Genomic DNA, 57,671 nt, shown 5'->3' with positions numbered 1-57,671 from the left:
ACAAAGAAGAGAGAGCCCCAGAACTGTCCGAACGGCATATGATTGAATACATTCGGCAGTGTCACAAAGATCAGGCCCGGGCCGGCATTTGCCTCGACACCGTATGCCGCGCAGGCCGGGAAAATGATCAGTCCGGACATGAACGCAACAAAGGTATCCAGAAGAAGCACATTGACCGCCTCTCCGGTCAGTCTTCTCTCTTTTCCGATGTAGCTTCCGAAGATCGCCATGGCACCGATACCGATGCTGAGCGTGAAGAACGCCTGTCCGAACGCCGCAAAGAGGACAGAGCCGATTCCCGCGTCACGGATCTTTCCGAAATCGGGCTTCAGGTAGAATTCCAGTCCCGCTTTTCCTCCCGGAATTACAGCGGAATTGATCGCCAGAACCACCATCAGGCACAGCAGCAGAAGCATCATGAACTTTGTGATTCGCTCCACGCCGTTCTGCAGTCCCTTCGAGCAGATGGCGAAACCGATCGTCACCGCCGCAATCATAAAGCCGACCATGATCTCCGGCTGTCCGAGCATTCCCGTGAACTGCGCTCCGACCCCCTCGGAATCCAGACCGTTGAAATCACCGCGGATCATCTTCACAAAATAGTACAGAAGCCATCCGGTGATGGTCGTATAATACATCATCAGAAGATAGTTGCCGGCCATGCCGAACCATTTGTAAACATGCCATTTCGATCCCTTCGGCTCGATCTGCTCAAACGAAAGCGCAATGCTCTTCTGACTCGCACGCCCGACGGCGTACTCCATCACAATGACCGGAAGACCGAGAAGCACAAGGCAGGCCAGATAAAGCAATACAAACGCTGCTCCGCCGTACTGTCCGACAATATACGGGAATCTCCATACATTTCCCAGTCCGATTGCACATCCGGCCGAGATCAGAATGAATCCGAGGCGCGACGCAAATTTTTCTCTACCCATTTTTCTTTTCCCCTTTAAAGCGAAACACTATATGCATTTTCAATATGTACCATAAATTGCGGTTCATATCAAGCAACAGTGCTTTTTTTCGTTCATTTTTTTCGCCAAAGCCTCTTTTATTCGTCCTTATTGCCGTCCTTTTCCGCGTCTTTTTTCCGGATCAGCGTTCCAAACAGTTCGGCCGGAACATATGCCGTAACGTGAATGCCGTCTTCCGCATACTCCTCGCTCAGAAGCTGACCGTTTTTCCGGATTTTCTGGACAATGCCGGCCTCGTTGTATCCGTACACCTCTTCCAGATAAACCCTTCTGGAGCGAAGAATCATTCCCAGAATGTCCTTCAGCTCTTCGACGCCCTCTCCGGTCTTTGCCGAGAGACGAACCGTATAATCCGCGTTCAGATCCTTGATCACATCCGGCGCACCTTCCCGGTCGATCTTATTAAAGACCGTGACCACCGGACGGTCACCGATCCCGAGTTCCCGGAGTGTTTCATACACTGTGTGCATCTGCGCTTCCACCTGCGGATTCGTGCAGTCTGCCACATGGATAATGATGTCGCTGTATTTTGCCTCCTCGAGCGTACTGCGGAACGCGTCGACCAGATTATGCGGGAGCTTACGGATAAATCCGACGGTATCCGTCAGAAGAACCGTCTGTCCCCCGTCCAGTTCCATCGCCCTTGTGGTCGGATCCAGCGTCGCAAAGAGCTTGTCTTCCGCGAGAATTCCGGCCCCGGTCAGAGTATTCAGCAGTGTCGATTTGCCGGCGTTCGTATATCCGACAATCGCGCAGCTCAGCGTATATCCGCTCTTTCTCTGCTTTCTGGATTCTTCCCGGTGGCGCTCGACATCTTTGAGTTCCGCTTTCAGCTGACCAATCCGGTCATGGATCCGTCTCCGGTCCACCTCCAGCTTTTTCTCACCCGGTCCTCTGGTTCCGATTCCTCCGCCGAGTCGGGAGAGGTAATCACGGAAACCGGTGAGGCGGATGGCACGGTATTTGAGCTGAGCCAGCTCAACCTGAATCTTTCCCTCGCTGGTGATCGCATGGTCTGCAAAAATGTCCAGGATAACCATGGTGCGGTCCATCACCTTCATGTCCAGTGCATCTTCCAGATTGCGGAGCTGCGCCGGGGAAAGCTCATCGTCACACACAATTCCCGTCGCGCCGAGCTGCAGAGCCAGAAGACGGATCTCCTCCACCTTGCCTTTTCCGAAATACGTCGCTTTGCTCGGGCAGTCCAGATTCTGAATTACTCTTCCGAGTGTGACCGCCCCCGCGGTATCGCAGAGTTCCGCCAGCTCATCCAGGGACTCCTCCGCTTCCGCCGTTTCTCCCGTGCATACCGCACAGAGAATCAGTTTTTCTCTCTTTTCTTCGATATCAATCAGTTCAGCCATTATCCTTCGCTTTCTTCTTTTCTGCTCAGTGCAAAGTTATATTCCCTGCGGATCGCCTCGTCTTCTCCGTACTCTCTGAGCACACCTTCCAGTGTTTCGGCTGCCTTCGCCCACTCACCCTGCTTCTCATACACGAAGCCTCTGGTTGTCCGGAAATCGCGCGCCGTCTCTTTGGCCGCCTTTTCCTCAAACCGGTCCAGAAGTTCCTTCGCCGTATCGGCCTCTCCGCCTTCCGCCAGAGCCTTCGCGGTGAGCAGAATGGCGTCTTCCGCGCCCGGTGTGGTCAGTTTCGGGAGTTTCTTGTCCTTCTTGCCCGCAGTATTCAGATCGGTCAGAGCCTGCTCGTAGTCCGAATCCTTCGCCTCCGCGGCCGCTTTCAGATACCAGAATTCCGCCCGGTCTCCGTCCAGAGAAACCAGATCGCCCAGTGTGCCGGCCGCCGCCTTAAAATCTCCGGACCGGTACTGTGCCTCCGCAATATACTGCATCGTATCGATGCGGAAATCCTTTCCCGCTCCTTTTCCGCTTTCCAGCGCGGACGTCAGTTTTTCCAGTGCCGCTTCGCAGTCTCCCTGCTCCAGCGCCTCAATTCCGGCCAGCCGGAGTTCCTTTGCCTCTCCCGACGGTCCGCATCCGGTCAGGCCCCACGCAAGCATGCCCACGGTCAGAAGAGCTGCTCCTTCCCGTTTCATCCTTCCGATGATTCGTGCTCTGTTCCCGTCGCTTTTTCTGCGGCTCTCACTTGGTCTTCTCATTGTCTCCTCCGATGCCGGATGCTGTTCTCAGTTTCTGCCGGTGCTTCCCAGTCCGCCCCGGTCCTCACCGTCCAGATGGTCCATTTCCTCAAATTCAATCTTCGGCTGATGCTCCATGATGCGGAACTGGCAGATCCGGTCGCCGGTATGGATCTCGGTATCTCTCACCGCAAGTACCGGCATAAACCACTGGTCGTTATCTCCGCAGTAGCTCTCATCCACCACACCCATGTGATTGGTCTGGATAATTCCGAAATTCTTGAACGTGCTGGATCTCGGAACCACATGTGCCTCATATCCCTCCGGCAGCTGCATGGCAATCCCCAGCGGAATTGCGCGGAATTCGCCCTTCTTCAGCACGACATCCTCCGCCGCGCGGAGATCAATCCAGTCGGATTTTCCGTCAATATAGCAGAGTTTCTCAATTTTATCGGTAAAATATTTAATTCTGATTTTCATCTTCTGTCCCTTCCGTCGCGAAAACTTCCGGATGATCGCCGTCTTCCGGCTCTCCGTCTCCGCTCTCTGATCTCATCTCATCATTTTCTGACCGTTCATCGCGCATTTCGTCATGACGGTTCTCCTGCGAATCCGAAGTTATATCAAATTCCGGATTGACTGCTTCCTCCTGTACACGCGCCATCATCTCCGGATCATCCAGCCGAATCTCTTCCGCCGCCTGCTGCGCGAAAAGCTTCGTCTTATCTTCCGGCACCTTCGGAAGTTCGTCTTTTCCGGAAACGCCGAAACGGCGGAGGAATTCCTCCGTCGTGGCAAAAAGCATCGGACGCCCCGGCGCTTCCATCCTGCCGACCTCATAGATCAGATCGTATTCCAGAAGTTTGCTCATCGCGTGATCCGATTTGACGCCGCGGATCTTCTCGATCTCCAGTCGGGTAACCGGCTGCCGGTATGCCACAATGGACAGGGTTTCCAGCATGGCATCCGTCAGATTCTGCTTCTTCGGGATCTTCACCACTGTGATGAGATTATTGTAGAACTCTTCTCTGGTGCACATCTGGTAGGAATCGTTGAGCCGGATAATCTGCATTCCCCGACTCTGCTCATCATATTCCCTCGCAAGCTCCGTCACCGCGTTTTCCGCCGCCTTCGGAGTTGATTCGATCGCAGCGGCCAGATGAGCGAGATCCACCGATTTTCCCATCGTAAACAGCACAGCTTCCACGATGCGCTTGTTCTTCTCATTCTCCGTCAAAGTCACTCAATTCCTCCAGATCCAGATCATCCGTCTCGCCTTCCGGCTCGATCGTCTCGATATCCATCTCATCGAAAAGATTCTCCTGAACCAGGCGGATCTTTCCGATTTTCATCAGTTCCAACAACGCGAGAAAGGAAACCACCACATGAATGCGGTCGTGATCCTCGGCGATTACCTGACTAAACTTGAAATTTCTCCGTTTTCTCGCGTATCTCAGCACCCGTTTTACTGTATCCTCCAGGCTGACCGGCTCTTTCCGGATTGTTCCGAATTTACTCCGGATCGGGTCAATGGACTGCTGCTGTCTTCTCATTACCATCTGAAATACGTGTTTCAGCCGCTCCGTCGTGATGCCTGCCAGAAGCTTATCCAGGTCGATCGGCGCTTCATACTGCTGAACCTTTTTCGGCACCGTCGGTGCGCGGTAGAAACGGTCTTCGGAATTCAGCTCATACAGGCGCAGTTCCTGCGAAATGTACTTGTACATCTTGTATTCGAGAAGACGTTTGACAAGCTCTTCTCTCGGATCGCCCTCTTCCTCCTCTTTCTTTTCCGCCGGAAGCAGCATCTTCGACTTGATGGCAAGGAGTGTCGCCGCCATGACAAGGAAATCACTGAGAAGATCCAGATCCTCCTGCGGCATCTGCCGAACATATTCCAGATATTGATCGGTGATCATCTCGATCGGAATATCGAAAATGCTCACCTTATTCTTCTCGATCAGTTTCAGAAGGAGGTCAAGCGGCCCCTCGAAATTGTCGAGCTTATACGATATCTCCATAGTCATCCCCGCACAAGTTTTAAGACCAGAAGCTCCGGCATGTCATTGATTCGAATGTTGACCGAATGTGTGCCGAGTCCCCGGCCCACAATCATCCTGGTTTTTTCTTCCTCAAATCCGCCCGAACAGTAGGGGCAGAAAAACTGGTACTGCGGTGTCATCAGCCCGCCGATGGCCGGGATCCGAACCGTTCCTCCGTGAAAATGCCCGGACAGAACAAGATCCGCTCCCCATTTCGCCGCCGCTTTTAAAAAGAGGGGCGAATGAAGCATCAGAAGTTCAAACCGCTCTTCCCCGTCCCGGGACCGGCAAGGCCCGATATGCCGTTCAATGGCGTCTGCCGCAATCTCCGGCATCGTCAGAACATGACGGTAATATTTCTCATCGACGCGACATCCGGTAATCCGGAGATCGCTTCCGATATCCACGCTCTCATCGTCCAGAATCCGGACGCCTGCCTCACGGAGCTGTGAAAAAAACGGCTCCGATTCTCCGATCCGGTCTTCATGGTTTCCGTAGGAATACCACACTGGAAAATCCTCCGACAGTCTCCGCAGAAGAGAAAGCGTCGCCTCACAGACCGGTTTTCCGCCGTCGCTTCTTCTGCAGACAACCATATCTCCGCCGACCAGAATCCCGTCCGGTGCCTCCCGGCGGATCGCCCGGATAAGCGGCGCATTGTCAATGCCGAATCGTTTTTCGTGAAGGTCTGTCAGAAAAATAAATTTCCGGTCCTTCTCCCGGATCTTCTCCGATCGAATCACATAGGTTCCGGTCACAAAATGGTTCTTCTCATATTCCGAACGCGCATAAAAAGCCGCCCCTGCCGCGGCACCGGCCGCAGCAAGGCCGGGAAGGATCTGTTTAAGATTTTTTCCCAGAATCTTCACGTTCCATTCGCCTTTCTCATTCACATTTTATGCCCGTATGCTTCCCCCGGATGCCCCTGCGTCGTGAGACCCGAGAAGAGTTTTCTGTGGTTTTTGCACACTTATACATAGTAAACTTCATTTTACACTGACGCATGAATCGCCGTCAAGGTTCTTTGCCCCCATGATTCGCATCTGTTTTGCGGACAGAATGGTAAAGCCTCATCCCGGCATTGCGGAAAGACCGCAAGCCCCCACCGTCAAAAGGCAGTGAGGGCTTGCAGTCTTATCACTTCTGTTTTCCATCCGGTCCCCAGAAATCAAAGACCAGCATGGTGATATCATCGAACTGTTCCGCCTCTCCGGCGAACTTTCTGATATCTTCTCTTACTTCGATCAGTAGTTTCTGAACGTCAGCATCCGGATCCGCATTGAGACATTCGATCATGCGGTCAGTGCCGTAGAATTTTCCGGCCTCATCATTTGCCTCCGGCACACCGTCTGTGTAGACGAAGAGAGAATCACCCGGATTAAGTTCAAACGGATGCTCTCGGAAACGCATACCTTCCATCGTTGCCACGGCAGGAGAATGACGATAGATATCCAGTTCATACTTGCCGCCTTTTCTCCGGATCGCCGGATGCTCATGTCCGGCATTGGCAGCCAGGCCTTTTCCGGTATTGATATCCAGGATAGCCAGCCATACCGTGACAAACATATCACTGTCATTCCCTTCGCTGAGCTGATCATTGACATAGCTCAGAACTTCAGCCGGAGAACGGGAATCCTGACACCGGTTCTTGATCAGTGTCTTGGAAATAACCATGAACAATGCAGCCGGTACACCCTTGCCGGAAACGTCGGCCATGACCAGGCCGATGGTATGATCATCCAGCATAAAGTAGTCATAGAAATCACCGCCCACTTCCTTGGCCGGATCCATTGTCGCATAGATATCGAATTCGTTGTGATCCGGGAATGCCGGGAATATCCTTGGCAGCATGGACGCCTGGATGTTGTTTGCAACGTCCAGTTCGGCGCCAATCCTCTCCTTTTCCCTGGTAACCGTTAACAGGGAACTCATATAGTTCTTCATTCCGACAAACATGTCCGATATCGCGACGGAAAGCGATTCAATCTCATCCCCTGTATGAATGTCCGGGTCGTTGATGACCAGCTCTTCCGGCATTTCCGCTCTGCGGCTGCTTTCCACAAATGCTTCCGATACTTTTTCGAGTCTGAGCACCGGATCAATGACGCGATTCTTCAGCCACCGGTTGACAAAATAAACGGCCAGCATAGCAATCAGAATCATCATAACCAGCGTTGCCACTGCATAAGTCATCAGGACTTTTGTGATTTCATTCATGGATATATCGATTGCCAGCAGGGCAACCGCTTTTCCCTGCGAATTTCGGATCGGCAACATGCCGGTATAATCATAGCCGAACTCGGTGTGGTTGGCGAAATACGTAATGTCTTTCGCGTCCATACCATTAAGATATTGTCCGGCAACGGTTGCCGAATAACCATCTTTGTTCAGTTTACCCAGTTCGACGGAATAGAAATCATAATCTGTTTCCTTTTCTTCCGCGGTAATCCCGGCCATGACATCCATAATGTTGTCGGAATCATTGGCATTCAGCGGTTTAATGATATAGATGTATTCGATATCATCATAGTTCTCCTTAACCTGGTCAAGGAAACTCTGAGCATATTCGTATTTTTCGCTCTTCTGTTTCGTTTCGATGCATTTTTCCAGGTCATCACCGTCGATATATTTTTGGGTGAGCTTCAGTATATCGCGCAGATAAGCCTGGTCTTTTTGAAAGACCGTATCCACATAAGACCAGAAACCGAACGCCCCCATCAAAAGGCTGATAACCAGGACCAGTACCGTCGTACCGGTATACAACGCTCTGTTTATGGATTTCTTCTTATTTTCCATGGCCCAGCTCCTTTCTGTTTATGATGTAGTGCAATAATCCCAGACCGCTTATGCATGCCAGGAAAGACATGTTTGTGACACCTCCGGCACCCAGAAGTCTTGAGAAGATGACGGGGCCGAGTGATTCACCGATATTCTCGGTAAAGTTATAGACACCGATCGCATTGTCCTGACCGAATTCAACCGTTGGTTTCTGCCGCAGGAAGAATGACTGATGCGTCGGCTTTCCGAAGGAAGCGCTGATGCCCATTACGATCAGTGCAATGATGATACCGATAAGTTCCGGCTGCGCCGCAAAGATCGCAAACGCAACAACATTGAGTCCGATCGCCAGATAGATCGCGTAATCTCCAAACGCCTTTTCCGTCTTGTCCCATACGCGGGAACCTAACAGTACCGCTACTTCCGAGTACAATACCAGCAGTACAGAGATGACCGTTTCATTATATCCTATGCTTTCCGCAAAAACCGGAACAAAGTAGAACACAAAGCTGTTGAAGATGATATACGGATTCTGGATCAGCACAAAGAACGACAGGATCGTCTTATGAAAGATAAACCCTGAAACGTTCTGTCTGGCGTCCGCAGTAAACTCAGCATTCTCATCGCTCGCTATGATATCCTGCAGTTTACCTGCCAGGAATCCGGCGAAGAAGAACAGCGACAGCCAGGTCATTGCCACAAAGACAAAGACATATTTCTGTGCGAGCGTCGTAGCTATAATACCACCGAAAAGCATACCCATGTTGATACCGGAAAGGCTGGCGGAATTGTAATTGTTCAGACATTCATTCCGAACCTGCTTATCATTCAGGTAAGTCAGCATGATGTAGATCGAGTTGGAGATCAGACCTACACCGATACCATCCAGCAACAGACCCAATACCATTGTAAAATAGTTCGGTATCAGCATGGTCAGATTTCCGGCCATAGCGAACAGGCAGGCAAACATAAAGATTTTCTTTATGCCAAAACGTCTGACAAGTTTTGCGGATACCAGTGACATGATCCCCATAACAAAGATATTGACCGTCAAAGGCAGCGACGCGATCAGACCGGCATAACTCCCCGCAAACAATTCACATCTTTTTAAAATGTAAACCGGCAGGAAGGACGACACCATATTGAAAGCCGTAAACACCAGAACGATCAGCAGTCTGATCAGATGGACCGGAACCACAGCATTCCCGATCTTTTTTATCTTCTTTTCACGATAGCGGCTGATCAGATAAAAGAACGAAAGCCCCTCACTGGTCATTACCCACAGCAGCAGAAGGATGATGACTATCGAAAACAGTACATCTTTTTGCATCTGCTGGATCATATCCGATACCACATAGGTATCGGCGCCAACCGCTACCGCCCCGATGACATTCCGATCGGATGAGTAGACCGGCACCTTTACAGACAGGTAAGTACCGGTGACATCGGCAACGGCATCGTTCCAGACCGCATTGCCGGTGTCATAGACCTCTCTCACCTCATCATATTCGACTTCATCGAGTGGAAAATATACACCGATGGACTGATCCAGATAGGCAATGCCGTAACCGGTTTGTCTGTCCTCAGACAGCTTCAGAATATTGCAGTAAGCCGTCCTGTAGAAATCAACGTTCATCGGGAAAGCGCTTTCCATCCGGTCAATCAGGTTGAGATACGATTCGGAATTGAAATCAGATGCCTTTTTGATATTGCTCACATCGGCTTCATCAATACTCTCCGAAACAATCAGCGCTGTGGCTCTCAGCTGTTCTCTGATCTTATCCATATAAGAATCACGAAACGCATTGAGCAGGGTCGTACTGAGTACCGCTAAAATCACCGCTCCGACGATCACAATCGTAAAAGGAGCGCTCTTAGCGGTATTAAATCTGAGGCCGGAAACATCCATGAACAGTCGAAGAACAAACAGGATGCCGGCAAGAAACAGCAACACCGAACAGCCTAAAAATACATACTGTCTTACCAGATCGGCGTCCGATTTTCGGATCTCCGTGAATTGGGCCTCGTTTTCTCCAATGCGCCGGATACCATCGGAATTGGTCACCAAAAGATCATCATTCTCTGAACATACCGTGACCGTCTGCGAATCGGTACCTTCGATCATCACTATGGTCTTCTGATCTTCGCCATCGATCCTGACCGCTTCCAGATTTCTGATGTCTGTAAAATATACCTCACCGTTTTTGACATCCATGCAGAACGGAATACGATTTTCTTCATTTTCCCCATCTGTCGTATAGATCAGCTCCGGCGTATTTTTTTCAAAACGATTGATCTGACCGTTCTTGTCCATGATGAAGACCGCATCACGCTCAATGACAAGATCGCTTACCGAATCAAAGGCATCCGGATAAGGGATCCGTTTTTCCTCATCCATTCCGTCCTTAATGCGGTGAATCAGGACCGAATCGGCCATGCATTCGCCAAACATAAGCGCTCCCTGATCTTCCGTCAGACCATAGAAGGAGTGTTTGTTGTTTTGATAGCCGTCGTAGATGTTCTGGGTGACATTTTCGATATAATTGCCATCCAGATCATACTTCATGACCAGTTCTCTGGCCAGCAGCATGCCATCCCATTCCGAGACGGAAAGATACAGATTCTCATCCGTTATCAAACAGTCATCGATATACAAAATGCTCGATCCGTTATCGCTTGGATCTACGATCGAGTAACGCTCTTTTCCATCCGAATCAAAACACATGATTCTTGAATGACCGTTATCGATAACATAATAAAGACCCTTATATTCTCTGGTGATATATCCCAGCGATATCTCCTTGGTTTTGGAAAAAACCTCCGCTATCGGAACCCTGAAATGCAGACAGATCATCAAAAGAAGGCCGACCACAAACATAAGAAGGATATCGGCCTTTCTGGTTTTATGGGAAAAAAGATAATCCTTCATAATTCCTCCAGTTCAGATTTAAACTTGCCGTAATCCTTGTATTCCGGAGTCGTACAGTAAAGCGTATTGATTCCGTCCTCACTCAGCAGCTCCGGAAACAGGATACACCCCATCACGGTATCTTTCTTGTGGAATTTACGGCATTTGCGGTAGGAATCCGTCTCATCCATACTGTTGACTTCGATAATGTATTTTGATCCGAATACATAATATGGGAGAGCCGGCATGGAAATATAATCCTTGATGGACTCCAGTTTTGCCATATTGGAAGTCAAAGAACGCAAAACCTTGTTTTTTTCAATAAAAGGTGCTCTTTTTTCATAGAAAAGATCCAGCATTTTCTGATCGCGGCCATGAACCAGGGCGAATCCTTTTACCGCAAGAACCTTCCTGAGCTCATCGATCAGTTCAAGATACATATCACTTATATGATAGAGGATCTCTTCAAATCCCTTTACCGTCTTTTCCCTGAGGTCTTTCCTGAGATAACGCAGACAGTATTCCAGATATTTGCGGTAAGACATATCCGGTAAAGTCATCACCAGTGCTGCCTGTAATGCATTGGCAACCGCAAACGGGAAAAAGACATGAAGATATTCCTGATAGGTCAGGCCGGTCTTATGATTGTGGAAGACAATATCTTTGATATTTTCCCCGTTCTGCTCCATGAATCCCGCCAGATCCAGATCGGTTTGAGCATACGCCCCATTCTCCTGATCATGATATTTCTTCCCTGTGGAATAATCAAAAAAATAGGACGATCCATCATTCAGCTCAATAACAGCGGTAACTTCATGTTCTCCAAAAAGACACGGACCGCCTTCCACGCAGACGGATTCCGGTTCGTTTTTCAGGCCTTCACAGATCTTAACAAGATTCTCCCCGTAATACGGAAACATTTCTTTATGCCGGAAAACAATACGTTTCAAAGGCGGAAGCTGTTCGCAAAGCATGTTGTAACAGAGCAGATCCGCCGCATTCTTAAAACGCAGGATACCGTCACTTACATCCGGAATCTCGTAGAAATCCCCCGAAGCAATCCTGAAATCCAACATTTGCTCATTGCAGTTTCGGTAGGCCGTGTCTTCCAGCCGGATGCCCCGGTCTTTTAACAATCCTCTCACTGTATAAAACATAATTCTATCCCAACCTATAGACTATGACCGTTTTGGCAAATTACACAAATACAGTCCGTTATTACTATTTTCCTTTTACTTTATCATATTTCGTCATATAAATGTCTATCAATAAGTTGGATCACAGGACTTGTTTTCTTTTGATTCATCCCAAAAACGAGAGAAGTTCTGCCGCAAGATTCGGCGCAAAGGGCGACAGCATCTTCAAAAAATCCGCGCAGGTTACGGGATCCGCATATCCACAGACCCGGTATAATCTCCGGATCGCCCGCTCATATTCCATAAAAGCGGGCGGAATCGTCCGGAAACGCCGTTTTTCATATCGCTCCCAAATCATGGCCGAGTAGCGGTCCCTGCACTGACGCCATGCCGTTTCCCCCTCTGACTCTGACTCTGCCTTCATCCCGTCCTTGATCTCTGCCTTGTCCACCGGAAGAAAACGCTCATCGGCGCGGTCTGATTTCTCCCGTTTTCCGGCCTCCGGCCTCCGGTCGTCCTCCCTATAACCCTCATTTTCCTTTATTCCCTCCGGCGTCAGGTCGAACATCTCTCCGAAATCGCGGTACGTTCTCGCCAGAAAACCGTAGACGCCGTCCAGTGCTTCCGGAAAATATTCATCACCGGTGGGCAGTTCCTTCAGCGGACAGAGAAAAGGATTCCCGCCCCGGACATATCCGGACACAAGATAGCCCGCAAACATCAGCCCCAGTGTCAGCCCATCGCTTCCGTAGTCAAAGCGATAGTCATCCAAAAAAGCCGGGAGAAGCTTTTCCAGTTCTTCCCGGATCTTCCGAGAATCGAAAACAGCCCCTTCCGGCACGGTCAGCTGATATCTGCCCGTCTCACACTGCCATTTTTTCTCAATGGCAGCGTGATTGTAGATCAGCATTGATTATTTAACAACAAAGTTCAGAATCTTGCCCGGAACGTAGATTTCCTTGACTACGGTCTTACCTTCCATGAACTTCTGAACATTTTCATCGGCCTTTCCTGCCGCAAACGCCTCTTCTCTGGTGCAGTCAACCGCAAGCGTTACGGTTCCTCTGACCTTACCGTTGACCTGAACTCCGATCTCGATGGTGGAATCCTTGGTCTTCTCCTCATCGTACTCCGGCCAGGAGGACAGGGTACAGAAGGTCTTTCCGTCCGGGTTCATGCCCAGTTCTTCCCAGATCTCCTCGGTAATGTGCGGAGCAAACGGGCTGAGAAGCTTGATGAAGGTGATCAGATCATTCTTTGTGATCGCACCTGCTCTGCCGAACTCATTGATCAGCGCCATCATGGAAGCGATGGCGGTGTTGAACTTCATCGCCTCGATGTCTTCCGTTACCTTCTTGATGGTCTTGTGGAGCGCAGACTCAATCTTTGCGTCTTCCTTCTCTGCGGTCGCAATATCCGTCAGCGCGCCGACACGGTCCAGGAATCGCTTGCAGCCCTTTACGGTATCATCGCTCCACGGAGCAGAGGAAGTGTAATCGCCCATGAACATGACATAGGTACGAAGAGTGTCGGCACCGTACTCTTCCACAACATCCAGCGGATCGACAACATTTCCCTTGGACTTGGACATCTTCTCGCCGTCCTTGCCGAGGATCATGCCCTGATAGGTTCTCTTTGCATACGGCTCTGCGCATCCCACCTCGCCGATGTCGTAGAGGAAATGATGCCAGAATCTGGAATACAGAAGATGTCTTGTGACATGCTCCATACCGCCGTTGTACTGATCCACCGGCATCCAGTAATCGAGCTTTTTGCGGTCCGCAAATGCCTTGTCATTGTGCGGATCACAGAAACGCAGGAAGTACCAGGAAGATCCCGCCCACTGCGGCATGGTATCCGTCTCTCTCTTTGCATCGCCGCCGCACTGCGGGCACTTGCAGTTCACAAAGGAATCGATCTTTGCCAGCGGGGACTGTCCGTCGGTACCCGGCTCAAAGTTCTTCACATCCGGCAGTTCCAGCGGAAGCTCGCTCTCCGGAATTGCAACGGTACCGCACTTCGGGCAGTGAACCAGCGGAATCGGCTCGCCCCAGTATCTCTGACGGTTGAACGCCCAGTCCTTCATCTTGTACTGGATTCCCTTATGGCCGATGCCTCTCTTCTCGATCTCCTCGAGCATGCGTGCGATGGAATCCTTCTTATTTGTATATCCGTTAAGGAAATCGGAGTTGATCATGGTTCCGTCGCCCGCATAGGCTTCCTTCTCCACGTCTCCGCCCTCGATGACCGGAATAATCTCCGCGCCGAACTTCTTAGCGAAATCCCAGTCTCTCTGATCGTGTGCCGGCACCGCCATGATCGCACCGGTTCCGTATCCCATCATGACATAGTCTGCGATAAACAGCGGAACCTTCTTGCCGGTGATCGGGTTGATGCCGCAAAGGCCGTCCAGCTTCACGCCGGTCTTATCCTTTACCAGCTGAGTTCTCTCGAACTCCGTCTTTTTCGCGCACTCTGCGCGGTATGCCTCTACCTCGTCCCAGTTAGCAATCCGGTCCTTATACTTATCCAGCACCGGGTGCTCCGGAGCAACAACCATGAACGTTACACCGAACAGGGTATCGCAGCGGGTGGTGTAAACCTCGAGCTTTTCGTCGGTGCCGTCGAGACCGAAATTGACAAATGCACCCGTGCTCTTTCCGATCCAGCTGACCTGCTGCTGCTTGATGGACTCCGGATACTCGACATCATCCAGGCCGTCGAGGAGCTTATCCGCATACTGTGTGATGCGCAGATACCATACATCCTTTGGAAGCTGAACGACATCACTGTGGCAGATGTCACATTTTCCGCCCTGGGAGTCCTCGTTGGAGAGGACAACCTTGCAGTGCGGGCAGTAGTTGACCAGTGTCTTTGCACGGAATACCAGGCCCTTCTTGAAGAGCTGGATGAAGATCCACTGTGTCCATTTATAGTAATCTTTGCGGGATGTCGCAAACTCTCTGTCCCAGTCAAATGAGAATCCGACCTTCTTCAGCTGATCGGTAAAATGCTCAATGTTCTTCTCGGTGATGATATGCGGATGCGTATTGGTCTTGACCGCATAGTTCTCGGCCGGAAGACCGAAGGAGTCAAAGCCCATCGGGAAGAGAACGTTGTATCCCTGCATTCTTCTCTTGCGGGAGATAACCTCGATACTGGAATATGCCTTAATGTGGCCGACATGCATACCGACGCCGGACGGATACGGAAATTCCACCAGTCCGTACCACTTCGGTTTCTCGGAAAAATCCACCGCTTCGAACGCCCTGTTCTTTTCCCAGGCTGCCTGCCACTTCGGTTCGATCTTCTTAAAATCGTATTTCATGACTTCTGCTCCTTTTCTGTTGCCTCTGGTTTTCTAAAAAAGATAAAGCCCCGCATCTCCCGATCAGGAGACGCAGGGCCATTCATTCATGTCTGCGCGGTACCACTCCGCTTTACGTTTTCACGTACACTCATCAGGTCTGTAACGGGACATCCCGGCGCCGCTTACCCCCGTCATCCTCCGTGGCATTTCAGAATACCTTGGAAAATGCGGTCTTCCGCGCGCTGCTCCGAGGCGAGTTCACGGATTTCCCCATGCTGCCTTGCACCGCCCGGCAGTTCTCTAAAATGGTTCCGTCTGCTACTATTCCTCTTCTTTGCATTTCTACGATAGAATATCGCATTCTTGATCCCGTGTCAATACTTTCGCCCGCGCAGCCGTCTGCTCCTACCGGTTGTCCCGGATGAAATCGCTGACCTCCTCCGGCCGGATTCCGAGGGCAATAGCCATGCATTCGTCAATCGTGCTCTGCACGCGGGCCATCATCTGCGCATCTCTCGACGGGAGCGCCTTTCCGATGCTGCGACGGTGTTCCTGACGATTATGAAGTTCCTTTACGACCGAAACCATGGTATCCATATCCTGTGTGTCATATGCAGCTGCATACTCCTGATCACGGTGACGTTCATTCCGGATCTTCAGAGGCTCAATCTCATCCATGCGGTGAATCAGGTTCATCGCTTCTTCCCGGGACATAATCGGTTTCAATGTAGCGGATGCCACCTCTTCCGGAACATAGATGGTCTCAGCTGATCCGCGAATCGGCGTCAGTATCAGATACCGGACGTCCTTTCCCGTCAGCTTCATAATCTCTGTTCCGGTGATTTGACAAACCTTCCCGCTATTGTGTACCAGATAATCTCCTGTCTGCATTTTTACCTCCAGTATCCGCCACGGGCCGGATTACACTGAGCCCGCATCGGATCTGCCAATGAAGTCTGAACGTGCAATTCAGACTTTGCCTCCTTTGATACGATTGTAACACAGTCGGAGATCCGGTTTCAAAAGAAAACTTTCACAAAATTAATCTGTTTGCCGCCTTTCTGATTGTGAACAGTAATCTGTTTTATCTATATTTCTGCAATTATATCTTATATTCCAACATTGTATGGTGGAACAAAAGAAGAAGGCGTGGTCCCGACCTCCGGAATCACGCCTTCCCGATACAACTCTCCCCCTCTGCCGGTTCGTTTCCTCTCAAACGATCCCGGACTCTATCGCTTCCGAAGCATTGCCCCTCTTCCGTTTCACACGGATTTGCTCTGCTTTCGGTCCGATATTCCACTCATTCCTTTCATTTCTCCGTTCTCAGTCTTCCGCCAGTTCCGCGGCTCTCGCCTCGACTTCCTTCGCCTGAACATCGCCCGGGCACTGCTCATATCTGGAGAATTCATACTCGAAGGTTCCGAGTCCTCCGGTCATAGAGCGGAGCTCGGTTCCGTATCCGTACAGTTCCGATGCCGGAATATCTGCCGATACGACGGTACTTCCGTTGTGATCGGAATCCATTCCGAGTACACGGCCTCTTCTGCGGTTGAGATCTCCCATGATATCACCGGTAACCTGATCCGGCGCATTGACTTTCAGGGATACGATCGGTTCCAGAAGCACCGGCTGTGCTTCCATGAACGCTTTCTTGAAGGCGATATTGGCCGCCATCTTGAATGCAAGTTCCGAGGAATCCACCGGATGATAGGATCCGTCCAAAAGAACCGCTTTCAGGCCGACAACCGGATATCCGGCAAGCGGTCCCTTGAGGCAGCAGTCTGCAACGCCCTTTTCCACTGCCGGGAAATAGTTCTTCGGAACCGCGCCTCCGAATACCTGCTCCTCGAATACATACGGTGTCTCGAGATCGCCGGACGGTCCGAATTCCATCTTGACATCGCCGAACTGACCATGTCCGCCGGACTGTTTCTTATAGCGGCCCGCCTCGGTCACTTTGCGGCGGATCGTCTCGCGGAAAGCAAATTTCGGTTTACGGAGCTCAATGGCTACTTTATATCTCTCTGCCAGCTTGCTGACAACAATGTCAAGCTGCTGATCGCCGATGCCGTAGAGAAGTGTCTGACGGTTCTCGGTATCCGTCACAACCTTTAAGGTAGGATCCTCTTCCGTCAGTCTCGACAGCGCCTGGGAAATCTTGTCTTCATCGCCCTTGGTCTTTGCCGAGTACGCCTTGTAGGTGTACGGTCTGGACAGCTTCGGTCCGTCATAGAGAACGCGCGCGTTGGTGGAAGCCATGGTATCACCGGTCTCGGTCACGGTCAGTTTCGCCAGCGCACCGATATCGCCCGCGTGAAGCTCCTTTACTTCGATGGCATCTTTTCCGCGGAGAACGTACAGTTTTGCGATCTTCTCCACCGCGTCGCGGGAAACATTGTAAATCTGCGTATCCGGCGTCAGCGTTCCGGTAACCACCTTCAGAAGACTGTAACGGCCGATAAACGGATCAACCACTGTCTTCCAGATCTTTGCGCTTCTCGCGGATTCCTCATTGTAACCGGTGTAGAAATGTTCGCCGGTCCCGGCGTCAACCCCCGTGCACTGAAGATTCTCCGGTGACGGGAAATATTTGTCGATAACCTGAAGGAGATAGCTGAATCCCTGTGCATGAATTCCGGAACCCATGATAACCGGAACCATCTCGCCCTTGGATACAAACTCGCGAAGCGCGCCCTGAATCTCTTCGGTGGTAAACTCGTCGCCGGAGAAATAACGCTCCATGTAATCCTCGTTGGTCTCGGCAACCGCCTCGATCAGGGCATCTCTTGCGATGGTCAGATTCTTCTCCGCGTACTCCGGAATATCGCACTGTACGTACTCGGACATATTGGTAAAACGGCGGCCTTCCATCTTAACGACATTGACAAAGCCGACGAATTTCTCATTTTCACGGATCGGCACCTGGAACGGTGCAATCTTTCTTCCGAACTGCGTTTCCAGTTTCAGGAGCAGTTCACGGAAGCTTGCCTGATCGTCATCCATGTTGGTGACAAAGATCAGACGCGGAAGCTTCATCTCCTCACAGAGCTTCCATGCCTTAATGGTTCCCGGCTCAATCCCCGCCTTGCAGTTGACAACAATGATGGCTGCGTCTGCAACGCTTGCCGCCTCTTCCACTTCGCCTACAAAATCAAAATATCCAGGAGTATCCAGAACGTTGATCTTAATCGGTCCGCTCTCACCTTCGTATTCTACCGGTACCACGGAGGCTGAGATAGAAAACTGACGCTTGATCTCTTCCTTATCGTAATCGCTGATGGTTGTTCCATCCGGCACACTTCCTAATCTCTTGGTGACGCCGGTAACCAGTGCCAATGCCTCGGCCACTGTGGTCTTACCGGCGCCTCCATGTCCCAGAAGAACAACGTTACGGAGCTGCTTAGTGCTATAAACGTTCATGTGCAAATCCTCCTGAAATATAAAGTATTTAATTAACTGTCAATATTGTACCGAAAACTGATTGACAATTCAAGTATTTTGTACATTTTATACTAATTTGTATGTGGTTTTTCGAATTTCCGTTATGCTTTTACTCTTATTTCCTCTCTCCTTGCAGATATTATCGTTTGATTTTGTCCAAAAACGCGCAACACATTTTCTCCCGAAAAAAAGATATAAGATTTTTATCATTTTAGATTTACAGCTTTAAAGTTATGAATTACAATATTGTTTATGCAGGTGTTTGATTCGTCTGCCTGCAAAGTGCAGTATCTCAGAACAAGGAGGTTATCCTATGGAGCAGTTAACGATCGGTTTTATCGGACTCGGACTCATCGGCGGGTCGATCGCCCGCAGCATCAAACGTGTGGACAAGAGCGTCCGCATTATGGCATATATGCGTACACGCGCTTCACTCGAAGCGGCTCTGCATGACGGAACCATTGACCGGATTCTCGACCGTGCCGATGATCCCGCACTTTCCGAATGCGATATCATCTATCTCTGCACTCCGGTGGAATACATCGCCTCCTATCTTGAAACCATCCGTCCGCTTCTGAAGGACGGAGCGGTGATCAGTGACGTCGGCTCCACCAAAACCGAGGTTCATCACACGGTCAGCCGTCTCGGCATGGAAGCCTGCTTTGTCGGCGGACATCCGATGGCCGGTTCCGAGAAGACCGGTTATGAGCACTCGAACGATCACCTTCTGGAAAATGCGTACTACGTCATTACGCCAACGGCAAGCTCTCCGAAAGCGCTGGTGGACCGCATCGAGTCCATCGCCAATATGATCGGAGCGATTCCGATCGTTCTCGATTATCAGCACCATGATGAGATCGTCGCGACCATCAGCCATCTTCCGCACATCATCGCGGCTTCTCTCGTCAATCTCGTCCGTGAACGCGACGATAAAGAGCAGAACATGAAAAATCTTGCCGCCGGCGGTTTTAAAGATATTACCCGGATCGCATCCTCTTCCCCTATTGTGTGGGAACAGATCGCGATGACGAACACGGACAATATCGTCCGGGTTCTGGAAGCCTACATTGCTTCCCTGAACACCACCCTCGACAAACTCAAATCACACACCGAAGGCTATATCGAGAAAATGTTCACGGAATCCCGGGAGTATCGCTCTTCCTTTACCAACAGCAAGAAGGGTTCTCTCGACCCGGATTACTCATTCTCGGTCGATGTCCGCGACGAACTCGGTGCAATCGCGGTCATTTCCTCGATTCTTGCTACTGCCGGCATTAATATCCGGAACATCGGCATCAACAACAGCCGTGATTACGAAGACGGCACCATGCAGATCTGTTTCTATGACAAAGACAGTATGGATGCGGCGATCGAGCTTCTTCTGAGTTTCAACTACAAACTGTCACTATAGAATGCAGAAAGGAATCATCATGCGTCTCAACCCGGCATCTTCTCTCCGCGGTGAAATCACCGTCCCGGGAGATAAATCCATCTCTCACCGCAGTATCATGTTCGGTTCTCTGTCAAAGGGAACCACCGAGATCGACGGCTTTCTGAACGCCGCAGACTGTCTATCCACCATCGCCTGCTTTCGCAGGATGGGCGTCCGTGTGGAGGAAAATGTCCTCCGCCCGGGACATATTCTGGTACACGGTCTCGGTCTCCGCGGGCTTCACGCTCCGGACGGCATCCTGGATGTCGGCGACAGCGGAACCACCGCGCGTCTGATCTCCGGCATCCTGTCCGCACAGAATTTCAAAACCCGCCTGACCGGCGACGAACTGATACAGAGACGGCCGATGGCGCGCATTATGACACCGCTCTCCGCCATGGGGGCCCGCATTTCGAGCGACCGGGGAAACGGCTGTCTTCCGCTCACGGTCGAGGGCTGCCGGCTTCACGGAATTCACTATGACAGCCCGGTGGCGAGCGCGCAGGTCAAGTCCTCCGTTCTCCTCGCCGGCCTCTATGCCGACGTTGAAACCTCCGTCACGGAACCGACGATCTCCCGTGATCACACTGAGCGCATGCTCTCCTCATTCGGAGCGGATCTCCGGACAGAGGGAACAACGGTATCCATCCGGCCCTCAGACGAGCTCCATGCACAAAAAATCATTGTCCCGGGAGACATTTCCTCCGCTGCATATTTCATCACGGCAGCACTCATCACGCCGAACGCCGAAGTTCTCATCCGAAACGTCGGCATCAATCCGACCCGCGACGGAATCCTTCGCGTCTACAGGCGCATGGGAGCCGATATCAGCCTCGTTAACCCGCGGGAATCCTCCGGTGAACCGGTTGCCGATCTGCTTGTCCGCTCCTCTCATCTTACCGGAACGGAGATGGGCGGTGCCGAGATTCCGGCCATGATCGACGAACTGCCGGTCATCGCGGTTGCGGCGGCCTTTGCCGAGGGGACTACGGTCATCCGGGATGCCGCTGAACTCAGGGTAAAGGAATCCGACCGGATCGCGGCCATGACAGCAGCCCTCACCGCTATGGGTGCGGATATCACGCCGACAGATGACGGCATGATCATCCGCGGCGGGAAAATGCTGCACGGCGCTGCCGTCGAAACGCGGAAAGACCACCGCATCGCCATGTCCTGCGCGGTCGCCGCCCTATCGGCATCCGGAGAGACAGAAATTCTGGACGCGGAATGTGTCGACATCTCATATCCCGAATTCTACCGGGATCTGAAGCGTCTGACGGTACAGTAAGCGGGCCCGTATATTACGAGAACGCAGTGTTATATATGACGACAAAAGAGGCAGAACCAACCGCCGGAGTTTATCCGGTCACGGATTCTGCCTCTTTTTGTGTCATAGGAGAGTGCTTCGCCCGATTATGCTTCTCTTCTCAGAAAACCCGTACCAGCCGGTAATGATTCTTCGGATCGATCAGCACCATTCTTGCTTTCTTTCCCTCTTCGATACTTCCGTACCGGTCCAGGATCCCGGACGCCCTCGCCGGATTATAGGTCGCCGCACGGATCGCGTCCTCCGCCGGGATACCGAAATCAATCGCATTGACCATGCAGTCGTATACATTGGTCGCGCTCGCCGCCAGCGTGCCGTCCTCCAGAAATGCCGCATGATCATGCTTGAATATTTTCTGTCCGCCGAGTTCATACTCACCATCCGGCATTCCCGCTGCCCGGCAGCTGTCCGAGATCAGGATCATTTTCTCCGGCCCCATCAAGGAAAATGCCGCACGGATCATCGCCGGGTGAATGTGCACGCCGTCGCAGATGATTTCACAGGTAACGTCCTCCGCCTCCTGCGCCGCGGCCATCGGTCCCGGGTTCCGGTGATGAAGCCCCGGCATCGCGTTGAACATATGTGTCAGATGCTTTGCGCCTTTTTTGTATGCCTCTTTCGCCGTCTCATAATCAGTCATCGTATGCCCGATCGAAATCCGGATCTCGTCGTGGAGTTTTTCGATAAAATCCATCGCCTTGTCCACCTCCGGCGCGACCGTGATGATTTTTGCAAAATGTCCGGTCTCTTCCTGCAGTTTCTTCACAAAATCCGCATCCGGTTCCTGAACGTAGAGCGGATTCTGGGCCCCAACCCTGTCCTTTGAGATAAAAGGTCCTTCGAGATTCACGCCTACGATCACCGCCTCATCGCGCTTCTGCGTGTGAGAATACGCCTCCGCCGTCCGAACGATTCTCTCGACCTCCGCCTTCGGAAGCGTCATCGTAGTCGGCAAAATCGTGGTGACACCGCAGCTCCGGAGATATTTCGCCATGGCGCGCAGCGCCTCCTCCGTTGCATCGTTCGTGTCATGAGAAACGCAGCCGTGAAAATGAATGTCCGTGAGTCCCGGAATGAGCCATTTGCCAGCAGCATCGATCACCTCTTCGACCGGATATGGCCTGAGAGGCGCGGCCGATACCGTGTCAATCCGGTCATTGATCACGCGGACGTCCCTTTTGGCAAACCGGAACTCCTCCGTATATACACAGGCATTCTGAATCAGCATACGATCATCCCCTTTGAGCCGAGATCACAGCCGGACAGCGCCGCATCATCCGCGACAACCGTCAGATCGTGATGAATCTGAAGAATCGAAGCCGGAACCCGCGGGGTGACCGGGCCAAAGAGTGCCTTCTTAACGGCATCCGCCTTGTCCTCGCCGCTGGCAATCAGAAGAATCTTTTTTGCCTGCATGATCGACTTGATTCCCATCGTCACAGCCATCCGCGGCACCTCATCCACACTGTCAAACAGACGGGAATTTGCCTCGATTGTACTCTCCGTGAGATGGACGAGGTGGGTTTCCTTCTCAAACGCCTCTTCCGGCTCATTGAAGCCGATGTGTCCATTTCGTCCGATGCCGAGCAGCTGCAGATCGATGCCGCCCAGAGAACGGATCAGCTCATTGTACCGGCGGCACTCCGCCTCCATGTCCGCCGCTTTTCCGTTCGGGACATTCGTGTTCATCCGATCGATGTTTACATGATCAAACAGATTGTGATTCATAAAATACCGGTAGGACTCGGAGTTTGATCCGTCCAGGCCGACATACTCATCCAGATTGACGGTTTTCACCTCACGGAAGTCCAGATCGCCTTTCTCATACCATTCGATCAGCTGACGATACGTCCCGATCGGAGACGATCCGGTTGCCAGACCGAGCACGCAGTTCGGCTTCATAATAACCTGGGCGGAAATGATATTGGCCGCCTTTCTCGACAACTCCTGATAATTTGCAGCTCGATAAATTCTAATCATATTTTTCCTCCAGACCCGGGTATGCGCCACACGAAGCTGCGCGTATCCGGACCGCCAACGAGTTGAAACACGCTTCGCGAGTTTCAGGCGTTTAACGGCAGTCGCCAAGACCTCACTAAGGCGTGGGCTTTGGCTCATTGTTCACGTAAATCAAAATCAGAAAGCTTATCTTCAGATCTTCTGTTCCTCCGATATCGCATAGTAAACCGCGCCGGCAAGACCGGCATCATTGCGGAGAGCCGCCGGTTCGATCTCAAGCTGATCGGCAAACCGCGGCATCACGCGGGAAAACACTTTTTCCCGGAGCGGATTCATCAGACAGTCGCCGGCGGCGCTCACGCCCCCGCCGATGAGAATCTTCTGCGGCTCAAAAATGTGAACCAGGCTGACAAGCCCTGCCGCGATGTCATCTTCCCACCGGGATACCACAGCCTTCAGCGCCGCGAGATCCCCGGAGTATGCATCCTCCGCTCCGTTCCGGAGTACATCGAAGATGGCTTTTCCGTCCGGAAATCCCGTCTCCTCTCCGGTGAGTTTTCCCTCCGCGGCAGATTTCATTCCGAAAAGCTTCCGGTCAATATTTCCCCGGATCATCTCCTCTTTCACCCGACGAACCAGAGCGGTGCTGGATGCGTAGTGTTCCAGACAGCCACGGTTTCCGCAACTGCAGAGTTCCCCTTCTTCCCGGATGATGATATGCCCGATCTCTCCGCCAAGTCCGCGGTTTCCGGCCAGAAGCCGGCCATTCGCGAGAATCCCGCCGCCGACGCCGGTTCCGAGAGTCACCATCACCACATCGGTAAGCCCACGTGCCGCCCCCAGCCACAGTTCACCGAGAAGCGCGCAGTTCGCATCATTGGCCGTATAAACCGGAAGACCGAAGCACTTTGTTAGCTCCGGCCCGATCTCGCTGCCGATGTAATTCGGCAGATGACCGGCTGCTCCAATCACCGTCCCCCGATGGCTGTCGATCTGTCCGGTCGCGGAAACCCCGATCGCCCGGATCTCACCGTTCCTCACCCGGTCTCCGGCAAATTCCTCTGCCCGGGCAAGAACAGTTGTCAGAATCGGCGTCCGGTACCCGTCAAAATCCACCGGAAATGACGCCCGGTCCAGAATACTTCCCTCCGCATCCATGATGCCGAACTTTACTGCCGTTCCGCCGATATCGATGCCCAGATACCGGGAAGAACTCTCTTTGTTCATATATATTCCTCTCCTGCCTGTTCCCTTGTTTGAACAGCTTTCTTCCATGTTTGCACCATTGACTCCGTCCCTGCGGTGCATCAGTTTTCGCAGAGTCCCTTTCCGTCAAACGCCGCCAGTTCTTTTCCGGCTTTCCTCGCTCTCGCACACGCTTTCCCCGCACAGTCTCCCTGATCGGTGACACAGGCCTGCACGCGGATGCTGGCCTGGACGAGGAATGTTGTCGAGATGCAGCGCCCGATCGTGAGCATATTGTCCACGGTGTCGTTGATCAGGCAACGGTACGGGATCTCGTAATACTCTCCGCGCATGTATTTTTCCATGTGAACCAGACCCTTTGTCGCCGAGTGAACGTCGATATACCAGTCGCCTTTGGCCACCGGATCCTCGAAACGGGCACGGCGGATGTAGTCGTCCTCATTCAGCACATACTTTCCGACAATGCGGTAGGACTCCCGGATTCCGATCTCGCTCGCGACACGGATCAGAAAACTGTTCTCAAATCCCGGCATCATATTCTGCAGAAAAGTGACCAGTCTCCGGATCATTTTGTGTCCTTCCGCGATCGCCTGAGAGCGCGCAAGGGCATCGGTATTCTTCTTCATGAACGAAAGATGCGGACAGTTAAAGGACATACAGCCCGGTTCACCCGGAAGTGAGAAGCACTGATAGTAGACCAGATCCTCTTCCTTTAAGTACCCTTTTTCGATACCCTTCCGGAAAATCGGCTCCAGTTTAAAGCCTTTGTTCCGAACCATTGCGGACTCAAAGAAGAATCCGGAGGTGAGTGGGGAGAAACTGTCCTCGAGAGACAGACAGTATTCCCGATATTTTTCCACATCAATTCCGCCCATTTCAAAGCGAAGACTGGCCATCTGGTTGTTTCCGTCCCCGTCTCCGGATACGGTCGGAACCCCGGCCAGTCTCGACAAAAGCGCATCTCCGGTCGCATCGACAAACTGTGCCGCAGATACCGCACACAGACCGTCGGTGTTGGAAAGAACCGCCATGACGATCTTTTTTCCCTCTTTGATCACATCCACCAGCGCAGTATCGTAGAGTACCTTTCCGCCATAGCCGCAGAAAAGGTTTTCCAGCGCCTCACAGCGCGTCTCCGGCGTGGAATAGACATATTCCATGATGCCGTCTCTCGTCTGCACACCGATTTTCTTCAGTTCTTCTTCGATCTCTCCGAAATTCCGTTCGTGCGGAACAAAGGACTCCATCACCGGTGTCACCAGAGCGTTGACCGCCGCTCCTCCCAGTGAAATGCTTTTTTCCACAATGAGCACGCGGTTTCCCTCTCTCGCCGCGCTGATCCCGCAGGATGCACCGGCGGTACCGCCGCCCACAATCACCGTGTCAAACGTTCCGATCACCGGGATCTCCCGGCTGCCATATCTGAACATCTTCATCTTCCGGTCCACCTCTCTTTACATGGCAAATTCCACTGCGCCCGGCCGGTTTGCAGCTTCCCGCTTCCGGCGCATTCTCATGACATTTTTCTCAAAAACCTCCGGCGACAGTTCTCCCTGCCGCAGCATGGTCAGATAATCAATGACCGGCGGCGGCACCGCCGGCTTCATCACTTCATTTGCAAAAGTATGCGCCGCGATCTCCGATGCCGTCCGGATCCGGCATTCCCGTATTCCGAGAAAACCTTTTTTTCGGGCAGGCCTGAGAAGCCGGTACACTCTCCCGTTCTTCAGGTATTCCAGACAGTGAAAATACTCATGGGCCAGATGAAGGCTCATCATCTGGTCCACACCGCTTTCACCGATTTCTGGGATTTCCTTGGTACACTCATATTTCTCCGATATGAGGTCCTCGTTCAGCATCACCGTACAGTTTCCCTGTTCAAACACGGTGCTGGCGGCAATCTTTAGCCCGAATCCACGATCGGAATTCGCCTTTACACACTGAATGCGGATCCCGTCAGTCTCCGCACACAGCCCGGCCCAGTTCTCCAGTCCGATATGGCCCGGCCGAACACCGCTTCCGGTCAATAATGTATTCGCGGCCTCTTTTCCCATGCGTATGCTGCTCTCTGTGTAATACCGGAAGGAATCATCCGGTATTCCGGCAGCTGCCGGGTCCTGCATCAGCAATAGCTCCATACACTCTTCATGGCAGAGGCTCTTCGCCAGTGCAATTGCATCACTCAAACTCATGCTCAATCCTTCGCGCAGACAGCAATAATTTTCTGACTGTCAGAGACAAATTCCAGATCCATATCCGCAAGGTTCATCAGCTGATCTTTGGTCTGAACACCGCTGAGGTCACTCATCTTCTGTCCAAAGAAAAGATAGGTCTTCGGAAGAACCGCGCCGGCATCGCTGTACTGCGTCATGCTGTCCAGAAATTCCGAGAATCCCTGCTTGAGGCCCTTCTTATCAAAGATCATTGCAGCCGCACGGTCCTTCTGCAGACGGATAACGCCTTCCTCATCCATCACACGAACCACTTTCTTTTTGCTGCGGAAAAGCCCGAAAAAGCTCTTTTTCTCCAGACAGGCCTCATAGGCGTGCCATCTTCCTTCTTCCCCGAGTTTCTCGATATTCGCGGCGTCCGTCTGAAGACCGTCCGCAAGGATCTTTATGCGCTCCTCCTCGGTGATTGTCTTCGTTCCGCGGTCTTTGGTGCGGAGTTCCGTTGCTCCGGTCGCCGTCGCTCTCAGAATATTCTTCTGGCTGTCCACATCGATGGAAATCTCCACAGTTGCCGGATCGGCTCCCGCTCTGGTGATAACTTCCAGAACATCATGACGGATCTTCCGGATATCGTCCTCCGTCGGATTTGCCACATTTCGCTCGATCTGCTCGCGCACCATCGCAAGCGATACACCGATGGTGGAGATATACGGCGCATTCTCCGCAATGCGGAACCGGATGCCCGACTTCCGGCTCAGATACGGCGTGATGACCGATGCGGAACCGCCGCCGCCGACCAGATAGATCAGATTCGGATTCAGATCATAGTCCTTTACCAGCGCCTGAACGATCTCATTCACCTTGGAAACGCCGATGTCCAGCGCCTTCGTACAGAGATCGGTCACCGACATTCCGGTGAAATCCGCCAGTGCCTGCCATGCCTTCTCGGCTGCCACGGCATTTCCCTTCGCGTAATCCTGTTCCGGAACCAGTCCGAGAATGTTCGCCGCGCCCGCAAGGGTCAGCGAATACCGCTTTCCGTTCGAGCACTCAACCGCAGCGTATTTCGCCTCATCATCCGGTCTCGGCGCGATGAGAACAATCTTCGGATCTTTCATATCCTCCGGATCGGCAAACACTTCATACTCCAGATCGGCAATGTGGGCTGAGCGCGGGCCGACATCGGTCAGAGCGCCGTTTTCCACAACAATCATGCTTCCTCCCGCGATGCCGACGGTGCGGACATCGAGGGATGTCAGATAGAGTTTATGACCGCCGACGGTGGCATTCTTGATCATGACTTTTCCGTCGCGGATTGCGGAGATATCCGTGGACGTTCCACCTGCCTCAAGGAAGACACCGTCCGTGATCTTCTCGTACATGAGAGCGCCTGCGACACCGGCCGCAAGTCCCGACAGCATGGTCAGGATCGGACGTTTCCGCACCTCATCAATGCTCATAACGCCGCCGTCGCAGCGCATAATCATCAGAGGTTTGCGGATGCCGGAGTTCTTGACCGCCTCTTCGGTCATGTCCGCCGTCTCCATCATCTTCGGAATCAGCGCCGCATTGACTACCGCAGTTCTGGTTCTCGCCTTCAGGCCGTAAAGCTGCGAGATTTCATATCCGCCGGTTGCAAGCATTCCGCACTCTCCGGCAATCCGGATCACACGCATTTCATTTTCCGGATTGTCGACCGAATAGCTCTCGGATGCGACGATCACTTCACATCCCTTCTCTTTCAGTTCATTCACCGCTTCGCGGATGCGCTCATCCGTAAGCTCTCTCGAATCCAGAAAACAATGCTCCGTGCAGAGATATTTGCCCGGCGCAAGTTCGATATTGCCGACCCGCGTCTCCCCTTTGGAGCGCTCGGCTTCGAGGCCGGTTCCCATTCCGATAATGCCGACCCGCGCAACGTCGCCCTCAAGAAGCGCGTTGGTCGCCTGTGTCGTTCCGTGCGCAATGAAGATAACATCATCCGGAGAAATATTGTTTTTCGTCAGCACCTGATCGATGGCCTGAACAATACCTTCCGCAACACCATGTTCCGCATGATGCGTGGTCGGAACCTTTTCCTTTGCGATAATTTCATAGGTCGAATTATCGACAACCACGGCATCGGTAAATGTGCCGCCGACGTCGATTCCGATTCTTACCTTTCTGTTCTGGATTTCTTTCTTCATTGGATCGTTCATGAGAAATAACCTTTCTTTACAATCGAATCTGCGGGGATCTCCCGCCCTAAATCTCCCGGTATAAGGGACTCCGGCAGACGGATGCCGTCCGCCGGAGCGCAAAGTTTGCAGGCTCCCCTCGGGAATGAGGGGAGGCGGGAGCCGAAGTCCGCCTGCGGACTTTGTTCCCGTTCTGCTGCATTTTTCTTATCAGAAATGTACCACTGCGGTGTAAACCAGGATCGCAAGCGCCATCACCATGGTATACGGCAGAGTGGACTTCAGGATGTCATTGACATCAACCTTCGCATAATCCGCCACGATAACGTTCTGTGTGTTGGTCGGATCGGATACACACTGAACCACGCTGGTGCTGCGCAGTGCCATTCCGACAGCCGATGCGGAAAGAGAACCGGCCTGAAGGAAAATGTTGGCAAGACCGCTTCCGAGGCCGTACATGTTAAGCGGGCCTCTGTACAGAGCGAGCGGGGAAAGAACCGTGAAGAGGATGACATAGACGATCTTGTCCGACGGAAGGATGGCTCCGATCACCGGCTGCATGAGAGCAGAAGTAGCCTTTGCCGCCACACCGTTTAAGAGAATGCCGATTCCCATCATCAGCGCGATAACACCGGCAACATCCTTGATTCCCTCCACAACGGATCCGGAGATAACCTGAACGGTCTCGGACGGCTTTGTGATGAGAGATGTGACAAGAATCGAAATCAGCAGTGCAACATTGGCATCCATCTTAAACAGGAATACCAGAAGCACCGGAAGAAGCGGCATCACCATGGCGATCGGGGATACCTTCGCGCTAGGAGCCTGCATTGCCCAGTGTGCGCCCTCTGTCTTCTTAACGTTCACAAAAATGTACGCAACCGTCACCAGAATGCAGACAACGCCCATCACGAGAGAAGTGCTCTTGATCACGCTCATCTCCATGCCGATGGTGTCCACATAGAGCTGATACTGTGAAACGTTAAAGAGAAGGCCGATGTTCAAGCCGAAAAGCACAAGGCTTGCCGCCGCTACCGGGGCAATACCCGCGGACAGCATCAGCGGAATGGCGATCTGGGAAACCATGATCACCGGACCGGCTCCGCTCATGGATGTGAAGATGATGGCGGTTGCCGCGGTCAGTGCGAGCGCGATGGCAATTGCCTTATCTCCGGCCAGCTCCGCTGCCTTGCGGATGATGGCATCCGAGATACCCTCTTTCTGAATCACTCTGGCGAAAATGGCACCGAAAATGGTGACGACGATCGTGCCGCCGAGTTTTGCCGCGCCCTGTGTGATAACAAAATTCGTGATGGTCTGTGTCTCCTTATCGGAAGAGACAAAAGGTACGCCTGCTGCTGCCGCAATGAGAATTCCCATCACCGGCAGTGCCAGAATTGCCGGAAGCTTCTTTGTCATCATCAGGACAACGCCGGCAACAAATATTGCCAAAATCAGAATAACCTGTAACGTCTGCATTTGATTACCTCCAATTCCCCTTTTACCTGTCTTTGTTTTCGAAATCGATCTTCTGATCGAATTTGATGTAGCGGTCGACAAACTGTTCTACCGTTTCATCATAAATCTGCTTGTTCTGATTGTTTTCACGGACATAACCCGCGTAGATCCGGTCGATCAGCACGAGAACCGGAAACTGCGGAGAGATCAGATCTCCGTACTCCAGATTCTTTTTGACCGCACAGAGAACAACCTCGTTGAACAGCTCCTGAAATGAGTTGTCATTTCTCGAAGTGATCAGAATTGTCTCCCCGCCGCGCTTGACGGCCTTATACATGGCATCGATGACCTCTTCCGTCGCACCGCTGTAACTGATTCCGATAACCAGTGCCTCTTCCCCAAGCCTTGCGGCATTCATCAGAAGAGAGTGGGAGTCCACCACCGCATCCGCATCAACGCCCAGCCGCACGAAGCGGTTTTTGAACTCCTGCGCCGCCAGTCCCGAGCTTCCGAGTCCGTAGATAAAGATTCTGCGGTGCGATCGAATGCTCCGGATGATCCGGTCGATCTGATCCTGGTCGATCAGACTGTACGCCTTCGTCAGCATTTCCTGATAGGTATCCAGAACGATCTCCGTATCTTTGCTGTCCGGCCGCCGGTTTCTGCGCTCACTCTGATACTCATAGATGAATTCCCGGTAACCGGTAAATCCGAGTTTTTTTGAGAAACGCGTCAGTGATGCCGGTGAAACATAGAGTTTCCTGCACACCGAATCCGCCGTATAATCATTTCCCGGAAGATAATCATCTCTCAGAAAGAACGCGGCTATATTCTTTTCGATATTGGTAAACTCGCTGTAATTCGCCTCAATCTTCGGCAAAAGACTATGTTCGTATTTTTCCATCAGTACCTTGGTCTGTCATTGACAGCTTCCACAAATCTCCGAGTGATATTCTGCGGTCTTGTAATCGCACCGCCTACCACAACCGCGTAGCAGCCCAGATCCAGAACTTCGCGCGCCTTCTCCGGTGTATCAATGTTTCCCTCCGCGATGACCGGATGTTTTGCTTTTTTCAGGATCTGACGAATAATCTCAAAGGTATGGCTTTCAATGTGCTCATCCTTCGTGTAAGGTGTGTAACCTACCATCGTCGTTCCCAGAAAATCGAATCCGATCTCGTCGGCGTGGAGCGCCTCCTCAATCGAGGAACAGTCCGCCATAAACAGCTGATCCGGATATTTGCGCCGTACCTCCCGGAAAAACTCATCCAGCGTTTTCCCGTCCGGTCTCGGACGTTTGGTCGCATCCAGTGCGATGATCTCCGGCTTTACCGCCATCAGCTCATCCACTTCCTTCATCGTCGGCGTGATGTAGACATCACAGTCCGGATAATCCCTCTTGATAATGCCGATGACCGGCAGATCCACATTCTTGCGGATCTCAAGGATATCCTCCACCGTGTTTGCCCGGATCCCCCTGGCGCCGCCCTCTTTGGCGGCTTTTGCCATACGGCCCATGATGAAAGAAGAATGGAGCGGTTCATGTTCCAGTGCCTGACAGGATACAATCAGACTGTCCTGCATCTGTTTCACTTTCTCGTTCATGTTCTCCTCCTTTGGCTTGGTAAGTTCAGTATAGGTTTGTTTGAAATTATTTTCAACAGTGCTTCGAAATTTTGAAAGCATTTTCAGTTTTTGCCCTCATTGCACATTTTTTGCCCGATTTTGCCGGTTTAAAATTGTAATTCATGCACAATGCAGCGAAAGTTTTGAAAGAATTGACAGAAAAGTATCATCCACCTGCACGCCCCCCGGTCACCGTGAGATGACCTCTGCCATCCCCGGCGTGCGCGCCCACGCGGAGCGTTTTATTTCATAGAGAATTTCGGAGAAATTTCCTATGAAACATGAAAAATGCAGGAAAGGCGGTCTTACACAAACCGTCTTTCCTGCATTTCGCCAGTTGCCCGGTCAGCCGAACAGATGAAGATCATACAGCACTTTCACAAAGAAAATTCCCAGAACGATGAACATAATCGGCCGAACCGCACCTGCGCCTTTACTGCTGAAGAAATTCGACCCGAGATAGTTGCCGATCATGTTGCACACGCCGGCACACAGTCCAAGAAGAATGATCGTCTGGCCGTTCAGCACATAGACCGCAAGGGAGGCGACATTGGTCGTCAGATTGATCACTTTGGTCGCACCGTTGGCCTCCGTCAGCTTCATATGTGCAAAGCCGGTGAGAATCAGCAGAAGAAAGGTTCCCGTTCCCGGTCCGTACATTCCGTCATACATACCGATAATCAGACCCGCTGCCGCAGTGATCAGCCATTTTGCCTTTTCCGACGGCTCCGAGCCGATCGGGGAAAAGTCCTTCTTTTTCGCCAGATAAACCGCAATCGCGGGCAGAAGGAACAGCATGGCCACCTTCAGGATGTGATCGCTGATCATCAGAGCTATGTTGGCGCCAATCGAGGATCCGACCAGAGCGCAGACCGCGCCGGCTCCCGCATACTTCCAGTTCACAAATCCCTTTTTGATGTAATTGGCGGTCGCGACCGATGTTCCCATACAGGAGCTGAGCTTATTCGTCGCAATGGCGGCGTGCGGCGGAAGTCCGCCGATCATATAGGCCGGAAGAGAGATCAGGCCTCCTCCTCCGGCAATTGCATCGACAAAGCCGGCCAGACCGACCAGCGGCAGAATAACCGCAAACTGTATCCAGGTAAGTTCCATAATTCTCTCCTATTCTAACCTCGGTCTTTTCCCGACCGCCAAACTCTCCCGTCATATCCGGGGAGAAACATCATTTTGCGGGAGCAAAACACCGGTCTGCTCCCGCATTCACAAACTCGTATCAATCCTTCCGCGGGCCGTGTCAACCGACCGCCCCCGGTCCTGCAATATTTCCTCCGCCGGGGTTCTCCTCCGTTTTTCCGCTGCCCGGCGTCACGTTTTCTGTTGCTTTTCCGTTTTCTTTCTTTTCTTCTTTCGCGGCTTCCTTCTTCTCTCTTGCCCCCGGAGAATCGGTCTCGGCGCCCGGTCCGGCCGGTCCCTCCGCCTTCGTCTCTTTCGACGCTTCGCGGGCCCCTGTCGTCTCTGACGCCGGTCCCCCGGCTTCCGTCACGCCGGCCCTTGTGGCCGCTTCTTTGGCCGCCTCTTCTGCCGCCTTCTGTGCTTCTGCCGCAAGATCCGCTTCCGAACTCTCCTCCGCCGTCGTCTCCGCTGCCGCGGTCTCTGCCGCTTCCGTCTCATGAGAGATCACGAAATCGTCCTCTTTCTCCGGCGGAAGGGTCGCAACCTCCGGAGCCTCGGTCTCCACCCGGACATCCCGAAGCTGAAACACCTCCGGAAAAATAGTGGCCGCTGCACTCGCCACAACCACGATCACCGTCATCCCGGCGATCGCACCGAGAACCACGCTTCCGAGGTGTGACGCCCGGACCGGTTTCTGATCTCTCTTTCTGCTCTCTCTCATGTCTGCTCCATTTCCCGCATGAAACCATGTCCGGTTTCATGCCTCAACACGTATGCCCTGCGGCCGTTCCCTTCTCTCACGCTTTGCGCGCGACTCCGGTATCACAGCATCCGATCGGGCTTTCTGCAGGCATGAGACCGGACTCATCGCCCGCAGATCAGGTATTCTGCTTTGTGGAAAGCAGGATACGGTCGTTATTGAAATCCTCCCCTGCCCCGGCCGCGAATTTCTGAAGCAGGTCATCGACCGTCATGTCCCTGCGCTCCTCACCGGATACGTCAAAGACAATGCGCCCGGCATTCATCATCAGCGTGCGGTTGCCGAGCTCCAGCGCCTGATTCATATTGTGCGTAACCATCAGGCAGGTAATGTTCTTTTCTTTTACAATCGTTTTCGTGAGATCCAGGACTTTTTCCGCCGTCGCCGGATCCAGCGCCGCCGTATGCTCATCCAGAAGCAGAAGCTTCGGCGTAACCAGTGTCGCCATCAGAAGCGTCAGTGCCTGTCGCTGTCCTCCGGACAAAAGGCCTACCGGATTCTCCATACGGTCTTCCAGCCCCATATTCAAAAGCGCAAGTTTCTCGCGAAACCGCTCTCTCTCTTTTTTGGAGACTCTGCTGAGAAAATGTGTTCCCTCCGACGCGCGCAGATACGCGACCGCAAGATTCTCTTCGATGGTCATGTGCGGCGCGGTTCCCATCATCGGATCCTGAAAAAGGCGTCCGATGTAACGGCTTCGCTTATGCTCTTTCTCAAAGGTGATGTCCCGTCCGTCCAGCTCAATGAATCCGTCGTCGGTCTCAAATGCGCCGGCAATTGCGTTGAACAGCGTCGACTTCCCGGCGCCGTTCGAGCCGACGATCGTCGCAAAGTCCCCCTGATTCATCGTCAGGCTGAGGCGGTCAAGCGCAAGTTTCTCGTTGACGGAACCGGCATTGAACGTCTTGCTGATGTTCGTAATCTTAAGCATACTCATTTCCCGATACCTCCGTCATCTGCCTGCGCTGCGGCGCCGGCCGCCAGACGTCTCCTTGTGCCGTTCTTCCGAAGCATCACTTTTGCCTTCGGCACTACGATGGCCGCCGCGACAATGACAGCGGAAACCAGTTTGAAGGCCTCCGTCGGAACATTGAGGCGGAGCGCAACGGCAATGATAAAGCGGTAAAGGCAGGATCCGAGCACCACGCCCAGGATCTTCGGCAGCATTCTGCGGCAGCGGCCCGTCATGCTCTCTCCGATGATCAGGGACGCCAGCGCGATGGTAACCATGCCCGTTCCGAGATTGATGTCGCAGGTCTTATTGTACTGTCCGATCAGACATCCTGCAAGTCCGGTCAGCGAATTCGATACGCACAGACCCACCGTGACGGTAAATGCCGGATTGATGGAGGATGCACGCACCATCGCCGGGCTGTCACCGGTGGCGCGAAGGGAAAGTCCGAGTCTTGTCCGCAGGAACTCCTTTAACAGAAAGCAGATTCCGAGCACCAGAACCGTTAGAAAGATCAGAGAACTCCACTGTCTCCAGGCCGCGTTCTCCGAGATCCCCTTCACCAGAGAAAAAACCGTGTCGGTTCCGAAAATAGACAAGTTGGAGGAGAATCCCATCACGGCCAGATTCACGGTATAGAGCGCGGTGTTGACGATGATGCCGGCCAGAATGGACTGGACGCCGAACTTGGTCTGAAGAACTGCCGTAACCGCTCCGGATAGAATACCGGCGAGCATCGCCGCAAAGATCGCGAGAATCGGATGTCCGGCGATGGTGACCACCGCTCCGACCGCGCATCCGAATGTATAGCATCCGTCTGTGGACAAATCGCAGATATTCAGAATCGTGAAACTGATAAATAAAGACAATGCAACCAGTGCGTAGATCAGGCCGACTTCAAATGCCGTCGTGACGATCCCCGCAGTGAGAAATCCAGTCATGTTGTGACCTCCGTGTATCCAATATCTGTCAAAGCTCCGCGTGCTGACACCGCCGAAGCCCTGTATCGCGTAAACACACCTGTCGGGAACATTGTTTCACGAATGTTCCCGACAGTGATCATACCATAATTTGAGTGTTTCGACTCTTACTTTTTAAATTCCTTCTGTGTCTTGATCTCGGCAATCTGTGTGCAGAACGGGGTAAACGCGGTCTTGACCTGTGCCAGATCGATGCCGATCGCTGCTGCGGTATCGGTGTTCACCGTTGCGATGCCGTTGTCAAAGGTCTGTACGGCTGTCTCTGCCGGTTTCTTGCCGTCTACAAGAATCTCCGCCACCATGTCCGCGGTTGCGACGCCGAGGTTTGCGTAATCCACACCGTATCCGCAGAAGGCGCCGTTGAGTGCGAAGGAATCCGCGCCGGCGTAGTGCGGGATCCCGGCCTCGGCGAGTTTCTCATAGAAACCGAGTTCCGCGCTCTGTACCGTGTTGTCTGTCGGGGTGAATACCGCATCCACACCCTCGGCAATCAGCGCATCAACCGCTGCGGAAACCTCATCCGAAGTCGTTCCGGTCTTCTCCACATATTGGATGCCCTTTCCATCCAGATATTTTTTCGCATCGGCAATCGGCTGTGCGGAGCTGTCCTCACTCTTCGAGTAGAGGAGACCGATCTTTCTGGCCTCCGGGTTGAGTGCCACGATCAGATCCATGATCGCGTTGGTATTCAGCGCATCCGAGGTTCCGGTGATATTGGCCCCCGGTTTCTTCATATCTGCCACCAGCTTTGCGCCAACCGGATCGGAAACGGCGCTGAACACGATCGGGGTTGCGGAGTCTTCCGCCGCGGACTGCATTACCTGTGCCGCCGGTGTTGCAATCGGAACGATCACGTCAACCTCGTCCGCGATGAGCTGGGAACCGATCTGATTCAGGATCGTCGCATCTCCCTGCCCGTTGTGTGTATAATCTTTGTAGTTGAAAGTTACGCCTTTTTCCTGTGCAATCTTATCAAGTTCTTTTTCCAGATTCTCTTCAATCTGATTTAAGGACGGATGATCCATGAACTGAACGATTCCGACCTTGAATTCCTTCTTTCCGGCAGCGCCCTGTGTGGTTTCCCCCGCGGTTTCCGCCTCGGAAGAAACTGCGGTTTCCGCTGCGGCAGTAGAAGCCGCGGTCTCGGCAGTCTTCTGTGCGCCGCCGCATCCGGTGAGTAATCCTGCTGCCATCGTTCCCATTACAAGTGCTGCTGTCAGATTGCGTCTCTTCATAGTTTTTCTCCTCCTGATGATGATCATGAATCGTGTCTGCAGGATCTTCTGCCGGGCGCCGGTCTGCTTTTTGCGAAGCATCTTCCATTTCAGCGGCGTGCGCATCCTCGCAAAGCGCTTTCATTTCGCAGGAAATGCAAAGCACTTTCCTGTGAAATGAAAAAAGCCCCAGACACAGTCTCCTGCGTCTGGGACGAATTGATAAAATCCGCGGTACCACCCAAATTGACCTTCCGGTCCTCTCATCTCATGTACCAACATACATGCCGCTAAGATAACGGTTGCGGTCTCCGTCACTCCATACAGCCGGCCCGGCTTTCCTGAGTGCCCTCGAAAGTCCATTCGGAATCACATCCCCTGCCGTGCTCACACCATATGCACCGCTCTCTGAAAAGTTCCTGTGAAACTTACTCCTCTTTCTCATCGGTTATGTGTGCATCATAAACTCAGCGGATACATTTGTCAATACCTTTTATGATATTTCTTTAAAGTTTTAAAGTGAGGCGTCCTCTCCATCCTTTTTTCCGCCGGCATAGGTGCATCGTGCGGAATGGCGGCTGCTCAGAGAAACGATATCCGGCTTGCGGCGCGCACAGTCCTCTCCGTGCTTTGCACAGCGGAGAATGAACGGGCATCCCGGGAAATTCTCCGGGACCTTGACGTCCGCATCCTGCGTCTTCTCAATCAGAGACGACGTCATACGCATCCGGTCGTCATCCCTCGTAGCCGCGAGCAGCATTTTTGTGTACGGATGCGCCGGATTCTCATAAACTTCCGACGACCGTCCCGCCTCCACGATCTCGCCGCGGTAGATGACCAGAACCCGGCGGCAGATGCGGCGCACCAGATCCAGATCGTGGGAAATGAACATGATTGTGGTGTGTTTCTTCTCGTGCAGATCCATAATCAGCTTGATAATCTGCGACTGAACCGTGACATCCAGCGCGGAGACCGGTTCATCCGCGATGATAAATCCGGTATCCATCAAAAGGGCTGTGCCGATGCTGATTCTCTGCCGCTGTCCGCCGGAGAGTTCCCGCGGATACCGGTCCGCAAAGGACGGATCGAGGCCGCAGTCCTCCAGCATTTCCCGAACCATTCTCTTGCGCTCCTCCGCGTCCCGGATTCCGCGCACCTTCAGAGGTTCCTCCATGATCCAGCCGATCTTTCTGGCCGGATTCAGGGAACCGAACGGATCCTGAAATACCATCTGTGGGCGAAGTCCTTCCCGCATCCGGATGGTTCCGGTGTAGTCCTTGTGAAGCCCCAGAATCACCTTGGAGAGTGTGCTCTTTCCGCATCCGCTCTCTCCCACAATGCCGAGGATCTCGCCGTCATGGACGTTAAAGCTCATGTCATGAATCACATGTTTGCGGCTCTTGCGGCGGAAAAGACTCCCTCCCACCTCATAGTACACATCCAGGTGCTCGAGGCTCAGCACATTTTCCGTGTTCTCGCCGTCCTCGTGCCGCTCCGGAATCCGCGCCACCAGCGTTTTCGTGTACTCATGCTGCGGGTGTTCCATGACCTCTACGGTATTTCCCTGCTCCACGATATCCCCGTGATACACAACGATCGTCCGCTCACAGAGCCGGCGGATAACATTCAGATCATGGGAAATGAACAGGATCGCCACATGTTTTTCGCGGTTGTATTTGCGCAGAAGATTCAGGATCTGTTCCTGAACCACAACGTCCAGAGCAGTCGTCGGCTCATCGGCGATGATCAGGTCCGGAGAACAGATCGCCGCCAGCGCCAGCATGACCCTCTGACGCATTCCGCCGGAGAGCTCATGGGGATACTTCCGGCAGATCAATTCCGCATCCTCCAGTCCGACGGAGCACAGCGCCTCCACCACCCGTGCGTGAATCTCATCCGGCCTGCAGTCCGTGTGAAGCGCCAGGTTTTCTCCCACCTGCTCTTCGATCTTCATCACCGGATTGAGACTCGTCATCGGTTCCTGAAACACCATGCCCATCTTGAAACCCTTGAGTTTCCGGCGCGTTTCCGGCGGCATTTTCAGGAGATCCTCACCCTCGAACAGAATCTCCCCCGCGTCGATTCTCGCATCTTTCGGCAGAAGATCCATGATGGAAAGCGCACTGAGGGATTTGCCGGATCCGGACTCTCCCACAACGCCGACAATCTCTCCCCGGTGAATGTCAAAACTCAGATGGTTCACCGCTGTCTCGCGCGGATCGCCTTTTTTTCTTCCCGGGAAACTGACGGTGAGATCCTTCACCTGCAACAATAACTCATCCATAACTTACTCCTGCATCCTTCTCAGGCCCTCAGCGATCAGACTGAAGCCGAGAATAATCATAATAATCGTCAGTCCCGGAAAAATCGCGCACCACGGCATATTGAACAGGGACGCCTGAGACTCCGAGAGCATCAGTCCAAGGCTCGGCTCCGGCGGCTGAACGCCGAGACCGAGATAACTCATGGATGCCTCGGCCAGAACCGCATTGTTGAAACCGATCGCACTGCTGGTCAGCATGCTCACCCACCCGTTCGGCAGGATATGTGCAAAAATGATGCGCGGCGTGGAGACACCGATGATCTTCGCGCTCTTGACATAATCCAGTTCTTTCGCACGGATGACCTCGCTGCGAACAATCCGGGCAAAACTCGGCACAAACAGAACGCCGAGCGCGATGATTACGCGGTAACGCCCCGATCCGAACAGACTGATGAAGATCAGTGCCAGAAGAATGCTCGGAAAAGATAACAGGATATCGTTGATCCGCATCACAACGTTGTCAAACAGGCCGCCGAAATATCCGGTCAGCGCTCCGATGATGGTCCCGAAAAACACACCGATCATGACAACACAGATGGCGACAAAAAAGGTCGTCCCGCTGCCGTTCATGATCCGGCTGAAGACATCTCTTCCGAATTTGTCGGTGCCCATCAGATGTGCCATGCTCGGCGCAAGCTTCGCTGCGGCGGAATTCATGGATGTAACATTATAGGGTGTCCAGAACTGACCCACCACCGCCATCACCAGAAAAACGGACGTGATGGCGAGGCCGATGATCAGATTATAATTGCGTTTCATTTCTCTCTCCCGATGCTGGTTTAAGGTTTTGACTTGCTCGCATCCTGTGCGCTCCGGCCGCAGCAGCGTTCACTGCCGGATTCTGCCCGGCATCCGCGCGGCTTCAAGCGATGCGTATCGTCTATCGGATTCTGCACGTCAACCGCTTTACACGCGGACTCTCGGATCCAGCGCTTCATAGATCACATCCACCAGGAAATTCAGAATCACGACGACACTGGTGATGTAGATGACAAGCGCCTGAACAACCGGATAATCGCGGCTCGAAATGGAGCTGATCAGCAGAATGCCGATTCCCGGAACCGAGAATACCTGCTCCACAACCAGCGATCCGGCCAGAATCTCCGCCACAACCATCGCCACAAAGGTGACGACCGGTATCAGCGCATTTTTCAATACATGGTGATACAGAATGCGGTTTTCATCCATTCCCTTGCTGGTGGCCGTGCGGACATAGTCTTTGCGCATCTCCGTCAGCACGGAATTCCGCAGAAAACGCATGGTCATCGCAATCTTCGGAAGTGCGATGGCAAGCGCCGGGAAAAACAGATAATGCAGGGAAGCCCACAGATTCTCATCCGGGGAGACGAATTTTCCGGGCTGGTACCAGTGAAGAACCAGACCGAACACGTACGTCATCAGAATTCCCAGAAAGAAAGACGGTACCGCCATGATCACCTGCGTCAGCTGTGAACTGAAAATGTCCACAAACCGGCCGGAAAACCGGGCGCTCAGAATCCCCAGCGGTACGGATACGATAATGATAATGACGAGCGAGATGCCCGCGAGAAGCACCGTGATCGGAAGTCTCCTTGCAATCAGGGACTGCACCGTTCTTCCGTCATAACGGTACGACTCGCCGAAATCCCCCTGTACTGCACCGGACAGCCATCTTCCGTAGCGGACCGGGAGCGGATCATTCAGCCCCATCTCTTCCCGGAGCTGCTCGATTCTCTCGGCGGTCGCCTCTTTGCCGAGCTTATTCGCCGCAGCATCTCCCGGAATGATGGCAAAAGCCGAAAAAGTGAGAAACGAGATACATAACAATGTGATAATGAGAGTGATAATTTTACGGATAATTTTTTTCATGTCCTCGTTTCTCCTGATTCGTCGGGGTGACAGGTCCCGATGCATTTCGACTTTCTATTCATCGCAAAGTCTCACACAAAGACTTTGCGTCTAACCTCAGTTTTCTGCTTTTTGCGGGGCTGATCCGCCCCGGCTTTATCATTCTCCGATTACTTGGAAACCTGATAAAGCACACTCATATCCTCTGCAGATGTCGGATAGAATGTGTAGCCGGCAAATTTCTTGTTCACTGCAACCAGATTTGCCGGGTCCTGAATATACACCGAAGCGGCATCGTCGGTCAGAATCTTCTGGCACTTCTTGTAAAGTTCCGTCTTCTCCTCCTGATCCACGGAAGCAGCCGCCTTCGCATAAGTCTCGTCATACTCGCTGTTGGAGTAATGAACAAAGTTATTGGAAGCATTTGTGGTATACTTCTTCAGCCAGCTTGCCGGAGCAAGTGTTCCGTCAAAACCAATGACGGTGGCCTGGAAGTTTCCGCCGCGGTAGGTGTTCTGCAGCCAATCGGACCACTCCACCGGATTCAGTGTGACATTGACGCCGATCTCCGCGAACTGTTCCTTGATGATGGTTGCCGTATCAATGTGCTGCTGATAAGAGTTCGGAACCGTGATGGTCAGATCAAATCCGTTCTCATATCCTGCTGCCTTTAAAAGTTCTTTTGCCTTCTCGACATCGCGCGTATAAACGCCGTCACAATCCTTGTTGTAGAGTGAAGACATCGCCGGAATCATGTGCGTGCCGATCACCTTGCTCTTTCCGTTGAACAGGAACTGGTTGATGGCATCGCGGTCGATGGCATAGCTGAGTGCCTGGCGGACTTCCGGCTTGGAAAGCGGCTCATAGGAAGAGCTGAGGTACAGACCCTGTACCAGATTCATGCTTCCCTCCACAATGTTATAATTGCTGTCCGCTCCCAGCGTCTCGATCTGATCGCTGGTCATATACTTCATGATGTCGATGGTTCCGGCCTGAAGATCCATAAACTCGGTCTCCACGTCCGGCACAAACTTGAAATCCACCTCATCGAGATACGGAAGGCCTTCCTGCCAGTAATTCTCATTTCTGGTCATGCAGATGCCCTCACCCGGTGTGTAGGATTCAAACTTGAACGGGCCGGTTCCGATGGGGCTCTTTGCCGGATCCTGGTTTTTCTGCGGGATGATCGCAACATCCATAAGCGGAAGAAGTTCTGCATCGGCCTCTTTCAGTGTCAGCACGATCTTACCGTCCTTCGCAGAAATGTCCGCAATATTAGAAAAAGCGGATGAATCGCCCTGATTCTCCGCATATCGTTCGAGACTGTATTTTACATCATCTGTCGTAACCGGCGTGCCATCGGAGAATTTGATTCCGTCGCGCAGCGTAAAGGTGTACGTTTTCGCGTCATCGGAAATCTTATAATCACTCGCAACGGCCGGGATCATTTCACCGGTCGAGGATGGCTTGACAAGCCCCTCGTACAAATTAAATACCACATCTCTAGTTCCTGCGTCCGTATCTACATGGGGGTCAAGACTAGCCAGGTCCTGGGTCATACCGAATACAACCTTACCGCCTGGTGCTGGTTTTTCTGAAAGAGAATTACTTGCTGCAGAAGATCCTTCTCCAATGGACTCCGCGGCTGCGCCGGACGTTACCGTCTCCTGCGCGCCTGTCTCTGCTGTCTTGCCGCCTCCGCATGCACAGAGTGCTGCAGACAGAGCTGCGACTGCGACTCCCGAAAGAAGTGACTTTTTCATGGTTGAATTACCTCTCGTTTCGTAATAGTCTCTCATTATGAAATTGTCAATTTGCATTGTAACAAATCACAAAAAAAAATCAAGTAAAAGACAGATTCTGCATCAATTCATCATTTTCATTCATTGATATCCGCCTTCCCCTTTATAAATACACCCCGATGCCGACAAGTATTCTGGAAAATACCGCCGGTATCGGGGTGAGTCTGAGTTCTTCATTGATGCTTCCATTACTGCTTCCGGCCGGATTCTGCGGGCAGATTTCCGGAGCCGCGCTCCATCCATCCAGCCAGCCTGTCTGTCTTCCATCCTTCCGGAAGAGGAAATTCCAAATTCTGTACACCGCCTGCCACAGCGGGATATCAATCCTTCATCGATTCGCTCTCCATCACGAGTCCCGCAAGGAATGCGGCTCCTCTCCAGAGAACAGCTTCATTGGCCTTATATCGGCTGCTGTGCAGCGGCCATACTTCCGGATCGTCCTCCGCCTGGGTTCCGAGCCATGCAAATGCCCCCGGCTTCTCTTCAAGATAGAAGGCGAAATCTTCGGCCGTCATCGCCGGTTTCTCCGGTGTCAGATCATTCTCCGCGCCGAACAGATCCCGGATCACGCCGTGCATATACTCCGTCTTCACCGGGTCATTGCGCAGTGCGCAGTATCCATCCTCATAATTGAGTTCTCCCCTGCAGCCCATGGCAAGGCAGATTCCGTCCAGCACTTCCCGAAGACGCCTCTTTGCCGTCGCCCGGACTTCCGGCGAATAAGTGCGAACCGTTCCCTCCAGATAGCACTCTCCCGGAACGATGTTGTAGCGGGTTCCGGCCTTCATAATGCCGATGGTGACAACACACGGCTCCAGCGGATCGGTGTTGCGGCTGACGATGTTCTGTACCGCGGTCACAAACTGGGCGCCTGCCAGGAGCGCATCTTTGCCCTGATGCGGCATTGCCCCATGTGAGCTTGCCCCGGTGATCTGAATAGAAAAATGATCGCTGGCTGCCATCTGCGGTCCCACCTTGACGGCGATCTTTCCTGCCGTACAGTCCGGAAATACATGGAGACCGAAGACCGCATCCACATCTTCCAGCGCACCTTCGGAAATCATGGCACGGGAACCGCCGGTCGGGGAAAGCTCCTCCGCCGGCTGGAAGATCAGCCGTACACTTCCCGGCAGTTCTGACTGGTATTTTTTCAGGATCATCGCTGCACCGAGAAGGCAGGTCATGTGATTGTCATGGCCGCAGGCATGCATCACGCCGTCGTTCTTCGAAGCAAAGGGCAGACCGGTCTCCTCCTGAATCGAAAGTGCGTCCATATCTGCGCGGAGCGCAATCTTCTTTCCCTGTTTTCCTCCGTCCAGATCTGCCAGAATACCGTTCCCGGCTACTCCGGTCCGGATCTTTTCCGCCGTTTTCACTTCGTGACGACTGATCTCCGGCTCCTCGTGAAACGCTCTGCGAATACGGATCAGCTCCGGCTCGATATGCTTTGCCTCCTCTAACAGCCTTTCCTTCATGTTTGATACCTCCTGCATAATTCCATTTCTAAGACCTGAGCATCGATATATGTATCATACGGCAAAATGACACCCTGTCACATTAATTAGTTTTAACATTTTCATTAAGCCGGATTTACCGGACCCGAATCAAGGAGACTTTTCCGATTTCTTCCGATAATCTAAAATGATCAGGAGACACCGCATCCCTGCAGTGCCTCCCGATTCATCTCAACATTAACCCGCTGCCTTTGTTCCTTCTTTGTTCTCAACTTTGCCAAAGCAGATCCTGCTCGATGCAATGGCTCCGATGACGCATGCCAGTGTGATGCCGCATGCCACTATCACTGCGGTCATGACGCCGTGTGTTGTCGGAAGAGTAATGAACATATTCAGCAGTGCGAAATACGTTACACTCATTACCGTGTAAGACAGCGAATAGCTTGCCAGTGCCGGGCTCTTCAGATCCGGATCACAGATACGGAGGAGAAGAACTCCGGTGATGAATACGCCGGTCGCCATTCCGAGTGTTCCTACCATCTGCTCGAACCAGTAACCCTTGAGGTACTTCTTGCAGAAGAATACAAGGAATCCGGTGGTTACCACATAGCCGATGACACACATAACGATGATCGGAACAATGTATGCGGCAACAGCCTTGATCGGAAGAGATGCAACCGCGCCGGTTACCGCAAACTCGGTAAAGGATCCGGTGATGTGGCTCTTCACCGCGCCGTCTACCAGGAAATCACATTTCAGCTTGCAGATGATACCCCAGATAATAAACATACAGATCATTCCGTAAGCCCATACGGAGATGGAGCTGAGCACCGGAATTTTTGCTGCCTTGGTCGCCTGAACACAGAGATAAGCCGCGCCGCAGGCAAGGAAGATCAGAGATGCGTGGAATGCCAGCGCATCGATGGAAGAAGACTGTGTTGTCTCACGTCCGCAGGAATTCTGCTTTGCCGGGTCGGAATGATAACCCTGACGGAACTCAACCGGAATATCAGCCGGTTTGGAAAGCATCTGTGTCTGTCCGGTTCTTGCCGCCCAGTTGATCAGGACAATACCGATCAGGATACCGCCGACGATACCGAAGGTTGCGGTTGTGGTGGATACACCCTGTGAGATCTCCCAGTACGGAAGGTTCATTTCCTTCAGAGTGTTGCCGAGTGTTCCTGCTGTTCCGTGACCGCCGACATAGCCGACACCGAGCTCAATGCCGAACTGATCATACAGATCAAAGGAACCCTGGAAGAAGGTATGTACCAGATAGCCCACCGCAAACTGCGCCATAGATACGCCAAGCGCGATGAAATACAGCGGGAAACAGTTCTTCATGAATCCCGGTTCACTGTCACCGCCCTTTCCAAGGCGAAGTCCCAGCGGAACGCCGGCTACAACCGGAACGATCAGAATTCCCGGAATCATGGAATAATAATTATACCAATCAGCAGGAACACCGAGAAGACCGGTGAGATTGAGTGCCTGCGGTCCGATCAGAAGGAGAAGAAATCCGCCGATTACGGATGCAGGAATGAATGTTTTCTGGAAAACTCCGATCTTTGCGCGGAGAAATGTTCCCAGAAGCAGCGCAGCGCCGAGAAGTCCGAGACTCTTCAGCAGGTCAGTCAGCATAGCAGATGTCATAGACACTACCTCCTTTTACCCTTTCGATTTACAACTACCCTTTTTCCCCACGAGATGGAACCGGTACCATATCGATTCCTATAAATCGTCGTTATAAAGATTCGTGTATACCATATATCCATCTCATTTATGTGTATGATATATCCACAACAATCACTTGTCAATAATATTGTTTGATAATTTTGCGTAAATTGCGCATTATTATGCAATATCTCACTTTTCCATTTTCTTTTTGGATTTTTCTCGTTGTATTTGCTCTATATTACAGCAATTCATTCTATTCATAATTTATAGTTATATATGTTTGTTTCACAGAAAATACGGCGCTATTTTCCAGAACAAAGTCCGCGGGGTGTTTTTTTCATAGGGAATTTCGGAGAAATTTCCTATGAAAAAAAGGACGCTCCCCTTTCAGGGAGCGCCCGGACTGATCTTCAACCGTGCAATCGTTACTGTGGTTTTTCCGTATTCTCCGGAGCGGATTTCGTCTCCGGTTTCAAAATGCCTTCGGCAGGCTTTTCTTCATTTTTCTTTTTTGACTTCTTAAGGGAAGGGAAGAGCATCTGCAGCCCGCGAAGCACCCAGGCTCCCGGAAGCAGATAAGGCATCTGCTCCAGTTTCGGATAAATCAGACACATTTCCTGGTACGGCGGTACGACCCAATAAATCATATCCATCAGGGCGACTGCCATATCGTGGAACCAGTGCCGGATTGCACTGGACCGCTCCACTTCTTCCTCCATATTCAGGTAGCGCTCGATCTCGCGCCGGATCTCAGCCGCTTCGGCGATCTTTTCCTGACCGTCCACGCCGCTGGTGAAAATTCTCTTTTCCATTGCGTCAAAGATGATCAGATCGCTTTCCGACATCTCGCTCTCCCGGTTTCTTCCGAACCACATGGAAGAAATGGTCAGAAGCCGGTTCACGACATCCTCGATCCGGAACTGATGCAGATACTGCGCCACAATTCTCTGGTTCATTTCTCTGCGGTATGCCTGCTCAAACAGCCATACATCCATCATGCAGCGGAAATTCAATTCATCTGTGCAGTATTTCCAGACCATTTCGGCTGCCATAAACGCATAGGTGCCTTCCCGGATCAGCCGTTTGATGTTCGGCATATCCTCGATCACATAAGCGTCATTCAGAACCTTTGTCATCGCTCTCTGATAATTCTTTGTGACAAACGGAACCTTGTAATACAGTTCCACCGCGAAACCGTTCTCCGAAATCAGACGGTCTCCCGCTCCCCGGAATGATTTCTCCAGAGAATATCCCATATCAATCAGAAAGCCTTTGGCAACCGCATAACTGTTATCGTCCAAAAGCAGACGGAGCGCCGTGATCCCGGCCGTCTCCGGAATTGCGTAGAGTTTCTTGATATAACTGCTGCCCAGAATCGTCGCCTTGACACCGCGCCGGTTCAGCAGGTTCAGAATCTCGCTTTCTTCATTTTCATACGATGAGGTATGACGGAGTGCATCCTGATAGCGGTCGAAAAACTTCGATCTCCACGAATCCGGAAGCTCGATCGGGGAACCCAGAAGAAACAAGTAAATCAGTCCTGCCACTCTGTGATAATCCGCGATGCGGAAAAGTCTCTCCCAGTCCTGACCCTGCGTGATCGGATGAAAATCCCCCTGTCTCAGGGTATTTCCGACCATCGTAACGATCAGCTTTCCTTCGAAAATGTTTTGATTCATGGGTTGTGCCTCACCATCTGTCAACGATTTCTGCCCGAATAATACGATTTCTCCTGAGCCATGTTCAGGCTCAGCATCCTGTCTTTTTCCTTAACCTCCCGGATTCTGTCCAGAAGCCGGACGCGAAGATCCAGAATTTTCTGTTCCATCCGGTTTGTCGGAGCGATTCCTTCCGGATCCTGAAAAACAAGTTTTTTCACATACCGCCCCTCACTGGATGGGTTTTCCCCCAACTGCCGGAGTTCCTGCCAGTTGTCTTCGCATTTTTCCAGACTTTCCTGGCGCATATCGAGAAGAAGAGAGACGGACACATCATCTCTTCTTCCCGCCGCTTCCAGAAGATCATTTGTCAGATTCAAAATTTCCGTGAAAATGTTATATCTTCGCTGCAGGAGGATAGCTACCTGTTCGACCAGTGTATCTTTTTCTACAACTGCCATTCATAACCTCCCCGAAACGAATCTTGTTTAACCGACTATTTTCGATTCATGCGGAGTGCCCAGGTTCCCCGCAATCAGGCTCGCCTCGCGGAATCCGTCACGCAGATCGGAAAGAATCTGAATCAGAGCCGGAAGCTCGTCTTTTCGTCTTTCACGGCCCGCATAAAGTCTTCCCAAATCAAAGTTTACATAGTTGTAAAGCTTTTTCAGTTCATATGACAACGGCTGCTCCATATTGAGCGTCATTGTCAGGTAGCGCACGATCTTTCCTGCTTTCCCGATGGCTGCATCAAAAAGGTCATAATCCTTATCCTCCAGCGCAATCTCGGCCTTCTTCAGGCTGGTGATTGCCTCATCATAACAGAGCAGAAGCAGCTCTGACTGACTCATGGAGAGAATGCTTTCATCTTTATACTTCTGATACGGATTAGCCATGATTCGTTGCGATCCTTTCTTCGTTGATCAAGGGCACGTTTCCTCTGTCGGTTTTCCGGTTTTTATTAACCAAAAATGCCGGACAGGTAAGAAGACTGGCTGTTCATCTTGCTGATGGCCGTCTCCAGTGCCGTATACTTATTGATTAGTCTCTGCTGTTCTGTCGAAAGCTGTGTCTTCAGAGTCTCCAGAAGCGAATTCTGAGTCTTCAGCGTGGTAAAGGACTGATTGTTGCGGATGGTGAGCGGAAGCTTCTCCGATCCTGCCTCCTCGACCAGCCGTCCGTAGGAATTGCCGTTTCTGGTCGCATACCGGGTCGCATACGGGGTAAGCGTATCCTCGACGAGTTTCGCAAGACCCTTTACATTGTCACCGTCGCCGGCAATCACCCTGGAAACCTTGTCCGGATTCTTTTCCATTGCCGCCTTGAACTTATCCTCGTCGAACTTGATCTGTCCGCCGTCGAAAGTGTCATCCGACATGGTGATGCCGATTTCCTTCATATCGTCGTAGCTGACGCCGCCCGAAATCAGTTTGGAGATTACTCCCTGAAGCGAATCCGAGAGTGAACGCACGGAAGACTCCCCGTAAAGAAGGCCCTCTTTCGCCTTGTTCTCCCAGTTTTCGATCTCCTTGTCCTTCATCTCAGCCTTCTGTTCGTCGGTTAACGGCTTATAGGACTTATCCGGTCTTGTGGTAACCTGCTTGTAGACATTCTCCGCAATCTTGTTGTAGGACTCGATGAACTTCTTTACTCTTTCGGTTACGCCGTCAACATCTGCCTTGGCGGAGAAGGTTACCTGCTGTGATGTGTCCAGTTTGTCCGTCAGATTGCCGTCCGCATCCTTCTCATATCCGAAGGTGCCGCTGACCTTCACCTCCAGACCATCGATATTAAAGGTATTGGTACTGCTGGTAATGGTCTCTTTTACGCTTCCGCCGTAAATGTAGGTGAGCTGCGCATCCTGACCGTCCTGAGACGAACCGTCCTCATATCCGAACGCATTCTTCGTTCCGAAGATCTTCTGCGCGATGGAATTCTCCGCGCCGAGATCAATCTCACGGCCGGATCCGGTATCCGTTGCCATCAGAACAAAACGTCCGCTGTTGCTGAGGTACGAAGCCTTCACGCCGGCGTCGGAATTGTTGATCTTCTTTAAAAGAACATTGACGGAAGTAGAGGCTGTAATACCCTCAATCTTGGTTCCGTTAATGGTCAGGTCCTTCAGTGCCTCGTTCAGTTCTTCCTCTGTCCCGTAATCGCCGAGACCGAGCTTCTCTCTGTTTGCAAAAAGAGACAGACTGGTGTTGACACGGTTGGATGCATTCTTATCGATACCGAAGTTGTCGCGGATCATCGAGTCATCCGAATGAAGTGTAACGGTTGTGTCATCGTATGAGTTGAACGCGAGCGCTCCGTCCTTCACCTCAACCTTGACTTTTCTGGAGCCAAACTGGCTGTCCATGGTCTGCTGAACCACCTTGCGGAGATTCTCGGTCTTCTGTGCAAGCGCTTCCTTGTACTCGTCAGACTCCTTGTCCATACCGTCCAGATCGCCGGTTGTAATATCCGACATGGTAAGACCGGTCTTCTCCAGCGCTTTGTCATTGACCAGATTCAGCTCTGCCGTGGTGCTTCCGTAGGAAACCGTCATCGAATTGTTCTTCAGGAAATCCGCCATACTGGTAGACTGTGTCGAACGATACGCATTGGTGTCCCCGTCGTTGGTGCTGATGGTGAAATTGTTCGCCCGGAAGTCAACCGCATATCCAAGCGCCGACGCTGCGGTACTGGATGCGGAAACAGTGTATTCGCTGAGATCCGTTCCGAGCTCCGATGTCAGTTTGATATTATCGCCGTCGAGTTTCAGCTGAATATAGTCGCCGTCTGTTCCGGTCGTTACTTTTCTCTGCTTCAGACCAAGATTGATCTCACGGATAAACTCTTCCTTGGCTTCCTGCGTGGAGAGATCCGCATTGTAGTCGATCGTCATGGTGGATCCTTCGTTCTCCGGATCCGCAGCAGTTTCAATGTAGTTTACCGGAAACGCAATCTGGATCACTCTTCCACTGCTGTGCTTCAGATCAAGCGATTTTCCGGACAGATTGGACCTGGCAATCGCCGCGTCGGCAGAAATTCTGGTCTGAATCGGTTTTGCCTCACCCTTGGTCGCGGAAACGAGCGTTGCCGATGTTGCAAGCTGTTTTACTCCGGCAATGGCAACGTGAGTTGTCATATCGGAAATTCCGGACGCAGAAATATATTTCGTGCTGTCCGAAGATCCTTCAGTCGTGACAACACTCTTCTCATAAAGATCAGCGTCCTTGATGTTGGAATTTCCCGTAAATGTCAGGAAATTGTCCTCAAGATCGAGCACCTGGTCCGTGATCTCACGGTAAGCCTCCTGCTTCCAGGTTGTCCTTGTGATCTCCTGACGCTGTTCGGTAATCTTAGTGTTGGTTCTCTGTGTCATGGCCTCAATCAGAGAATCCCGGTCAAGCCCGGAGGCCATACCGCCGAAGCCTCGAAGCGAAGTATTGCCGATTCCGCTCGAGGTTGAACTGGTTGAAGATACTGCCATAATGACAACTCCTCCTTTAATTCCATGTTTTCACAAACATGTCTATCATAACAAAAAAAACTCTTTTGTGAAATATCGACCGTTTTTATAATTTCATAACTTTTGTTCTGAAAACGAGTCGAAACACACTTCGCGAGTTTCGAGCGTTTCGCGGCAGTCGCCAGAGTCTCACGGGTCGTGGGCTTTGGCGAGTTAGTCGCGTAAATGAAAAAGAACCAAAAGCCCCTCTCGCGTGAAAGGAGCTTTCGGTCTGAGTCTATATTTTTTAATTTCTTTCCTGTCCGTGATGCGGATGTGCTTTCACTTCCTCCGCCGACCGCATGATTGTGGAAATGATATCCATCCGGTATTTTTCACGGTAAAAGCTGATTGTCGGGCTGGTATCATTCTTGCGGATAACCACATATTTCGACGGAAGCTTTGTCAGGGAGAGTGCCCTGACATCGGCCTGACAGCGTTCGCAGGTGCAGCAGTCCGTCTGTTCCATATATTTCAGAAGATCCTCACTGTCGAGAATATTCTGCATAACATTGATGGTATGAAAAGCGTCATCTTCCGGCTTGTTCTGAGAAAGTTCAATCTCCAGGCTGCCCCGGATCTTTTCTGCCAGAACATTATTCTCGGAGTCTTCATTTACAACCTGAACATTCGGGTTGCGATCAGTGTTTCTTGAAGTCATTCTTCTTATCCTCTTCATACTTTGAAATCAGGGAATCCATAATATTTACCAGATGCCCGATCTCCGGCTTGGAAAGCTGCTCATCTGCTCCAAGCTCCTTGCCCTTTGCACGCATCTGCTCGTCAATCAGGGACGAGAAGATGACAACCGGAATATTCTTCAGATTCTTGTTGGTCTTGATCAGCTTGGTGAGACGGTGACCGTCCATCATCGGCATCTCGATATCGGTGATGATGATGCTGACCTTATCGTAGAGATCTTTGTCGTTGGCAATACCGCTCAGATAATCCCATGCTTCCTGACCGTTGTTGAACTTGGTGAGATCGGTATATCCGGCTCTCTGAAGCGCCTCGGTGATCATATTCTGAAGAAGGATGGAATCCTCTGCCAGAACAACCGGGGAAGCGCTCAGCGGGCGATCGCCCATCTCCTCGATCTCCGACATCTGGATTGTGGTCTCCGGAGCGATCTCGGCTACGATCTTCTCGAAGTCAAGGATCGTCACAAGCTGACCTTCACACTGCGCGATACCGGTAGCAACCGAAGCATCGGCGGAACCGAGCGTGCGATCCGGCTTCTGAATCGCTTTCCAGGAAATTCTGCTGATACCTTCGATGGTATCGACGCGGAATGCAATCTGCATATGGTTGAATGCGGTGACAATGAACAGATCTCTCTCTCTGTGCTCGTGTGTCTCTCCATAGAGATACTGCGAAAGATTGATAACCGTGATCAGAGAACCACGCGGTTTGAAGAAGCCCTCTACTGCCGGATGGGAATGCGGCATGGACTTAACCTTCTGTGCCATAAGGATCTCTTTTACCTTCGCAACGTTGATTCCGTAGAATTCTCCGTTGAGCTGGAATTTCATAATTTCAATCTCATTGGTTCCGGATTCAAGCAGAATTCCGTCTTTTTTCTCTGTGCTCATGTATGGTTCCTCCCGTGATTATTATAAGTGCTTTTCCGGATGTCCGAATGTATGGATCTTGACATCTCCGGTCTCAACGTCCAGACTCATGGTTCTCGCATAATTCAATCCGACATCTCTGGCCACAATGCGGAATCCTCCGCTCTGAAGGATCTGCTGTACTGCAGCGATGTTTCTTGCACCGATCTCGCCGAAACTGCTGTTTCCGCTGATTTCAAACATTTTCGCTCCGCCGGCAATCTTGATGATTGCTCTGGAACGTACCAGTCCGAAAGCCTGAAGCTTGCGGACCGTCTCCGGAATACCGGTATCTGCATACTTAAAAATATTGGCATCATTTGGGTTCTGGCGCACCGGAAGCATAATATGCAGCAGCGCACCAAGCTTAATCGTCGGATCATAGAATGAGATTCCGATACAGGATCCAAGCGCATAGGTGATGATTGTACCCGATCCTCTGGTCAGTTTCATGTCTCCGATTCCAACCTTGAGTTGTTTCTCCATCTGTTACACTCCCAGCTTCTCAAGTATATGGTTCAGAGACTCGATGTCCGGAAGCATCAGCAGCCAGTCGCTCAGCTTTTGTCCCTCCACGACGAAATCCGCGTTGCAGTACATCAGCTTATCCGTCTCATAGCCATACGCAGCGATCGGAACGGTAAGAATACCGCCCAGCATATTAATTGTGGAACTCGGAACAGACATCTTGATGTTCATGTCAATGAGTTCGGAAAAGGCATTGACATAGGAACAGATGATAATATTACCGATCTCCACCATCGCAGAGCGGTCCATATCATCAAATTCCAGAAAATTATCGTAGGTCTTACCGAGAAGTTTGCCCAGAATGGTGTTCGCAAAATCCTTGTTATACAGGAAAAGCATCAGACCGTTCAGGTCACCGCTCATCTGAACCAGCGTTGCACCGACGATCTCCTCCGCATCTCCGATTCGGCTCAGCGCTTCATTGTAATCCAGAATGCTGACCTGCGGAATGGCGATTCGAACCTCTTTCATGAGCATCTGTGAAAGGGATGTGGCTGCATGGCTGGTGCCGATGCTTCCGATCTCTTTCATTACGTCAAGTTCCTGGAGATTCATATCTCCGTAGTCTTTAATACGCATCTTCTGTGTACTCTCTTCCTGTGTATAGTGTCAGATCAAAAATCTGCTCCATTCACAAAACCTGTTTTTTATCAGTTACGAAGCTGATTGATGGTTCCCTCAATCTCATCGGATGTCGTAACCATTCGAAGTGCATATGCAAATGCCCGCTGGCCCTCGATCACTCTCGTCATCTCCTGCGCCATATCGGTTCCGGAAGTTTCCAGATATCCCTGCTGAAGAACGGGTTTATTCAGAACAACCGGCGTATTCAGCGTATCGCCGTCCGCGATGCGGTACTCATTTGCGCCCTCTAATAATAATCGGCTCGGATGCGGCAAAGTATAAACGGCTAAATGAGGTTTCTCCTCCGTGGAGTCTTCGTCCTCATCGGTGGTTTCTTCCTCTTCTTCCTCCGCATCTTCCGAACCCATGATTTTTGCGGAATCCCGGAGAAGCTTTTCCATATCCGGAACATTCTCCGCTTCCACCGGTTTGCCGAACTGATCCAGAACGTACTTGCCTTCCTGTGTCACAAGGAAACATTTCGCTCCGGTCTCGTCGTCGCCCTCCGGCGCCCGGTTCTCGGTCGAAATGTGGAAATGACCGTCACGGGTATAGGTGATATCTCCCGTGGCCGGGTCCTGAATCATAAAGAACGCATTGTCCTGACCGATGGCGAAATCATTCAGACTGCCCGTTGCCGCAAATCCGGAGGTGCTGAAGTTCACAGGCGTTCTAGCCACCCGCGCTCCTGCGCCGGCCTGCAGATTCGTCGTTGCCTCCCGGGAGTCATTCAGATTGTAATTGATGAGCTCCATAAAAGAAGCTTCCTGGGCTTTAAAGCCGTTGGTATTTACATTCGCAAGGTTGTTGGAAGCAACGGAAAGCTTTTTGTTTGCGGCATTTGCACCGACAGCTCCGGTCCAGAAGGAAGTATTCATAAATCCTGCTCCTTATCATCCGGAATCTGCGCTTCCTGGACGGAAACGGAGATTCTTTTATCTGACTCTTTTTCCTGTAATATCATTTACAGTCATTCTCTGTCCGCGCTTCTGTGAATTTCATGAATTCCGCGCGGAGGATCGTTTCATCTCCTTACAGTCTTCCGACATCCGAGGAGGATTTTCCCATCACCTGATCATACATTCTCAGCATCTGGGCCGCACTCTGAAGCGCTCTCTGCGAACTCATCAGCGTGGTCATCTCCTGAACCATGTCGACATTGGATTTCTCCAGATTCTTCCACAGAATCTGGGATCCGTCCTGTCCGTTGACGATGGTTCCCTGATTCGGCGAAGTATAGAGACCGTTGTCCTCCCGGTGAAGCGTACTGACGTCGTCAAAACGGGTCACCGCGATCTGTCCGTACTTTTCCGGCGGAGGCAGGATTATATTACCGTTCTCATCGGTCTCATATTCCGTCTCTTCTTCCTCGTCATCCTCAGATTTCTTGACCGGATCCGGCTTCGGAGCGTAAATGTTTCCGTCGGAATCGACGGAGAACCGCTCATCCTTGATCAGAATCGGCTGTCCGTCCGTTCCGAGAACACGTCCTTCTCCGCTTCTGCCGGAAATACTGAGATATCCTTCATCATCGATCATGAACGAACCGTTTCTGGTGTACTGAACACCGCCCGGAGTCTGAACAGAGAAGAATCCCTCTCCCATGATTGCAAAATCCAGATTGCTTCCGGTATCTTCCATGGAACCCTGTTCATAGTCCGTGATGGTCTCGGTCTGAGTCCGGATCTTACTGGTGATGCCCATGTCCTGAGGATTTCCTTTGCTCACTCTTCCGGTGCGGAGAAGCATCTCCTCCTGGAATGTGCTGGTCACCATTGTATCGCTCTTATATCCGGCCGTCTGCGTGTTGGACATATTGTTGCTGACCACATTCAGATTTCTCTGCTGTGTGAGCATGCCGCTCGTCAGATTGTAAAAACCCTGATACATTCTAAATCCTCCAAGGCATCCCTGATCTACCTGTTCTTAACTTATTCGGCGCAAAATCAGTATTTATAATGTTTTTGCCTGTCATGCAAGTTTCTGCATATAATTCTTGAGTTTTTTGATCGCGGAAGAATGGAGCTGGGATACTCTCGGCTGACTGATCTCCATCACTTCGGCAATCTGGTTCATGTTCAGTTCCTCCACGTAATACAGAGAAACCACCATCTTCTCTTTGTCTTTCAGCGACTCGATCGCGGCAGTGAGTTCACTGACCGTCTCGCCGTGGAAGAAAGACTCTTCCGGCATGGTATCGCGGTCTTTGGTCGGTACCTGGAATACCGACTCGTCATCCTCGTCAAATGTCATGTCGAGGGAGAGCACATTGGTACAGTTCTGCACTCTCTGTATCAGCTGGATCCGCTTCACATCCATGTTCAGACGTTCTGCCAGCTCTTCATCGGACGGAACTCTTCCGAGATCGCGCATCATTTCTTCTCTCGCGTCTTCAATGCTGCGGCGTTCCTTGTGGAAGTTGCGCGGCATCCAGTCGCTGCGGCGGATCATATCGATGACCATGCCGCGGATACGTCTCGAGATAAAGGTCTCGAACTTGTTATCCTTTTCCGGATCATAGCGGTCGATCGCCTTCATGATCTCGATCACACCCTCGTTGATGATGTCTTCCGCCTGCATGGAACCGCTGTACATATCCCTTGTTCTGTACGCAACGGTTCTCACAATGTACACATATCGCAGTGTCAGTGCCTGCCGGATCGCCTGGTCTCCGGTTTCATGATATGCCTTGAAAAGCTCTTCGTTTGTCATCTCTTCAATGTTCATAAAACACCCCCTAATCAGTTACCCTTGTTCCAGTTTCAGGCTCCCTATGGCCTGAATCTGCACATTGCTTGCCACCTCATTGAATGAAAGCACGCGAACGTTCGGATAGAACTGTTCGATCAGATGATAGAAATGTGCCCTCATTACTTCTGAAGTCAGAATGACCGGCGTCTGAGACAGATCGGTGAACTTTCTGACCTGCTCGGATACCTGCCGGACAAGACTCTGCAGAACATCCGGACTAAGTGCGAGATAATATCCGTTTTCCCCCTTCGAAAGCGAACTTACCATACTGCGTTCCAGCTCGGCGTCCAGCGTAACCACGCGCATATTGCCATCCTCACAATACATTCGCGTAATGGTTCTCTTAAGACTGACTCTGACCTGTTCCACGAGCTGGTCTATATCCTTTACCGGAAGACCGGTGTCCATAATGTAATCGGCCATGGTCTCGGTAATGGTTTCAAGATCTTTGATCGACACGCCTTCCTTCAGCAGCATGGTCAGTACCTTCTGCATCAGGTTGTAGCTGATCAGAGACGGGAACGCCTCCTCTACCAGCTCCGGTGCGGTCTTTTTGAGGTTCTCCACCAGTCGGAATACCTCCTGACGGCTGATCAGCTCAAATGCATGCTGCTTGATCACCTCGGTGAGGTGGCTGACCATAACCGAAAGCGGATCGATAACGGTGTAGCCGTAAAGCTCGGCTCTCTCTCTCTGCTCCGGGCGGATCCATTTGCTCGGGATACCGTAGGCCGGTTCGATCGTATCGATACCGTCAATTTCTTTATCCGGATTCTCCGGCTGCAAAGCCAGGAAGTAATCGGTGAGAATCTCACCTCTGGCAACCTCCTCG

The 57,671-nt window shown here is 51.9% G+C and carries 49 protein-coding genes and 2 other annotated features (2 of these 51 cut by a window edge); of the genes, 2 read left to right on the top strand and 47 right to left on the bottom strand.

The window, feature by feature from the left end:
- From BR86_RS0104005 to BR86_RS0103940, 14 genes are all read right to left on the bottom strand, one after another.
- On the bottom strand, positions 1-938 hold the 5' portion of the coding sequence (locus BR86_RS0104005; RefSeq protein ID WP_031471710.1) for a sodium-dependent transporter. Its footprint begins 430 nt before the window's first position; only the first 938 of its 1,368 coding nucleotides appear in the window; it begins with the start codon at positions 936-938; the stop codon falls past the left edge of the window.
- A gap of 116 nt (positions 939-1,054) precedes the next feature.
- On the bottom strand, positions 1,055-2,341 hold the full coding sequence (hflX, locus tag BR86_RS0104000; RefSeq protein ID WP_051684571.1) for a GTPase HflX: 1,287 nt from the start codon (positions 2,339-2,341) through the stop codon (positions 1,055-1,057).
- Positions 2,341-3,096 carry a tetratricopeptide repeat protein gene (locus BR86_RS0103995; RefSeq protein WP_031471708.1) on the bottom strand — a complete coding sequence of 252 codons (756 nt, stop codon included), beginning with the start codon at positions 3,094-3,096 and terminating at the stop codon, positions 2,341-2,343. The genes hflX and BR86_RS0103995 overlap by 1 nt, the downstream gene beginning before the upstream one ends.
- Before the next feature lie 27 nt (positions 3,097-3,123).
- Positions 3,124-3,555 carry a dUTP diphosphatase gene (locus BR86_RS0103990; protein ID WP_031471707.1) on the bottom strand — a complete coding sequence of 144 codons (432 nt, stop codon included), beginning with the start codon at positions 3,553-3,555 and terminating at the stop codon, positions 3,124-3,126.
- Positions 3,539-4,318 carry an SMC-Scp complex subunit ScpB gene (gene scpB, locus BR86_RS0103985; RefSeq protein WP_242841557.1) on the bottom strand — a complete coding sequence of 260 codons (780 nt, stop codon included), beginning with the start codon at positions 4,316-4,318 and terminating at the stop codon, positions 3,539-3,541. The genes BR86_RS0103990 and scpB overlap by 17 nt, the downstream gene beginning before the upstream one ends.
- Positions 4,299-5,096, bottom strand: coding sequence for a segregation and condensation protein A (locus BR86_RS0103980; RefSeq protein WP_031471705.1), 798 nt, complete (start codon positions 5,094-5,096; stop codon positions 4,299-4,301). The genes scpB and BR86_RS0103980 overlap by 20 nt, the downstream gene beginning before the upstream one ends.
- 2 nt (positions 5,097-5,098) lie before the next feature.
- Complete coding sequence (locus tag BR86_RS0103975; RefSeq protein ID WP_242841556.1) at positions 5,099-5,986, bottom strand: metallophosphoesterase; 888 nt, start codon at positions 5,984-5,986, stop codon at positions 5,099-5,101.
- A gap of 268 nt (positions 5,987-6,254) precedes the next feature.
- On the bottom strand, positions 6,255-7,913 hold the full coding sequence (locus BR86_RS0103970) for a PP2C family protein-serine/threonine phosphatase (RefSeq protein ID WP_051684570.1): 1,659 nt from the start codon (positions 7,911-7,913) through the stop codon (positions 6,255-6,257).
- Positions 7,903-10,824 carry an MFS transporter gene (locus BR86_RS0103965; protein ID WP_031471702.1) on the bottom strand — a complete coding sequence of 974 codons (2,922 nt, stop codon included), beginning with the start codon at positions 10,822-10,824 and terminating at the stop codon, positions 7,903-7,905. Before BR86_RS0103965 ends, BR86_RS0103970 begins: the two co-directional genes overlap by 11 nt.
- Entirely contained in the window at positions 10,821-11,960 is a 1,140-nt protein-coding gene (locus BR86_RS0103960; RefSeq protein ID WP_143099311.1) for a ribosomal RNA processing 1 family protein, read from the bottom strand. Before BR86_RS0103960 ends, BR86_RS0103965 begins: the two co-directional genes overlap by 4 nt.
- A gap of 145 nt (positions 11,961-12,105) precedes the next feature.
- A complete protein-coding gene (locus BR86_RS0103955) occupies positions 12,106-12,849 on the bottom strand; it encodes a hypothetical protein (RefSeq protein ID WP_031471700.1) in 744 nt (247 codons plus the stop codon).
- A gap of 3 nt (positions 12,850-12,852) precedes the next feature.
- Entirely contained in the window at positions 12,853-15,267 is a 2,415-nt protein-coding gene (gene leuS, locus BR86_RS0103950; protein ID WP_031471699.1) for a leucine--tRNA ligase, read from the bottom strand.
- A gap of 63 nt (positions 15,268-15,330) precedes the next feature.
- Positions 15,331-15,593, bottom strand: a binding site (T-box leader).
- Between the two features lie 61 nt (positions 15,594-15,654).
- Positions 15,655-16,140: a CarD family transcriptional regulator gene (locus tag BR86_RS0103945; protein WP_031471698.1), complete on the bottom strand. Its 486-nt coding sequence runs from the start codon at positions 16,138-16,140 to the stop codon at positions 15,655-15,657.
- Positions 16,141-16,575: 435 nt separating this feature from the next.
- Positions 16,576-18,672 (bottom strand): elongation factor G, encoded by a 2,097-nt coding sequence (locus BR86_RS0103940; RefSeq protein ID WP_031471697.1) that lies wholly within the window; start codon positions 18,670-18,672, stop codon positions 16,576-16,578.
- Positions 18,673-19,006: 334 nt separating this feature from the next.
- Here BR86_RS0103940 and BR86_RS0103935 point away from each other — a divergent pair, with 334 nt between their 5' ends.
- Together BR86_RS0103935 and aroA are read left to right on the top strand one after the other, a co-directional pair.
- The gene (locus tag BR86_RS0103935; RefSeq protein ID WP_031471696.1) at positions 19,007-20,104 is read left to right on the top strand and encodes a prephenate dehydrogenase/arogenate dehydrogenase family protein; all 1,098 of its coding nucleotides are present in this window, start codon (positions 19,007-19,009) and stop codon (positions 20,102-20,104) included.
- A gap of 19 nt (positions 20,105-20,123) precedes the next feature.
- Positions 20,124-21,413: a 3-phosphoshikimate 1-carboxyvinyltransferase gene (aroA, locus tag BR86_RS0103930; RefSeq protein ID WP_031471695.1), complete on the top strand. Its 1,290-nt coding sequence runs from the start codon at positions 20,124-20,126 to the stop codon at positions 21,411-21,413.
- Positions 21,414-21,552: 139 nt separating this feature from the next.
- Here aroA and nagA read toward each other — a convergent pair whose 3' ends face one another.
- From nagA to flhA, 33 genes are all read right to left on the bottom strand, one after another.
- Complete coding sequence (gene nagA, locus BR86_RS0103925) at positions 21,553-22,680, bottom strand: N-acetylglucosamine-6-phosphate deacetylase (protein WP_031471694.1); 1,128 nt, start codon at positions 22,678-22,680, stop codon at positions 21,553-21,555.
- The gene (gene nagB / locus BR86_RS0103920) at positions 22,674-23,432 is read right to left on the bottom strand and encodes a glucosamine-6-phosphate deaminase (RefSeq protein ID WP_143099312.1); all 759 of its coding nucleotides are present in this window, start codon (positions 23,430-23,432) and stop codon (positions 22,674-22,676) included. Before nagB ends, nagA begins: the two co-directional genes overlap by 7 nt.
- Before the next feature lie 171 nt (positions 23,433-23,603).
- Positions 23,604-24,638, bottom strand: a complete 1,035-nt coding sequence (locus BR86_RS0103915; RefSeq protein ID WP_031471692.1) for an ROK family protein — start codon at positions 24,636-24,638, stop codon at positions 23,604-23,606.
- Positions 24,639-24,718: 80 nt separating this feature from the next.
- Positions 24,719-26,053 (bottom strand): FAD-dependent oxidoreductase, encoded by a 1,335-nt coding sequence (locus BR86_RS0103910; protein ID WP_031471691.1) that lies wholly within the window; start codon positions 26,051-26,053, stop codon positions 24,719-24,721.
- 18 nt (positions 26,054-26,071) lie between these two features.
- Positions 26,072-26,809 (bottom strand): hypothetical protein, encoded by a 738-nt coding sequence (locus BR86_RS0103905; RefSeq protein ID WP_031471690.1) that lies wholly within the window; start codon positions 26,807-26,809, stop codon positions 26,072-26,074.
- Positions 26,810-26,811: 2 nt separating this feature from the next.
- Positions 26,812-28,986: a hydantoinase/oxoprolinase family protein gene (locus BR86_RS0103900; RefSeq protein ID WP_242841555.1), complete on the bottom strand. Its 2,175-nt coding sequence runs from the start codon at positions 28,984-28,986 to the stop codon at positions 26,812-26,814.
- A gap of 189 nt (positions 28,987-29,175) precedes the next feature.
- The gene (locus BR86_RS0103895) at positions 29,176-30,444 is read right to left on the bottom strand and encodes a hypothetical protein (RefSeq protein ID WP_031471688.1); all 1,269 of its coding nucleotides are present in this window, start codon (positions 30,442-30,444) and stop codon (positions 29,176-29,178) included.
- A 22-nt stretch (positions 30,445-30,466) separates the two neighbouring features.
- Positions 30,467-31,327 (bottom strand): MurR/RpiR family transcriptional regulator, encoded by an 861-nt coding sequence (locus tag BR86_RS0103890; protein ID WP_031471687.1) that lies wholly within the window; start codon positions 31,325-31,327, stop codon positions 30,467-30,469.
- Positions 31,327-32,028: an N-acetylmannosamine-6-phosphate 2-epimerase gene (locus BR86_RS0103885; RefSeq protein ID WP_031471686.1), complete on the bottom strand. Its 702-nt coding sequence runs from the start codon at positions 32,026-32,028 to the stop codon at positions 31,327-31,329. Before BR86_RS0103885 ends, BR86_RS0103890 begins: the two co-directional genes overlap by 1 nt.
- A 366-nt stretch (positions 32,029-32,394) precedes the next feature.
- Positions 32,395-33,162, bottom strand: a complete 768-nt coding sequence (locus BR86_RS0103880; RefSeq protein ID WP_031471685.1) for a sulfite exporter TauE/SafE family protein — start codon at positions 33,160-33,162, stop codon at positions 32,395-32,397.
- A gap of 142 nt (positions 33,163-33,304) precedes the next feature.
- Positions 33,305-33,904: a hypothetical protein gene (locus tag BR86_RS0103875; protein WP_031471684.1), complete on the bottom strand. Its 600-nt coding sequence runs from the start codon at positions 33,902-33,904 to the stop codon at positions 33,305-33,307.
- Between the two features lie 157 nt (positions 33,905-34,061).
- Positions 34,062-34,874: an ABC transporter ATP-binding protein gene (locus BR86_RS0103870; RefSeq protein WP_031471683.1), complete on the bottom strand. Its 813-nt coding sequence runs from the start codon at positions 34,872-34,874 to the stop codon at positions 34,062-34,064.
- A 2-nt stretch (positions 34,875-34,876) separates the two neighbouring features.
- The gene (locus tag BR86_RS0103865; RefSeq protein ID WP_031471682.1) at positions 34,877-35,836 is read right to left on the bottom strand and encodes an ABC transporter permease; all 960 of its coding nucleotides are present in this window, start codon (positions 35,834-35,836) and stop codon (positions 34,877-34,879) included.
- A gap of 146 nt (positions 35,837-35,982) precedes the next feature.
- Positions 35,983-37,110, bottom strand: coding sequence for an ABC transporter substrate-binding protein (locus BR86_RS0103860; protein WP_031471681.1), 1,128 nt, complete (start codon positions 37,108-37,110; stop codon positions 35,983-35,985).
- Between the two features lie 186 nt (positions 37,111-37,296).
- Positions 37,297-37,543: a binding site (T-box leader), on the bottom strand.
- 60 nt (positions 37,544-37,603) lie between these two features.
- The gene (locus BR86_RS0103850; RefSeq protein ID WP_051684569.1) at positions 37,604-39,373 is read right to left on the bottom strand and encodes a dipeptide ABC transporter ATP-binding protein; all 1,770 of its coding nucleotides are present in this window, start codon (positions 39,371-39,373) and stop codon (positions 37,604-37,606) included.
- A 3-nt stretch (positions 39,374-39,376) separates the two neighbouring features.
- Complete coding sequence (locus tag BR86_RS0103845) at positions 39,377-40,171, bottom strand: ABC transporter permease (RefSeq protein ID WP_031471678.1); 795 nt, start codon at positions 40,169-40,171, stop codon at positions 39,377-39,379.
- A gap of 147 nt (positions 40,172-40,318) precedes the next feature.
- On the bottom strand, positions 40,319-41,260 hold the full coding sequence (locus tag BR86_RS0103840) for an ABC transporter permease (RefSeq protein ID WP_031471677.1): 942 nt from the start codon (positions 41,258-41,260) through the stop codon (positions 40,319-40,321).
- A 149-nt stretch (positions 41,261-41,409) separates the two neighbouring features.
- The gene (locus tag BR86_RS0103835; RefSeq protein ID WP_031471676.1) at positions 41,410-43,002 is read right to left on the bottom strand and encodes an ABC transporter substrate-binding protein; all 1,593 of its coding nucleotides are present in this window, start codon (positions 43,000-43,002) and stop codon (positions 41,410-41,412) included.
- Between the two features lie 142 nt (positions 43,003-43,144).
- The gene (locus BR86_RS0103830) at positions 43,145-43,342 is read right to left on the bottom strand and encodes a hypothetical protein (RefSeq protein ID WP_031471675.1); all 198 of its coding nucleotides are present in this window, start codon (positions 43,340-43,342) and stop codon (positions 43,145-43,147) included.
- Between the two features lie 19 nt (positions 43,343-43,361).
- Positions 43,362-44,516, bottom strand: a complete 1,155-nt coding sequence (locus BR86_RS0103825) for a M20 metallopeptidase family protein (RefSeq protein WP_031471674.1) — start codon at positions 44,514-44,516, stop codon at positions 43,362-43,364.
- A gap of 216 nt (positions 44,517-44,732) precedes the next feature.
- Entirely contained in the window at positions 44,733-46,148 is a 1,416-nt protein-coding gene (locus BR86_RS0103820; RefSeq protein WP_031471673.1) for a sodium/glutamate symporter family protein, read from the bottom strand.
- A gap of 449 nt (positions 46,149-46,597) precedes the next feature.
- On the bottom strand, positions 46,598-47,851 hold the full coding sequence (locus BR86_RS0103815) for a nucleotidyltransferase family protein (RefSeq protein ID WP_031471672.1): 1,254 nt from the start codon (positions 47,849-47,851) through the stop codon (positions 46,598-46,600).
- Positions 47,852-47,871: 20 nt separating this feature from the next.
- Complete coding sequence (locus tag BR86_RS0103810) at positions 47,872-48,291, bottom strand: hypothetical protein (RefSeq protein WP_031471671.1); 420 nt, start codon at positions 48,289-48,291, stop codon at positions 47,872-47,874.
- Between the two features lie 27 nt (positions 48,292-48,318).
- A complete protein-coding gene (locus tag BR86_RS0103805; protein ID WP_031471670.1) occupies positions 48,319-48,726 on the bottom strand; it encodes a flagellar export chaperone FliS in 408 nt (135 codons plus the stop codon).
- 65 nt (positions 48,727-48,791) lie between these two features.
- Complete coding sequence (gene fliD / locus BR86_RS0103800; RefSeq protein WP_031471669.1) at positions 48,792-51,308, bottom strand: flagellar filament capping protein FliD; 2,517 nt, start codon at positions 51,306-51,308, stop codon at positions 48,792-48,794.
- Positions 51,309-51,573: 265 nt separating this feature from the next.
- Positions 51,574-51,987, bottom strand: a complete 414-nt coding sequence (locus tag BR86_RS0103795; RefSeq protein ID WP_051684568.1) for a late competence development ComFB family protein — start codon at positions 51,985-51,987, stop codon at positions 51,574-51,576.
- The gene (locus BR86_RS0103790; protein WP_031471667.1) at positions 51,968-52,918 is read right to left on the bottom strand and encodes a chemotaxis protein; all 951 of its coding nucleotides are present in this window, start codon (positions 52,916-52,918) and stop codon (positions 51,968-51,970) included. The genes BR86_RS0103795 and BR86_RS0103790 overlap by 20 nt, the downstream gene beginning before the upstream one ends.
- A 21-nt stretch (positions 52,919-52,939) precedes the next feature.
- Complete coding sequence (locus BR86_RS0103785) at positions 52,940-53,422, bottom strand: chemotaxis protein CheD (protein WP_031471666.1); 483 nt, start codon at positions 53,420-53,422, stop codon at positions 52,940-52,942.
- Between the two features lie 3 nt (positions 53,423-53,425).
- Positions 53,426-54,043 (bottom strand): chemotaxis protein CheC, encoded by a 618-nt coding sequence (locus BR86_RS0103780; protein ID WP_031471665.1) that lies wholly within the window; start codon positions 54,041-54,043, stop codon positions 53,426-53,428.
- 71 nt (positions 54,044-54,114) lie between these two features.
- The gene (locus BR86_RS0103775; protein WP_031471664.1) at positions 54,115-54,966 is read right to left on the bottom strand and encodes a flagellar hook-basal body protein; all 852 of its coding nucleotides are present in this window, start codon (positions 54,964-54,966) and stop codon (positions 54,115-54,117) included.
- Between the two features lie 154 nt (positions 54,967-55,120).
- Positions 55,121-55,978 (bottom strand): flagellar hook-basal body protein, encoded by an 858-nt coding sequence (locus tag BR86_RS0103765; RefSeq protein WP_031471663.1) that lies wholly within the window; start codon positions 55,976-55,978, stop codon positions 55,121-55,123.
- 81 nt (positions 55,979-56,059) lie between these two features.
- Positions 56,060-56,815, bottom strand: coding sequence for a sigma-70 family RNA polymerase sigma factor (locus BR86_RS0103760; protein ID WP_031471662.1), 756 nt, complete (start codon positions 56,813-56,815; stop codon positions 56,060-56,062).
- An 18-nt stretch (positions 56,816-56,833) separates the two neighbouring features.
- Positions 56,834-57,671, bottom strand: the 3' portion of a protein-coding gene (gene flhA / locus BR86_RS0103755) for a flagellar biosynthesis protein FlhA (protein WP_031471661.1). Its footprint extends 1,346 nt past the window's final position; 838 of the gene's 2,184 nt are visible here — the last part of the coding sequence; its start codon lies off the right edge, out of view; its stop codon occupies positions 56,834-56,836.

It is taken from the genome of [Clostridium] aminophilum DSM 10710, from assembly GCF_000711825.1.
Lineage (GTDB): Bacteria > Bacillota > Clostridia > Lachnospirales > Lachnospiraceae > Clostridium_R > Clostridium_R aminophilum.
Note: the sequence above shows the minus strand (reverse complement) of the source record. Positions and strands in the feature narration are given on the sequence as shown.

Bases quoted from the DNA above. Each gene is read 5' to 3' on its own strand.
- BR86_RS0103825 (WP_031471674.1), bottom strand. From the start codon at position 44,516: ATGAAGGAAAGGCTGTTAGAGGAGGCAAAGCATATCGAGCCGGAGCTG.
- BR86_RS0103870 (WP_031471683.1), bottom strand. From the start codon at position 34,874: ATGCTTAAGATTACGAACATCAGCAAGACGTTCAATGCCGGTTCCGTC.
- BR86_RS0103805 (WP_031471670.1), bottom strand. From the start codon at position 48,726: ATGGCTAATCCGTATCAGAAGTATAAAGATGAAAGCATTCTCTCCATG.
- BR86_RS0103990 (WP_031471707.1), bottom strand. From the start codon at position 3,555: ATGAAAATCAGAATTAAATATTTTACCGATAAAATTGAGAAACTCTGC.
- BR86_RS0103780 (WP_031471665.1), bottom strand. From the start codon at position 54,043: ATGCGTATTAAAGACTACGGAGATATGAATCTCCAGGAACTTGACGTA.
- BR86_RS0103970 (WP_051684570.1), bottom strand. From the start codon at position 7,913: ATGGAAAATAAGAAGAAATCCATAAACAGAGCGTTGTATACCGGTACG.
- BR86_RS0103940 (WP_031471697.1), bottom strand. From the start codon at position 18,672: ATGAACGTTTATAGCACTAAGCAGCTCCGTAACGTTGTTCTTCTGGGA.
- BR86_RS0103880 (WP_031471685.1), bottom strand. From the start codon at position 33,162: ATGGAACTTACCTGGATACAGTTTGCGGTTATTCTGCCGCTGGTCGGT.
- BR86_RS0103760 (WP_031471662.1), bottom strand. From the start codon at position 56,815: ATGAACATTGAAGAGATGACAAACGAAGAGCTTTTCAAGGCATATCAT.
- BR86_RS0103885 (WP_031471686.1), bottom strand. From the start codon at position 32,028: ATGAACGAGAAAGTGAAACAGATGCAGGACAGTCTGATTGTATCCTGT.
- BR86_RS0103905 (WP_031471690.1), bottom strand. From the start codon at position 26,809: ATGAGTTTGAGTGATGCAATTGCACTGGCGAAGAGCCTCTGCCATGAA.
- BR86_RS0103965 (WP_031471702.1), bottom strand. From the start codon at position 10,824: ATGAAGGATTATCTTTTTTCCCATAAAACCAGAAAGGCCGATATCCTT.
- BR86_RS0103960 (WP_143099311.1), bottom strand. From the start codon at position 11,960: ATGTTTTATACAGTGAGAGGATTGTTAAAAGACCGGGGCATCCGGCTG.
- BR86_RS0103945 (WP_031471698.1), bottom strand. From the start codon at position 16,140: ATGCAGACAGGAGATTATCTGGTACACAATAGCGGGAAGGTTTGTCAA.
- BR86_RS0103845 (WP_031471678.1), bottom strand. From the start codon at position 40,171: ATGAAACGCAATTATAATCTGATCATCGGCCTCGCCATCACGTCCGTT.
- BR86_RS0103900 (WP_242841555.1), bottom strand. From the start codon at position 28,986: ATGAACGATCCAATGAAGAAAGAAATCCAGAACAGAAAGGTAAGAATC.
- BR86_RS0103860 (WP_031471681.1), bottom strand. From the start codon at position 37,110: ATGAAGAGACGCAATCTGACAGCAGCACTTGTAATGGGAACGATGGCA.
- BR86_RS0103915 (WP_031471692.1), bottom strand. From the start codon at position 24,638: ATGAACAAAGAGAGTTCTTCCCGGTATCTGGGCATCGATATCGGCGGA.
- aroA (WP_031471695.1), top strand. From the start codon at position 20,124: ATGCGTCTCAACCCGGCATCTTCTCTCCGCGGTGAAATCACCGTCCCG.
- BR86_RS0103865 (WP_031471682.1), bottom strand. From the start codon at position 35,836: ATGACTGGATTTCTCACTGCGGGGATCGTCACGACGGCATTTGAAGTC.
- BR86_RS0103835 (WP_031471676.1), bottom strand. From the start codon at position 43,002: ATGAAAAAGTCACTTCTTTCGGGAGTCGCAGTCGCAGCTCTGTCTGCA.
- BR86_RS0103850 (WP_051684569.1), bottom strand. From the start codon at position 39,373: ATGGATGAGTTATTGTTGCAGGTGAAGGATCTCACCGTCAGTTTCCCG.
- fliD (WP_031471669.1), bottom strand. From the start codon at position 51,308: ATGGCAGTATCTTCAACCAGTTCAACCTCGAGCGGAATCGGCAATACT.
- BR86_RS0103810 (WP_031471671.1), bottom strand. From the start codon at position 48,291: ATGGCAGTTGTAGAAAAAGATACACTGGTCGAACAGGTAGCTATCCTC.
- BR86_RS0103995 (WP_031471708.1), bottom strand. From the start codon at position 3,096: ATGAGAAGACCAAGTGAGAGCCGCAGAAAAAGCGACGGGAACAGAGCA.
- BR86_RS0103815 (WP_031471672.1), bottom strand. From the start codon at position 47,851: ATGAATCAAAACATTTTCGAAGGAAAGCTGATCGTTACGATGGTCGGA.
- BR86_RS0103840 (WP_031471677.1), bottom strand. From the start codon at position 41,260: ATGAAAAAAATTATCCGTAAAATTATCACTCTCATTATCACATTGTTA.
- BR86_RS0103955 (WP_031471700.1), bottom strand. From the start codon at position 12,849: ATGCTGATCTACAATCACGCTGCCATTGAGAAAAAATGGCAGTGTGAG.
- BR86_RS0103790 (WP_031471667.1), bottom strand. From the start codon at position 52,918: ATGAGCACAGAGAAAAAAGACGGAATTCTGCTTGAATCCGGAACCAAT.
- nagA (WP_031471694.1), bottom strand. From the start codon at position 22,680: ATGCTGATTCAGAATGCCTGTGTATATACGGAGGAGTTCCGGTTTGCC.
- BR86_RS0103765 (WP_031471663.1), bottom strand. From the start codon at position 55,978: ATGTATCAGGGTTTTTACAATCTGACGAGCGGCATGCTCACACAGCAG.
- BR86_RS0103820 (WP_031471673.1), bottom strand. From the start codon at position 46,148: ATGACATCTGCTATGCTGACTGACCTGCTGAAGAGTCTCGGACTTCTC.
- BR86_RS0103895 (WP_031471688.1), bottom strand. From the start codon at position 30,444: ATGCAGACGTTACAGGTTATTCTGATTTTGGCAATATTTGTTGCCGGC.
- BR86_RS0103875 (WP_031471684.1), bottom strand. From the start codon at position 33,904: ATGAGAGAGAGCAGAAAGAGAGATCAGAAACCGGTCCGGGCGTCACAC.
- BR86_RS0103935 (WP_031471696.1), top strand. From the start codon at position 19,007: ATGGAGCAGTTAACGATCGGTTTTATCGGACTCGGACTCATCGGCGGG.
- BR86_RS0103775 (WP_031471664.1), bottom strand. From the start codon at position 54,966: ATGAATACTTCCTTCTGGACCGGAGCTGTCGGTGCAAATGCCGCAAAC.
- BR86_RS0103980 (WP_031471705.1), bottom strand. From the start codon at position 5,096: ATGGAGATATCGTATAAGCTCGACAATTTCGAGGGGCCGCTTGACCTC.
- BR86_RS0103785 (WP_031471666.1), bottom strand. From the start codon at position 53,422: ATGGAGAAACAACTCAAGGTTGGAATCGGAGACATGAAACTGACCAGA.
- BR86_RS0103910 (WP_031471691.1), bottom strand. From the start codon at position 26,053: ATGAAGATGTTCAGATATGGCAGCCGGGAGATCCCGGTGATCGGAACG.
- nagB (WP_143099312.1), bottom strand. From the start codon at position 23,432: ATGATTAGAATTTATCGAGCTGCAAATTATCAGGAGTTGTCGAGAAAG.
- hflX (WP_051684571.1), bottom strand. From the start codon at position 2,341: ATGGCTGAACTGATTGATATCGAAGAAAAGAGAGAAAAACTGATTCTC.
- BR86_RS0103890 (WP_031471687.1), bottom strand. From the start codon at position 31,327: ATGGAAAAATACGAACATAGTCTTTTGCCGAAGATTGAGGCGAATTAC.
- leuS (WP_031471699.1), bottom strand. From the start codon at position 15,267: ATGAAATACGATTTTAAGAAGATCGAACCGAAGTGGCAGGCAGCCTGG.
- BR86_RS0103795 (WP_051684568.1), bottom strand. From the start codon at position 51,987: ATGACTTCAAGAAACACTGATCGCAACCCGAATGTTCAGGTTGTAAAT.